The organism is Plantactinospora sp. KLBMP9567 (assembly GCF_033446045.1).
GTDB lineage: Bacteria > Actinomycetota > Actinomycetes > Mycobacteriales > Micromonosporaceae > Plantactinospora.
The window spans coordinates 115,344-168,351 of the sequence record NZ_JAWQRR010000037.1 but is presented as its reverse complement, the minus strand read 5'-3'; the positions used below and the strand labels follow the sequence as shown (position 1 = coordinate 168,351).

Here is a 53,008-nt window from a genome sequence, read left to right as displayed (position 1 = left end):
CGGGTGTCCGGTTTTTGGTCATGATCGGGTGGGTGGTGGGGGCGGATCGCGGAACACCGGGCCGCCGGCCACGGTTATACCTGGCGTACGTCCGCAGCAGCGGGCCCGGCCTGACCGGCCGGGTGCGTGGGTGGGCGGGCCGGTGACCGACCCCGGCCGTGGGAATGACGGGCCGCCGGCCACGGTTACATCCCCCGGGCACACCCGAGCAGCAGCAATCCGCCGGGCGAGTGCCGATCCCCCGGGAACCTGGTTTTCGGGTTTCTTTCCTTTCGACACGCCAGATCCTCCACGGCGTTGTCGTACCCCCGGAATGGAAGGCGACCATCATGACTTTCGTCAGCCGATGGCTACCGGCCATCACCGAAACCCCGATCCGTAAGACCGCGCTGGGTATCGCCGGGCTCGCCGTCGTCGGCGGCGCGTTCGCCGGCCCCGCGATCGCGATGGACAACACCCCGACCCCGGGCTCGCCGACCGCCGCGTCGGTGACCGCCGACATCCGCGACCTCGACAAGCGGGCACCGTCGAAGGTCCTGGACTACCAGTACAAGGCGCAGGAGAACTTCTACTACTGCGCACCCGCCGCCACCAGGATCGCGCTGTCCGCGCAGGGGCACACCCCCAGCCAGGACGACGTGGCCGGCCAGCTGGGCACGACCGAGGCCGGTACGAACTCGGCCGAGGACACCACCCGGGTGCTGAACAAGGCCGGCGGTAGCGACTACAAGACCGTCGCGATCCCGGACACCACGGCCAAGCCGGCCGAGATGGACCGGCTCCAGGTCGACATCGTCAACGCCATCGACGCCAAGCGTCCGGTCGTGATGAACATCAAGGGCACCGCCACCGACGTCGACGGCACCCCGCACTCCTACGAGGGTGGGCACTACCTGACCGTCGTCGGCTACGACGACCACGGCCGCAAGGTCAAGATCGCCGACCCGGCCAACCCGAACCAGAGCGAGTACTGGATGAGCACCATCACCCTCGCCAACTGGGCCGCCGAACGCGGCTACTCCGCCTGACACGGCAACGGGTAAGCACCACCGACAAGCACCGACACGCGAAAGGGCCAGCCCCACCCGGGGCTGGCCCTTTCGTCGTCTCCGGATACGGTCCTCAGCTCGGACAGACCTCCAACTCGAAGACCGGGCCGCCCGGTCGCTGTCACTCGTCGGGTTGAGCACGTCCAGCCGGACGTACCGGGCCGTTCGTGGTGGCACGGTGTGCGTGGTGACGTCGGCGGTGTTGTCCCGGGCCGAGCCGACCGCGGTCAGGTGTTGCCGTCGGTGCTGACCTGAAGGTCAAAGTCCCGGGTGTTCCAGGCCGGCTTCTCAGTCGCCAGCAGCGCTCCGAGCCGTTCGACGCCGTCCCTGATCAGCCCGCCGTACGGGTCGTCGCCGAGCGCAGGCAGACTCTCCCGGGCCAGGGCCAGGTGCGCCCGGGCCTCGTCCGGCCGGCCGAGCTTGCGGTAGTCATCGGCGAGGTTGAGCTGCAACGACGGCCGGAACGCCGCGACCCGGAGGCTGGCGTCGTGCCGCTGCGCCCGCTCGTCGGTCAGCGTGTCGGCGGCCTCCAACGCCCGCAGGTCCCAGCGGAGTTCCTCGGCCGGGTCGTCCTGGAGATCGGCCAGATAGTGCGCCAGGGTGCAGCGGTGGAACGGGTCACCGCTCGGACCGATCCGCCCCCACAGCTCGGTCAGCCGCTCCCGCGCCGCCCCGGTACGCCCGGCCCGTCCCCACTCGACCGCCTCGGCGATGCTCGCCATCGTGCCGTCGGTACCCTGCTCCATCGTCCACTCCCCTGTGTCGGCCGGTGCGGCACCGCCGATGCTCGGGCCTCGACGAGGTCGAGGGTCAAGCGCACCGCCGCCGGACGCTCTCCGACGGCCTCGATGCCGGCGGCCGTGGCCACCGGGAGGAACACCAGCATGGCCAGGGCGAGCAGGACGTAACTGTTCGATCCGAGGAACCCGACGACGCCGCTGTGGTCCACCGACCACAACCAGACGACGCTGCCGCAGAGCAGCAGGTACGCACCGCTCCACCAGCACCACGCCCGGCGAGCGGCGCCGCCCGGCGACGGCGGAGCGTACGGCGACAACCCGGGCGCCGCCGCCCCGGCCGACCGGCGCAGCAACGCGGAGTCGGCGAGGACCACCAGGGCGGGCACCAGCCAGACCAGATGGTGTACCCAGGTGACGGGGCTGACCAGGCAGCCGGCCACTCCGGTCAGGGCAAAACCCGCCCGGTCGTCGCCGCGCCGGGCCGCCTGGCGGGACCGGTGCGCCCACACCACCAGGACCACCGCGACCAGCACGATCCAGACGAGCCGGTCCGGATGCGCCGGATTCCACCGCGCCACCAACCCGAGCAGCGACTGGTTGGAGACGTAGTCCAACGCGCCGACCCGGCCGGTGTCCCAGAGCGCCTGCCCGAAGTACTTCCGGCTGGCCTCCGGGTCCACCAGCCCGGCCAGCAGGGTCGCCGCCGCCCCGGTCACCACCGCCGTGGCCGCGGCCCGCCAGCGTCGGGTGACCACGAGATAGCCGATGAAGATCGCCGGGGTGAGTTTGACCGCCGCAGCGATGCCGGTGCCGATGCCGGCGAGCCGGTGACCCCGGTCGAGCAGCCAGGCGTCGGCGTAGACCAGCGCGAGTAGCACCAGGTTGACCTGGCCGAAGCTGACCGTGTCGCGTACCGGTCCGAGCATCGCGAACAGGCACGCGGCGAGCGCGAACGCGAACCCCCGGTGCCAGCCCTCGCGCCGGGCGATCGGGTCGACCAGCAGCCACAGCACCAGCGCGGCGGCCAACGCGGTGACGGCGACGTTGACCGCGATCGTCGGGTGCCAGCCCAGCCACGCCATCGGCAGCATGCACAGCGCCGCGAACGGCGGATAGGTGAAGCCGTAGTCGGTGCCGGGCCGGACGTAGTCGTAGAGCTGGCCACGGTCGTGCAGCCAGTGGTTGACGGCCCCGTGGTAGACGCCGACGTCGAACCAGCCCCGGTGCCCGGGCAGCAGCGCGATCGCGACCGTGATCGCCGCGGCCAGCCCGAGGATCAGGCTGACCTGGGCGTGCCTGCCGGACGGTCTGGTGCTCATCGGGACGTTCCCTCCAGTGCCCGGCCGGTCCAGGTCGGGCCGGCCAGTGCCGCGTTGGCGCCCAGCCGGAAGCACCCGACCACGACGATGCCGAGCACCACCCCGGTGGTGGCGAGGACGAGCTGTGTCGGATCCGGCCCGAAGCCGCTGGGCAGGGTCAGGAAGGCCACCGCCGCGGCGACCAGGGAGGCCAGCCGGCGTACCGGTCGGTCGGGTGCGGCGGCGGCGATCAGCACCAGGCCCCAGAGCAGGTACCAGGGCCGGGTGGCCGGCCCGAGTACCGCCACCGCCGCCAGGACCAGGCCCAGCGCGTACGTCGGTCCGAACCGGTGCCGGTGCCACCAGACGACGGCCGTACCGCCGAGGGCGGCGAGCAGACCGCCCCAGGTCCAGAACTGCATCGGGGCGGCGCCGAGGTCCAACCCGGCCGCCTGGCCGAGCCGGTCCGACGCCCGCCCGAGAGCGCTGGAGACCCCTCGCCAACTGGGCCGCCGAACGCGGCTACTCCGCCTGACACGGCAACGGGTAAGCACCACCGACAAGCACCGACACGCGAAAGGGCCAGCCCCACCCGGGGCTGGCCCTTTCGTCGTCTCCGGATACGGTCCTCAGCTCGGACAGACCTCCAACTCGAAGACCGGGCCGCCCGGTCGCTGTCACTCGTCGGGTTGAGCACGTCCAGCCGGACGTACCGGGCCGTTCGTGGTGGCACGGTGTGCGTGGTGACGTCGGCGGTGTTGTCCCGGGCCGAGCCGACCGCGGTCAGGTGTTGCCGTCGGTGCTGACCTGAAGGTCAAAGTCCCGGGTGTTCCAGGCCGGCTTCTCAGTCGCCAGCAGCGCTCCGAGCCGTTCGACGCCGTCCCTGATCAGCCCGCCGTACGGGTCGTCGCCGAGCGCAGGCAGACTCTCCCGGGCCAGGGCCAGGTGCGCCCGGGCCTCGTCCGGCCGGCCGAGCTTGCGGTAGTCATCGGCGAGGTTGAGCTGCAACGACGGCCGGAACGCCGCGACCCGGAGGCTGGCGTCGTGCCGCTGCGCCCGCTCGTCGGTCAGCGTGTCGGCGGCCTCCAACGCCCGCAGGTCCCAGCGGAGTTCCTCGGCCGGGTCGTCCTGGAGATCGGCCAGATAGTGCGCCAGGGTGCAGCGGTGGAACGGGTCACCGCTCGGACCGATCCGCCCCCACAGCTCGGTCAGCCGCTCCCGCGCCGCCCCGGTACGCCCGGCCCGTCCCCACTCGACCGCCTCGGCGATGCTCGCCATCGTGCCGTCGGTACCCTGCTCCATCGTCCACTCCCCTGTGTCGGCCGGTGCGGCACCGCCGATGCTCGGGCCTCGACGAGGTCGAGGGTCAAGCGCACCGCCGCCGGACGCTCTCCGACGGCCTCGATGCCGGCGGCCGTGGCCACCGGGAGGAACACCAGCATGGCCAGGGCGAGCAGGACGTAACTGTTCGATCCGAGGAACCCGACGACGCCGCTGTGGTCCACCGACCACAACCAGACGACGCTGCCGCAGAGCAGCAGGTACGCACCGCTCCACCAGCACCACGCCCGGCGAGCGGCGCCGCCCGGCGACGGCGGAGCGTACGGCGACAACCCGGGCGCCGCCGCCCCGGCCGACCGGCGCAGCAACGCGGAGTCGGCGAGGACCACCAGGGCGGGCACCAGCCAGACCAGATGGTGTACCCAGGTGACGGGGCTGACCAGGCAGCCGGCCACTCCGGTCAGGGCAAAACCCGCCCGGTCGTCGCCGCGCCGGGCCGCCTGGCGGGACCGGTGCGCCCACACCACCAGGACCACCGCGACCAGCACGATCCAGACGAGCCGGTCCGGATGCGCCGGATTCCACCGCGCCACCAACCCGAGCAGCGACTGGTTGGAGACGTAGTCCAACGCGCCGACCCGGCCGGTGTCCCAGAGCGCCTGCCCGAAGTACTTCCGGCTGGCCTCCGGGTCCACCAGCCCGGCCAGCAGGGTCGCCGCCGCCCCGGTCACCACCGCCGTGGCCGCGGCCCGCCAGCGTCGGGTGACCACGAGATAGCCGATGAAGATCGCCGGGGTGAGTTTGACCGCCGCAGCGATGCCGGTGCCGATGCCGGCGAGCCGGTGACCCCGGTCGAGCAGCCAGGCGTCGGCGTAGACCAGCGCGAGTAGCACCAGGTTGACCTGGCCGAAGCTGACCGTGTCGCGTACCGGTCCGAGCATCGCGAACAGGCACGCGGCGAGCGCGAACGCGAACCCCCGGTGCCAGCCCTCGCGCCGGGCGATCGGGTCGACCAGCAGCCACAGCACCAGCGCGGCGGCCAACGCGGTGACGGCGACGTTGACCGCGATCGTCGGGTGCCAGCCCAGCCACGCCATCGGCAGCATGCACAGCGCCGCGAACGGCGGATAGGTGAAGCCGTAGTCGGTGCCGGGCCGGACGTAGTCGTAGAGCTGGCCACGGTCGTGCAGCCAGTGGTTGACGGCCCCGTGGTAGACGCCGACGTCGAACCAGCCCCGGTGCCCGGGCAGCAGCGCGATCGCGACCGTGATCGCCGCGGCCAGCCCGAGGATCAGGCTGACCTGGGCGTGCCTGCCGGACGGTCTGGTGCTCATCGGGACGTTCCCTCCAGTGCCCGGCCGGTCCAGGTCGGGCCGGCCAGTGCCGCGTTGGCGCCCAGCCGGAAGCACCCGACCACGACGATGCCGAGCACCACCCCGGTGGTGGCGAGGACGAGCTGTGTCGGATCCGGCCCGAAGCCGCTGGGCAGGGTCAGGAAGGCCACCGCCGCGGCGACCAGGGAGGCCAGCCGGCGTACCGGTCGGTCGGGTGCGGCGGCGGCGATCAGCACCAGGCCCCAGAGCAGGTACCAGGGCCGGGTGGCCGGCCCGAGTACCGCCACCGCCGCCAGGACCAGGCCCAGCGCGTACGTCGGTCCGAACCGGTGCCGGTGCCACCAGACGACGGCCGTACCGCCGAGGGCGGCGAGCAGACCGCCCCAGGTCCAGAACTGCATCGGGGCGGCGCCGAGGTCCAACCCGGCCGCCTGGCCGAGCCGGTCCGACGCCCGCCCGAGAGCGCTGGAGACCGACCAGCTGTGCTTGTAGATCGGTGTCCGGAGCGCGGCGATCCAGCCGTACCCGAGACCGGTGGCGGCGGTGACCACAACCGCCGTCAGCAGGGCCGGCCCGGCGGCACGCAGCGTCGCGGACCGGATCCCGTGCTGCGGCCGAGCCAGCGCCACGACCACCAGCAGGCCCGCCACCGCCGGCACCTTGACCAGCGCGGCCAGGGTCACCAGCACCGTGGCCAGCCCGAAGCGGCGCTCGAACGCGAGGCAGAGCCCGGCCACCAGCAGCCCGAGCATCACCGCCTCGTTGTGCGCCCCGGCGACCAGGTGCAGTGGCACCAACGGGTTTAGCACGCCCAGCCACACCGCCGCGCCCGGCTCGACGCCGGCATGCCGGGCCAGTCGGGGCAGGAACACCGCCAGCAGGGCGACGCCGAGCAGGGCCACCAGGCGCAGCCCGATCACCCCGACCGTTACCTCCGTACCGGCGGCAGCGGCAACCAGCGCGGACAGGCCGAGGAACACCGGCCCGTACGGTGCCGGCGTGTGCTGCCACATCTGGGGCACCTCGGCGGCGAACGGGCCGCCGAGCTGCGACACCCCGTGTTCGTACACGTCGGCGCCGGCCAGCACCATCGCGCCCTGGGCGAGATAGCTGTAGACGTCGCGGCTGAACAGGGGCGGAGCGAGCAGCAGCGGGCCGGACCAGAATGCGAGGGTGACCAGCAGGCTGCGGACCTCGACGCCGTCCGGCCGCCGGATCTCGCGCCCCGCCCACCACCACGCGGCCACCAGCATGGTGAGCCCGAGATATCCGCAGAGCAGGGCCGGTCCCGGATGGTGTCGCCAGTCGGTCAGCCACAGCACCGCCCCGGCCGGATCGACCGGCAGCGCCCCGGCGGCCAGCCCGGCGCAGGCCAGAATCGTCGTCCCGGCGGTGCCCAGGATGCGGTAGGTGGTCACCGCAGGCAGTGAACCTTTTTCAACCTCCCTCGCGGTCCGGCGGACCGCAAGGTCGGACGCGGTGCGTGGGCGCCGCGCGGTTCAGGTGGAAAAAGGTTCAGTCTCAGCACCCCGGAAGGATTCCTGTGCGATATGGCCGCAGAACGACAGTTCGATGATGCGCCGGTGGCCTCGGGGTGCACGAGGACAGGGGCCACCGGTGGTAGCCCGCCGGCCGCCGCCGGGGTCGGCCGGCGGATCCGGCGGCCACCGGACTACCGCGTTCGTGGTACGTCTCCGGGTGACTGGCTCCGTACAGTGGCCGGATGAGGGGCGGGGCGGTGGGCGGCGCCCGGCGGTGCCCGGGGCGGCGCTGGGCGGTGGCCTGTTCCTGGCCTACCACGTCTCGCGGTATCCCGGCGGCGCACCGGCCGCCCCGGTCTGGGTCGCGGTCTGCACCCGACTCGGGATGAGCGCGGCGACCGCGAAGACGCACGCGAACCGGGCGATGACCAAGCTCGGCGCCCGGGACCGGGCCCAACTCGTGGTCTTCGCCTACCGCAGCGGGCTCGCCGGGATACGACGACCGCGGTAGCCCGGCACTGCCGTCGGGCGGATCCGGCGGCGGCCGGCCGTTCGTAGCGTTCCCGGCATGTTTCTTGGCGACGTCTGGCCAGACACCGGCGACGTCTGGCCAGACACCAGCGATGCCTGGCCAGACGCCGGTAACGCCAGGCCAGACGCCGGTAACGCTGTCCGGACGGCGCCGCTCCGTCCGGGACCGGCCGTCCGGGACCGGCCGTCCGGACGGCGCCGCTCCGCCTGGATCGGCCGCCGGACGGGACCGCTGGCCGGGACACCGGTCGCCGGACCGGTCGGTGTCCCGGCCAGCCGGGCGCCGGGGTGGACTATCCGGCGACGACCACGTTGGTCGGCGGCTCGACCGTCACCGGGGCGCCGTAGCCGGAGAACTCCATGACCGCCCGCACCTCGCGGGCGAAGGTGGTGGGCGGCTTCGCCGTGGTCCGTCCCGTCATCCGCCAGTCGTAGCGCACCGTCGCCACCCGGCCGTCGGCGTCGACGGTGACGTCGCCGACGAACCGGACGGTCGCCGGCCCGGGGCCACCGTCCGACTTCGTGGTCGCGTCGAAGTGGTACGCCCGGTCGCCCTTCTTGATGATCTTGGCATCGGCCTGACGGAGTACCCCGAACAGCAGTTCCCGGTCCACCGATCCGCTCAGCGCGCCGTCCAGCACGTGCGGGTCGTACGCCAGCCGCTCCGCTCGGCCCGGCTCCCGCACGAACTGCCCGCCCGCAACGTGCGTGTAGAGCACCCCGGCGACCAGGCGCTGCCTCTCCTCCCCGTCGAAACGCGAGTACCCACTGGTCGTCGCCGGGTCGAACGCCCCTTCCGAGGTGTACGACGAGTCCGGCGTGCGGGTGCCGCCGTACGACTTGTTGTAGGTGCTGGTCGCCTTCACCCGGTAGCTGACGTTCTCGCTGGCGGCGATCGCCGCGACGAGTTCCAGCCGGGGCGACGGCGCCTCGGCGACGACGGCCGGCCGGTCCGGTGCCGCCGTCGACTGGGTGATCACGGTCGTCGCGACCACCCCGACCGTCAGTACCGCACAGGAGGCGCCGACCACCGCGACCGCGCGGCGCCGTCGGGCCCACACCCCGCGCCGGAGGATCTGCTCGGTCGGGGCGGCCGACAGCGGCTCGCCGTCGACCAGATCACGTAGTCCGCTCGCCAGCCGCGAGTCGAGAGAGTTCATCCCAGATCACCTGTTCCGTTCGAGGACCGGCTCGCGTACCAGGTCCCGCAGTTTGGCCATGGCCCGCGAGTACTGACTCTTGACCGTGCCGACCGAGCAGTTGAGCGCCTCGGCGACCTGCCGCTCGGACAGGTCCTCGTAGTGCCGCAGCACCACCACCGCCCGCTGCCTCGGCGGCAGTGCCCGCAGCGCCCGGCGGAGTTCGTCGGCGTCGGAGTCCGGTCCGGCCGGCGCCGGCCGGTCGGGTACGTCCGCGACGAGGTTCTCCCGCCGTCGCCGCCGCCACACCGAGGTGTGGCTGTTCGTCAGCACCCGCCTCAGGTAGGCATGCAGGTCGTCGTGCCGGGACAACCTGCGCCAGCGCTCGTACATCCTGACCAGGCTGTCCTGCAACAATTCCTCGGCCTGCCAGCGGTCGCCGGTCAGCAGCAGCGCCAGCCTCAGGTGGCGTTGCCAGGCCGACTCCACGAAGGCCACGAATGAGGTGTCGGCCGCCGACAGCGGCCCTGCTCGGTCCGTCACGGTCCTACCACGTGACAGGGTCGGGAAAGGTTGCCTCCCCGTCGAGGCGGCCAAACGGAACCCGCGAGTGCTGGCTGACACCTTCCAAGGAAATGATCTTTATGGCCTCGACGTTCGATCATTTCAGCATCGATAGTCGGGGCGAACCCCTGGAACGCCGGTCTGGTAACGTCCTCCGCTCAATGGTGTTCCGAGAAACTCTCTGCCACTCGATAGTGGACCTAATACGGAGGGGCGCCGCAGCATGGCGGACAGCTATTCGATCAATGGGATGGCCAACCATATGGACGCCCTACTGACCGAAATGCGGACCACATTGGGTCAGACGACCGACGAGGCGTTCCGGCCCACGGCAGGCCGGGGCCTCGCCGCACATGGTCGGGTGCGCGCCGTTGTCGGCGACCGAGGCTACCTGACCGATCTGGTCATCGATCGCGACTGGGCGGCCGGAGTGGACAACCAGACTCTCGTGAGAGCCGTCAAAGAGGCGGTGTGCAAGGCTGTCGACAACGTCCACGAGCAGATTCAGGGCCTCCCGCCGATAGCCGATCAACTGGATGAGATGGTGGACGCTCTCGACCAGACCCTGAACCAGATTTCAAACGATCTTTCCCGGGCCGTCGGCGGGACCGGCCCGCTGTGATCGAATGGCTGGCGGTCGACATCCACCATGTCGAGCGTAGCGCCGCGGCGATCTCCGACTACGGTCGGCAGTTGGCCGAGTTGATCACCCGACTCGACGCGGACGTCGCGGCAGGCCCGGGATGGGACGACGAGAACGGCGGCGCGACCTCGACCGCCGCCTTCGCCGAGATCACCAGGCTGGCCATGAGCAAATACCGCGTACTGGTGAACGACCTGGACGACGTCGGCGCCAACCTCCGACGGATCGCGGTCGAGTGGGAGGGCAGCGACGAACGCGCCGCGTCCACCGTCGGAAAGATCGGCAGGGGCTTGTGACGATCGAGCTTCCCCACCAGCTCACCTGGGTGCACGAACTCTGTGGCGGTAGCTGGCCGGCCGCGGACGAGGATCGCCTGTTCGACCTCGCCCGCAGCTTCCGGGCGTTCGCGGCCGGCCTGCGGGACGTGGACCAGGATGCGAACTGGGTGGCTCGGGACGTGGTCACGAACAACGAGGCCCCGTCCATCGACGCGTTCGGCGCGCTCTGGCGCCAGGCGCACTACAACCACCAACTTGCCGCCCGGGCAACCGACCTGATCGGCGAGATGGCGGTCACCACCGGCATCTCCGTCCAGGCTGCCAAGATCACACTGCTCGGTATCCTCAGCCTGACGGCAACCCGGATCCTCCGGGCGAAAGCCCTCGCGCACTTCCTGCCCGCCGTCGCCGCCGACGAAGCCTTCCGCGCGGCCGCGGCCGGGCGGGTGGCGACCGCGGCCACCCTTCGACGGTTGCAACTGTTCATCGAGGTGCAGGTCGCGACGAACCTTCGGGCCGCGATCGTGCAGACCCTGGCCCAGATCACGCCGGTCGATCTTCCGGCAGCCGGCAGGGCACCGGACAGGCGGGACGGCCCGCTGGTGCCGGGCGAAGCCGCCTCACCGGACTAGGGCGCCAGCCCAGCCGTGCGGGAACCCTCCGGAGCGGTCCCGACGACCACATAGCCACCGAGTTGTCGCTCCACCGCACCCTTGACTGCCAGCAGTGTGTCGCGGACGGCCGGCTCGCACCCGCCACGGTGCAGCCGGGCCGCGAGCCACCGCGCGATGTCGATGTGCTCGCGGTAGCCGTTCGGGGTGAACGGACCCGGGGACCAGATCTCCACCGCATTGCGGGCGATGCTGTGCAGGACCGGGTCGTCACCGCCGAGCCGGGTCAGGACGGCCGGCCAGTCGCCGAGCACGGCCAGCCCGACCAGACGACCTCGCTCCACGCTCGGGTGCAGACCCGCCGTCCGTACGCCGGTGAGCAGCGCGTACGCGTCCAGGGCGCTGTCCCGGTCCCCTGCGTCGTGGGCCCGCCGGGCGAGAAAGCCGATCCGGGCCAGGACGTCCGCGAGCATCGACTGCTCGAAGCTGCCGTAGGCGGTGCTGCTCATCACCTGCACCGGCCAGTCGGGGCCGACCCGCGCGACGGTGGCGCAGGCGGACTCGAGCACCACGGGCGAATTGACGTCGGCCTTGACACAGGCGCCGAGGAACGCGGGAAGGTCGGTGTACGCCTCCTCGGCCGGAGCACGCGCCAGGAGCGCGGCCTCGGCCTCGGCCAGCGCCGGAAAGACCACGACCTTGCCGGCGTCGAGCAACGCACCACCGGCGACATCGGCGTTCAGCCAGAGCACCGCCGCGACGCTCTCGTCGTCCCACCGCACGCCGTCGTCGTCCCGGGCGGCCAGCAGGAGATCCCGGCACAGCTTCTCGTCGAACGGCAGATCCGTCCAGAGCTGGAACCACGGCCAGCCCTGCAACAACCCGAGCTGTCCACGTTCACGCAGCCGCCGTACCACCGAGGCCGACGCCACCACGCCAAGCCGCGCCGGCAGGGCGGCGACGAGCGCCGTCAGCGCCTCGACCCGCTCCGGATCGATCGCCTCCACGACGTCGTGGACCAGCGACCGGAGCCGCTCGACGTCGCCCCGGCCCGAGGCGGCCGCGTGGGCGGCGGCCAGCAGCCGGCGGGGCGAGGACCGGGGCGACGTCCGCTCCAGGATTTCGGCACAGTGCGCCGTGTGGTTCTCCAGGATCCGATGTACGGCCGCGACAGCGGTCCAGTCGTCGCCCTCGGCGTACCGGCGGACCAACTCCGGTCCGTCGAGATCACCCTGTAGGACCTCGCACGCACCGGCCATCTCCTCCGGTGCGATCCAGCGCTGCCGTGGTCGGAGCCACAGGCTCCAGAACCTGTCCCCGGCGATACCGAAGGAGAATCGGCGGGACAGCAGCGGCTCGAGGCAACCGGCCTCGGACATCCGCTCGAGGTGGGCCAGACGCTCGTGGTTGAGTCGCTTGATGCGTACCCGGTCGGCGGTCGCGCGGAGGGTGGCGTCGATCGTCGCGAGCCGCCGCTCGCTCGCGGCCTGGTATTCCCGCTCCCGTGTCTCGCCCGGGGCCATGCCGAGCCGGCGCAGCGACCGGTAGGCCGCGTCCACGACGTCCCACGGGTTGGTGGCGGCGATCAGGTCGCCGGTCGCCAGTCCCAACGCGGTCAGCCGGACCTCACCGACCGCCTCGATCGCCCGGCGGCGTAGCGGATCCGGGACGCCCGGGCGCAGCAGCCCGACGAGCGTGTCGGTCAGTCGCCGGTCGAGCTCCTCGCGCCTCTCGCCGCCGGAATCACCGCGCAGGACACGCTGGACAAGGAACGCGAGGGCGATCTCTCGGGCACCCGCCGCGACATCCTGGTCCTCCGCCACCGTCTGTAGGGCCGTCAGCGACGCCGCCGAGTCCAGCTCCACGAGCCCTCGCGCCGCCGCCGTCCAACTCGCCGTGCCGGAGGCGGGCGACCGGAGTACCGTGCGCTGGGCGGCGACGAAGCGGTCGACCACGTCCCTGGGCGGAGTACCGCAGGCCCGCAGCAACTGCGCGGCGAAGACGGCGTCGACACCCTGGACAAGCTCTACGAGCTGCCGCGCCCGGTCGGGTTGACCGTCGGCGGAGCCGAGCATGATCCGCAGCGGTTCGCGCCATCTGAACTGCATGGCGCGATCCCGCAGCAGATCGATGTCGTCCGTTCCGCCGGCCAGAACGCGGGCCGCGAAATACTCCTGGAACAGCTGGTGCCGGAAGCGGACGTAGCCGCCATCGTGGCGCAGCAGGTCCGAGTCGAGCAACGCCTGAAGCAAGACGGGCGCGCCGGCCGGGCCGACCAGTGGACTCTTTTCAACCTCGTCCTGCGGTCCGTCGTGGCCGCAGGTGGAAGTCGGGTCGCACGCGCCGCGCAGTCCGGGTTGAAAAAGGTTCACTCCGGCGAGCAGCCGCTCTGCCTCGTCCCGCGACACCTCCGTCACGTTGTGTCGCTCGACCAGCGCCTCCCCCAGTGTCTCCAGCGCCGCTTCCTGTAGCTGCACGGTGAAGGGACCGAGTACCTCACCCTCGGCTCCGACAGCGTCGACCCGCTTCAGCAGCCGCCGGGCAAACTCGCCGAACAACATGCCGACATCGCCCGGCAGCGTGCCGTTCCCCGCGTCGGGCCATGCGTAGTACTGCACCAGAAGCCAGAGAAACAGCGGATTGCGGGTCAGCTCCCGCATCTGCCGATTTTCCGGCCGGTGCAGCAGCGCGAACAGCCCGTCGGCCTTTCCCGCGCCGGGAGACCCGTGTTCCGGGCGCAGGCTCTCCGTGATGTACGCACGGGCCTTGTCCTCGGTCACCGGTTGCAGCTCGGCGACCGGAAAGCCGAACAGATCGCTCGAAAAGCCGAGGCTCCGGTGCCCCACCACCACGGGAGTTCGGGCGTAGGCCCGGCGCAGCAGCCGAACCCACCCGACCACGGATTGCCGGTCGGCATCCGTCAGCTCGTTGAAACTGTCGACCATGACGTGCACGGCGCCGATGCGCAGGTGGCCGTCCTCGACGGGCAGGCCCGCGGCGAGCGCGAGTACCCGCGCCGGCTGGCTGCCTGCCTCCGGATCCGACCCGCCGCGCATCGCGGCCAGCGCATGGGCGATGTCGCTGGCCCGGATCAGCACCGGAAACCGCGCCGGCGGCTCTCCGGAGCGGGCTTCGGCGCCACCCAGCAGGCTGACGACGCGGGCCAGCCGGCTCTGGAGTTCCCGCATCAGGGTGCTCTTGCCCGCGCCCGCGTCGCCGACGACGACAACCTGCGGCAAGTGCGCGATCAGCGTCAGCGCGTCACCGTGTCCGTCCGACATCGGCAGGGGCAGCCGCGAGTCTCCGATATCCAGGTACGCCTCCAGCTCTATGTACGGCGGGCGTACCTGCCGCCGCAGCGTGATCTCCTGCGCCACCGGCCGGAACGCGGCGCTCACCACCCGGGCCCGGGCGTCGTCCACGACGGCGCGGACGTCGTCGGTCAGGTTGTCGTAGCGGTCAAGTGCCCGCAGCGCCTCCGCCACCACGTCGGCGAGCCCGGCCGACGACGCCAAACCGCTCCACGCCGTCCGGACCAACCGCTCCACCTCCGCCTGCGGCCAATGCCGGTACGGCCCGTCTCCGTCGAGCCATTCCGCGGCCACGCCCGCCGCGGCCACGGCTGCCCGCACCTTGTCCTCGTCCTGATCGACGTCCGGCCACTTCAGCGTGCGGCAGGCGGCAAGCGTCACCTGCTCGAGGTAGTCCCGGCAGAACCCGTTACGGGCCGACTCGGGATAACCGGCGTGGGCCATCCGCCGGATCGCCCAGAGCAGCTCGAACGCCGTGCGTAGCGCGGGGTCGTCGTCCTCGGCGGGCAGCAGGTCCCGCACGTCGTTTCCCGCCTCCGCCGCCAGCGGATGCAGCCGGGTCGCCGCCGCCAACAGGCGCTGGAGCCGCACCAGCGCCGGCCAGCTCAGCCGTGGTGCGATGACGTCGCGGAGCAGACAGGTCTCCAGCCACACCGGATCGCCGAGGACCGGCCGCTCCGCCCGCACGGCGGCGAAGTCGATGAGGAAGAGCTGGCCGTCCAGGACCAGTACGTTCCGAGGATTCAGGTCACCGTGCATGGTCGCCCGTACCCGCCCCGGCAGGTCGGTCGTCAGGATCTGCCGCAGGACGGTGAACGGATGTCCGAGGACGACACCGTGGACGGTCACCGCAGCCCGACCGTCGTCCGCGACGCCGGGCAGGAACCTGTTGACCCGGGCCCACTGCATCTCCGCCCGACTCTGTACGACCCGTCCGACGACCGGCCTCCGGGACCCGGCGAGCCCGGCCAGCCCGCCGGACAGCTCATGGGTCGTCGCCGGTCGTACCTCGACGGTCGTGTATCCGTCGTGCCCGAACACCTGTCCGTCGGGCCCGGCCGAGATTTGCAGGTCGAACAGGGCGATCTCGTCACCGACGGCGATCCTGGCGTTCGGGTCCGGATGGGACGGCGGTCGGGTCGCCGCGTTCAGGACGTCCCGGGCGTGCCGACGGATCTTGTTGATCGCGCCGGTCAGCGGAGTTCCGAGGCTCGGAAAGCCGTCCGGATGGATCCGGTCCACCTCGATCACCAGATCCACACCGAGGGTGGAATTGAGCGATTCGAGCCGCCGTCGACCAGGGACGATGTCGCACGGCTCGTGTAGCGCCACCGCCAGCTTGGGCAGCAGCGTCTCCACCAGTCGGACGGCCGTATCCGGGGTGCACCCGTCGAGCGCGGTCCGGACGATGGATTCCAGGGTCTCCGGGACCTCCTCCGGCGAACTGGCCCAGTCGGCGACGTGGCGGTAGACGATGGCAGCCCGCCCGGCGTCGATCCGGCCGTGCGGCGCCCCGTCCAGCACGGACCGGCTCACGGCGTCGACCGGCGCGAATATCGCCTGGGGTCGGTTCAGGAGGTAGGTACGGACCGCTCGCCACTCGGCCTCGACCGCCGACCTACCGTCGATCTTGATGACGCAGCGTTCGTCGCGAGCCACACCTTTGCGCTCCACGACGACGTCCAGTACCTCCGCGCCGCTGCGCGCCCCGGGCAGCCGTCGCAGCACGGTGACCCGTTCCACCTGTCCACGCCACTGTCCGGCAAGCGCGGTGTCCTCGCTCGGCGGACCCACCGCGATGCCGCGCAGCACCTCCTCCAGCTCGGGTCGCTGCGCCTCCGACACCTCGGACGTCGCGAAGCCGACCTCCATCCCACCTCCCCGGTCGACGGACACCGTTTCCGCCCGCTAGGAAACGGGCGGTCGACGGCCACAGCCATGATGGCAGCATGGCCTCTTCGTGGGACACCTTGTTGTCCACAGTCGGCGGTGTGCTCGGAACCCTGGCCGGCGTCGCGGTAGGTGGCGCCATCGGCTACCGCACCCAGCGGACACACTGGAGTCGTGGCCTCCGGGTCGAGGCGTACGCCGATTTTCTCCGGTCCTTCGCACAGGTCTACAACACCTTCAGCCGGCCCTGGCGGGAAGGCCGACGCGCCGAGGTCGACTGGGCCGACTGGAACAGGACACTCGGCATGGTCGTCCTGCTGTCGGAGACCAGGCTGGCATCGGCGGCGGTGGCCGTCGACGAACAGATGTGGCGCCTGCACATCCTGGCCGGTCGGCAGCCGCATCCGATCAGCCGCGCCGAGTGGGAACGGCTCTCCGCCCCGCTGGAGCAGGCCCGGCTGGGGTTCGTCAACGCCGCGCGGCGCGAACTGGCGCACCGCAACGCACCCGTGTCCCGCATGATCGGCCGCCCTCCCGCCTCGGACGAGGTGTGGCAGGAGACCTCCGACCGATCCGCCGGAGTCGAGGCTGACAGCAACCCGTAGCGCAGCAGCACGGTGCTCGGCCGGAGCACGGTACTCGGCCGGGTCGCCGACCACCCGCGGCAGCGCCCGGGCCCGGAGCGTCGTCCTCGGCCGGCACCCGAAGCGCCGGTCTCGGCCTCAGGCCGAGAGCAGTTGCCGGGCCTGGGCCAGGGTGGCCGGCTCGCCGTGGCTGTCGACGTACCACTCGTAGTCGTCGTCGAGCAGGTCGCGCATCATCGCCACGTCGGGGCCGTCGTCCGGGTCGCGCAGGTGTGCCGGCGGTGGGTAGAAGCAGTCGCCGAGCAGCGCGACCCGGGCGTCCGGGACGTACGCCACCGTCGAGTCGGGGGCGTGCGCGCCACCGACGTGCCGCAGCCGTACCCCGGTCGGCAGGGTCAGCTCGTCGGTGAAGGTACGGGTCGGGGGCAGGACGGTGAAGTCGGCCCAGTCGTCCATGGCCAGCGCCCGGGCCCGGAAGCTCGGACCGAGTCGCGGATTCTCGCGTACCTGGTCGCGCAGGTAGCGGTGGCTCCACGGCCGAGCCGCCTCCTGCCGGAGCAGCTCCCGCCCGGCGGCCTGCCCGACGATCTCCACGTCCGGCCAGGCGCAGGCGCCCCAGACGTGGTCCCAGTGGTGGTGGGTGTAGACCAGCCACCGGGCCGGGGGCAGCCCGGCGGCCCGCATCGCCGCCTGGACCGCCCGGGCGTGCGCGGGGCTGTGCCCGGCGTCGACGACCACGCTGCCCCGGTCGTCGGCGATGACCGCCACCGCGGCCTGGACGTTCGCCGGGTCCGGGTCGCCGGACGAGAGCCAGACCCGGCCGGCGAGTTGCCGGATGGTGATGCCGTCGATGATCGCGTGACTCCTCGAACGGGGTCCGGGGCGGACCGGGGTGCCGTGCCCCACACCCTATCCGCGCGGTCCGGCGGCCGCGGATACCGTACGGCGTACCAGGTGAAGGGGGCGACGAGGGTGATCACCCGTACCGATGTGCAGGAGGCGGCGGCCCGGATCGCCGGACACGTCCGGACCACCCCGGTGGCCCGGGTCGAACCCGACCTCGCCGGCCCGGCCGGGGCGCTCTGGCTGAAGCTGGAATTCCTGCAACACTCGGGGTCGTTCAAGGCGCGGGGCGCGTTCAACCGGGTGCTGGCCGCCGCCGAGCGCGGCGAGCTGCCGGCCGCCGGGGTGGTCACCGCATCCGGCGGCAACGCCGGCGCCGCCGTCGGCTACGCGGCGAAGTCCCTCGGCGTCCCGGCCGAGGTGTACGTGCCGACCGCCGCCCCCGCCGTCAAGATCGGCAAGCTGCGCCAGCTCGGCGCCACCGTGGTCCGGCACGGCACCGAGTACGCCGAGGCGTACGACGCCGCGGTCAAGCGGGCCGCCGACACCGGGGCGCTGTTCTGCCACGCCTACGACCAGCCGGAAATCTGCGCGGGTCAGGGCACCCTCGGGCTGGAGCTGCTGGAGCAGACCGGTGAGCTGGACACCGTGCTGGTGGCGGTCGGCGGCGGCGGGCTGATGGCCGGGGTGGCCACCGCACTCGACGGCCGGGCCAGGGCGGTGGCGGTCGAGCCGGAAAGCGCCTCGGCGCTGCACGCGGCGCTGGCGGCGGGCGGGCCGGTCGACGTACCGGTCGCCGGGGTGGCCGCCGACTCGCTCGGCGCCCGCCGGGTCGGCGGGATCGCCTACGAGGTGGCGGTCCGGGCCGGGGTGCGCAGCCTGCTGGTCAGCGACGCGCAGATCGTGCAGGCGCGTCGGCTGCTCTGGAGCCACTACCGGGTCGCCGTCGAGCATGGCACCGCCGCCGCGATGGCCGCGCTCACCTCCGGGGCGTACCGGCCGGTCGCCGGGGAGCGGCTCGCCGTGCTGCTCTGCGGGGCCAACACCGACCCCGCCGACCTGGCCGGCTGATCCTCTCAGAGCTACCGCACCACCCGCAGGGCGGCGCGGCGCCGGGCGTACCGGCCCGGCCAGTCCGCCTCCGGGCCGAGCAGGGCGGCGAGGCTGGCCGCGTCCCGCTGTGCCTGGCCCGCGCAGCAGTTGTTCAGCAGGAGGTGCAGCTCGTCGGTCTCGTCGGCGAGGCCGCGCAGCCGCTTCGCCCAGTCGGCGAGTTCGTCGTCGCCGTACGCGTACCGGAACCGGGCCTCCTTGTCGCCGGTGGTCCACTCCGGACTGTGCCCGTGGAACCGCATCACCGCCGGCTCGGCGGTGGCCAGCAGCAGCGGCGGGATCGACGACTCGTGCCCCTGCGGCATGTCGACGCTGACCATCGTGATGTCGTGCCGGGCGAGGAAGCCGACGGTGTCCGGTGCGTTGTCACCGTCGAACCAGGACGCGTGGCGCAGTTCGACCGCGACCCGCCAGGGCCGGCAGCGTTCGGCGGCGTCGCGGATCCGCTCCTTCGCCCGATCGCCGTGCCCCAGCCAGGGCGGGAACTGGAACAGCAGTACGCCGAGCTTGCCGGCTCCGGCGATCGGCTCGACCGCCTCCCGGAACCGCTGCCACAACTCGTCGTAGATCGACTCCGGCAGGTCGCGACGGCGTACCCGACCGGTGTCCCGGCCGTCCGGCCGCAGGTCCCGGGGCAGTGCCGCCAGCTCCGCCCCGTGCCCGGTGAACAGGCCGAACGCCTTGACGTTGAAGGTGAAGTCCGGCGGGGTACGGTCCACCCAGGCCGACGTCGTCTCCGGTGCCGGTACGGCGTAGTGGGTGGTGTCCACTTCGACGAGACCGAACCGCTCGGCGTAGTAGGCCAGCCGCCCGGCCGGGGTGTTGGCCGACCGGGGGTACCAGCCGGACGCGAGCAGCGACCGGTCCGCCCAGGAGGAGGTGCCCACCTTTATCTCGCCCATGTGCACAGTCTCTCCCCACCGGTCACGGTGGTCGAAACCTACCGACCCGGGACAGGCCGGAGAATTACTTGATCGTGGACGGAGCGCCCGCCCTGCTATGGTCCGCCAGGTGCCCGACCTGTTAACCCCGGACGGCACCCGGCTGGCACTGCACGATCTCGGCGGCGCCGGTCGGCCGGTGCTGCTCCTGCCCGGCCTCTGCGGCCACGCCGGAGTGTGGTCGGCCACCGCCGCCTGGCTCCGCGCGACGCACCACGTGCACGCCCTCGACCCGCGCGGGCACGGCGCCAGCGAGCGGCGGCCCACCGACGTCTCCCGGGACTCCCACGTCGCGGACGTCGCGGCGGCGCTGGCCGTCACCGGCCCGGCGGTGCTGGTCGGCCAGTCGCTGGGCGGGCACACCGCGTTTCCCGTCGCCGCGCGCCAACCCGGCCTGGTCACCCGGCTGGTGCTGGCCGAGGCAGGGCCACAGGGACCGGACGCCGACACCCCTGCGCGGATCGCCCGCTGGCTCGACGGCTGGCCGACCCCGTTTCCGGACCGGACCGCCACCGTCCGGCACTTCGGCGGCGGCCGGGCCGGGGAAGCCTGGGCCGACGGGCTACGTACGGCACCGGGACGACGAACGGCGTTATCGAGACCGACAGTTCCGACAAATCATATGCTGGTGCGGTGACGACCAGCGGCTCCGACGGCCACCGCCGGGCACACACCGGTCGGCGCCGCAACGAGGAGGCCCGGCAGGCGATCCTCGACGCGGCGCTCCGGCTGCTCACCACCCGGCACGACGGCGGGTTGACCGTCGACGTCATCGCCCACGAGGCCGGGGTCGGCAAGCAGACGATCTACCGCTGGTGGCAGTCGAAAGGCGCGGTCCTGCTGGAGGCGCTGACCGACTGGAGCGACTCGCTGGTGCCGGTCCCGGACACCGGATCACTCCGGGAGGATCTCTGCACCTACCTCGCGCACACGTTCCGCCGGGCGGGCGAGCCGGCGACCGCGGCCGTGCTGCGTACCCTGGCCGCCGAGGCGGCCCGCGACCCGGGCACCGCCGAGTTGTTCCGGCAGTTCACCCAGACCCGCCGGGACGCGCTGCACGCCATCGTCCGGCGGGGCCGGGAGCGCGGCGAACTCGGCCCGGAACTGGATCTCGAACTCCTGGTCGACCAGGCGTACGGACTGTTCTGGTACCGCTTCCTGCTCGGGCACGGGCCGCTGAACCAGGAGACCGCCGTCCGACTGACCGACGCCCTTGTCCGCTGACCGGCGGACGCCGGGGTCCGGGTCGCGTCCGGCAGGTCACCGGCGTGTCATGCTGGCCCGTCGGCGGCTTCCGGCTGCGATGCTCGGGCCGGAGCCCCTCGGAGGCGACCCGACGCAAAGGGAAGGGGAAGGGGCCAGCAGTCGAGCCGTTAACGCTTCCCACGGCTGGAAGCCGGGGGATCTCTGGCTCAGACCGCACGAGAGCACCGCCCCGGAAGGAGGTGATCGCATGTCTCACGTCGTCGGCACCAGCACGGCCACGCTCTGCCGTGGCGAGGATCGTCCTCGCCGCGTTCCGGTCCCGACACGCGGTGTACCCGCAGCCGTGGCACCGGACACCCAGCCCGAGGCGGTCCTTGGCTCTCGTACCGCACTGCGAGCAGGTCATCGTGGTGTAGGCGGGCGGTACCAGCACCACCTTCCGGCCCGCCCGCCGGCCACGGTCGACCAGCTCCCGCTTCGCCGCACCGATCGCCGCGTCAGCAGCCGTGCGGGCCATCCGAGATCTGGTCAGGAATGTGGGCTTGAAGTCCTCGACCGCGATGGTCGCGTGGTTGTCGACGACCTTTTTCGCCCAGACGCGGACGTCGTGGGTGTTCTGCCGGGCCGCCTTCTTCGCCAGCTTCGCCGCCTGGCATTTGGCTCGCAGGTGGCCGTTCGACGGCGGGGCACCCTTGCGGCGTCGGCGGCGGGCCATTCGGCGTTGGAGTTTGGCGAGTTCGGCGGCGCACCGTTTCCGGTGGCCGTGGTGTGGCAGGTCGTAGGCAGCATCGGTCGTGGTCGCGGTCGTCGTGACACCCCAGTCGACACCGATCGCCCCATCGGCATCTGGGGCGGGTGTGATCTCGCGGCAGACGACGAAGGAGGCGTACCAGTGCCCGAGGCAGTCCTGGTAGACGCGGACGCTGGTCGGATCGGACGGCATCTCGCGGGACCGGACGACCGGAATGGTGACGCCGGCGGGCAGCCGCAGCCGGCGGCCGCGGATCGAGAATCCCGCACCGTGTATTCCAGGCTGGGCAGCATGTCCTTACGCCGCTCCGATCTCGGCCGGCCTCGTCCCTTCGCGTCGAAGGGCGAGAGCGTAGGTACGCAACGTCTGCCGCCGCGCGACCTGGGACCCGTCCCGCAGCCACGACGAACGGGCCCGCACCTCGGTCAACAACTTCGACAACTTGCCGAACGTCGGCCTACGGCCGGTCCTGTACTGGTGCACGGCCTCGTTCCACAACCAGCGACACCGGCCCCACTCGGCCAACAGCGCCGCCTCCGCGATCGCGCCGGGGCGCAACCGGTAGGTGTACCGCACCGTCTCCTCCACAACTGGAAGCATCCCAGCCCCATCCGACAGTTCCGCCCACACGGAGGAGTCGACGCCATGCCAAGGATCAGCATCACGCCTGACCGCCCTTTCCTCCCCATGGCTGAAGCCAGGGGTTTCGCGGGCGGCTTCTAATGAGTTCCGAACACGCGCACAGCCACCTGCCCTTCCCCGGCCGGCCGAGCAGCCGCGCCGCGCGCCGGCTGAGTCTGGCCCTGCTGATCCCGGCGGCGGTGCTCACCCTCGTGTCGATGGCACTGCTGTGGCCCCGGGACACCCCGGCGCCCGGTCCGGCCGACGGTCCGATCCGGGTGCTCGGTACGGTCGTCGCCGTCGCGTCGGCCCCCTGCGCCGCACCGCCCGCCGGGGAGGAACTGCCGACCGGCGCCCCGACCGACTGCGGCACGGTCACGGTCGACCTGACCGAGGGCATCGGGGCCGGCCAGCGGGTCAGCACCGACGTACCGTCCGGGCCGGGCGCAATCCGGGTGGCGGCCGGGGACGAGGTGGTGCTGCTCTATCTGGAGGAGAGCCCCGAGCGGCAGTACTCGATCATCGACCACCAGCGGTCCACCCAGTTGTGGCTGCTCGGCGCGGTGTTCGCGCTCGCCGTACTCGCCTTCGGCCGGTGGCGCGGCCTGAGCGCCCTGGCCGGGCTCGGCGTCACCTTCGCGGTGCTGCTGATGTTCATCGTGCCGGCCATCCTCGACGGGCGCTCACCACTGCTGGTCGCCATCGTCGGCGCCGCGGCGATCATGCTCACCGTGCTGTACCTGACGCACGGGTTCAGCATGACCACCACGATCGCGGTGGCCGGCACCCTGGCCAGCCTGACCATCACCGCGGCCCTCTCCGCGATCGCCACCGCCGCCGCCCACCTCTCCGGGATCGCCGACGAGACCTCCAACTACCTCTCCATCACCCAGGGTGAGGTCAATATGCGCGGCCTGCTACTGGCCGGCATCGTGATCGGCTCACTCGGGGTACTCGACGACGTCACCGTCACGCAGTCGGCAACGGTCAGCGAACTCGCCCTGGCCAATCCCGGGTACGGCTTCCGGCGGCTCTACTCGGCGGCCACCCGGATCGGTCGGGCACACATCGCATCGGTGATCAACACAATCGTGCTGGCGTACGCCGGCGCCTCCCTGCCGCTGATGCTGCTCTTCGCCGCCGACACCGCCACCCCGATCGGCGAGCTGCTCACCAGCCCGCTGATCGCCCAGGAGTTGGTACGCAGCGCGGTCGGCACCATCGGGCTGATCACCGCCGTCCCGATCACCACCGCCCTGGCGGCCCTGCTCGCCGCCCGGCGCGGCATCGAGCCGGAGGCAGGTCCGGTACCACCGGTCCCGGCCACGCCCGCTCCGGCTCCGGCGGCCCGGCGCGGCGCCGCCGGGGTCGGGGTCGGGGTCGGAGAGCGGCCATCGCCGTCGGTACCGTCCGGCGGGCCCCCGCCGGGGGCAGGTGGCGACGCACCGGTGTCGGCGGCGGGTGGCGATGCCCCGGAGGCCGATCCGTGGATGGCCTTCGTCGACCGCCATCCGGACGGGAAGCGGTAACCGGGGACCCGCGACCAGGGCAACCCCCACACCGGCCGGGACGGTGGCCAACGCCTCGGGCTCGGTCCCGCGACGGCGCCGACCCGGGTCACCGGTCCTGCGTTCCAGGCCGCCCGTCGCCGTGCAGTGCCGGATCGAGGCGCTCGACGGCGGGGGCTACCGCCTGGTCAACGCCGAGGGGGTCGTCGCCACCCTGCCCGGTACGCCGGACCGGGTGCCGCTGCCGACCCCGTGAGCCCGCGATCTGCGATCTCAGCCCGGTCGGTGCCGGCGGGGTCGGCCGGTTGGCGTCGGCGGCGGCCCGGACGAACTCCCGGACCCGGGCGGTGGTGTTGGTGGCCAGCCAGATCGGGCCGCGTTCGATCGGCGGCGCGTCGGAGATCGGCACGTACGCGAGGTCGGGGCGGGGATAGTAGCGGCGGCTGTGCTCGCCGACCGGCAGTACGCCCCGGCCGAGCGCGACCAGCGAGAGCATCTCGGAGAAGGTGTTCCCGACCGGCCCCTTCGGCACCGGTCGGCCCGACGGGGTGTGCTCGGGCGTACGGTCGCGCTTGAACTCGGCGGAGGTGACCGCCGGATACTGCACCACCGGATGGTCGGCGAGGACGTCCAGGGAGACCGACGCCGCGCCGGCCAGCGGATGGTCGGCGGCGACCGCGAGGACCCGCCCCTCGGAGAGCAGCGCCGGCCCGTTCGCCATGCCGTCGAACGGGTACGACGCGATCAGCACGTCCACCGAGCCGTCCAGCAGGCTCGACCGGGTGTTCGCGAGCTGCGCCTCGTGCACCTCGACCTCGCACTCGGGATGCCGCTCGGTGAAGAGGTTGACCGCCCTGAGCAGCAGCGGCGCCGTCCCCTCGCCCAGGAACGCCACCCGGAGCCGCCCGGTGACGTTGCGCCCGGCGTCGACGGCCCGGCGTACGGCCTCGTCGATCCCGGCCACCAGCGGGGTCAGGTCGGCGGCCAGCTGCCGCCCGATCGGGGTGAGCCGGACGACCCGGCTGGTGCGCTCGAACAGCGGCGCCCCGACCCGGCGTTCGAGCTTCTTCACCACATGGCTGATCCGCCCGGTGGTGACCTGGAGCCGCTCGGCGGTACGGCCGAAGTGCAGCTCGTCGGCGAGGGTCAGGAAGGTCTCGATCTCGTGTCGTTCCAGCACGTCGGCGCCCATCGTTGAATCTGGATCAACGATCGTAGCCCGATCACGGCTTGGTGCCGGTCGCCGTGCGGCGGATCGTAAGAGGCGTCACCGCCGGGCCGGGGTTCCGGCCAGAACGCCGAGCTGCAGCCGACCGGCGTGGTACGACAGGAGGAAACATGGGCACCACCGAGATCACCGACTACCTGCGCGGTCTCTACGCACCGCTGCGGGAGATCGGCGAGAAGCTCCGGCCGATCGTCGATGCGGCGCTGCCGGGGGCGACCGGCGGGATGTGGCACGGCCACCCGACCTGGAGCCTGGGCAGCAGGCCCGGGCAGCAGCCGGTCTGCCTGGTGAAGGCGTACCGGTCGTACGTGACCTTCGGGCTGTGGCGGGGGCAGGAGCTGGCCGACCCGAGCGGGCGGCTCGTCCCGGGCGCCCGCCGGATGGCCGCGGTGAAGCTACACGCCGTCGACGAGATCGACCCGGCGCTCTTCACCGACTGGCTGCGCCGGGCCGTCGACCTGGAGACAAGGTGACGACGATGAAGGTCAAGGCGTTCGACCATCTGGTACTCACCGTGCAGGACGTGGAGCGCTCCCTGGCGTTCTACAGCGGGACCCTCGGCCTGGCACCGGTCCGGGTGCCCGAGTGGCGGGCGGGCAAGGTCCCGTTCCCCTCGGTCCGGATCACCCCGGAGACCATCATCGACCTGGTGCACGGCCAGCGGGGCGAGTCGAACGTCGACCACATCTGCCTGGTCGTGGAACCGCTGGACTGGGCCGAGGTGATCGAGTCGGGGATCTTCACCGTCCTGGAGGGGCCGGTCGGCCGGTTCGGTGCACGCGGCAACGCGATCTCGATCTACGTCTCCGATCCGGACGGCAACACGGTCGAGCTGCGCTGGTATCCGGAGGACCGCGCGGGATAGCGCGGGCAGGTCAGGTGCGGCGGGCGGTCGAGCCAACCGTCCGCCGCGCCCGGAAGTCCCCGCCTCGCCCACCCGGACGATTGGCGGTGGAGATCGAGGCGCTCCAGGGTCGGCCCGCCGACCGGGGATGGCCGTGAAGATCAACATACAGAACGATATCGTTGAATGTCTGAGTCTGCGACCGGCTCTGCGCCGAGCGCGTCCACCTGCACCGAGGCGGCGATGTCATGGCCAACCTGCTCGACCGGATCGACCGGGCGACGTCCGGTCTCTGCCCCTGCGGCGCCGCCCCCGCCGCCGGTTCGGCGTACTGCTCGGACGACTGTCGACCCAGCCATGTCGGCGACGACACCGACACCCGGGAGACGGGTCACCTGGCCACTCCGATGCGGTGGCGCCCCGACCTGGTCACCGTCGACGACGACAGCGACCTGGTCGACCTCGGCGCCCAGACCTGGTACGAGGGGCCCTACCGGGCCCAGATCTTCGACCGGGCCAGCCGACCCGGCAGTTGGCACCTGCGGCTGGACGACGGACACCGGTACGTCGGCTGCGACCTCGGTGACCTGATCGAGACCGGACCGGGGCCGGTGCCCGAGCACCTCGTCGGACGGATCCGGGACCTCTGGCGACGGCTGGAACGGGAGCTGACCGATCCCCGCCGCACGGTGCCGTACGCCGGCCCGTGGCAGGCCGCCTTTCCCACCGGCGGCGGGCCGTCATCTGCGGGCAGGGCGTTCGGGCCGGCCCAGCCGTGCAGTGTTCCGACCCAGGCATGGCAGCGACGGTGCCGGCGCTGCGACCGGCACGGCGTACCCGTGGACGGCCGGCGCGACGGCGAGCCCTGCCAACTGTGCGCGCACTGCCAGGCGCCGTTCCCCGGGCCGGTGCTGATCCCGACGCTCCAGTCCCACGGCCGGCACACCGTGTTGAAGCTGAGCTACGTCGCGAACGGCGAGTACTTCACCCGCAGCGCCTTCGTGCCCGGGCGCGACATGATGACCGCCGAGGATCCGGCGGTGCTGCTTCAGTCCGCGTGGGACCGGCTCGAAGCCTTCCTGCTGGACCAGATTCCCCGGTCGCCGAGCGGGCCGGACCGTCCGGCCGCCGAATAGCGGGGACGCCCAGCCCCGGCGCCCGGCCGCGCCATCAGGACGGACGTTTGCCGCGCCGTGTATGCCGGGCCGGCAGAATCGACCGGAAGAGTTCCCCGCGTCGGCGGATGGAGTCGGTCAATGCCTGAGAACGCCAAAGGACCCGATCCCCGCACAGCCACCTGCCCCACCGGGTACGTCACGCTACTACGTCAGGTCCGGTGCGGGTCCGGCCTGACTTACCGGGAGATCAGCCGACGGGCCCGGGAGACCGGCGGGACGCTCCCGCCCAGCACCCTCGCCAACATGCTGGGCCGGAACACCCTGCCCCGAGCCGAGTTGGTGGTCACCTTCCTCACTGCCTGCGGAACGCCGCCGGAGCAGGTGGCCACCTGGGTCGACGTACGCCGCCGGATCGCCGTAGACGGCGCGGCCGCCACCGCGGCGGCGGCGCCGTCACGGCCGTCCACCGTGCACCCACCGTCGGTCGCCGGCCGGGCACGGGTACGCCGCTGGCGCCCCGCCCTGGCGATCGGCACCGTTGCGCTGCTCGCGATCGTGGTGCTGGCCTGGCGTGGCCTCGACAGTGAACTCGCCTCGGCGCACGACGGCCGCCCGCCGGAGGGTACGGCGGTCCGGAGTCCGTCGCCGGGCGCCCCGGCCGTGCCGGCACCCGGCTACTACCTGGTCCGCGCGGCCCACTCCGGACTGTGCCTGACCGAACGCGTCGGCACCGACGACAGGCAACTCTTCCAGAGCGACTGTGCCAGTGCCTTTCCACCGCGGGCGCTCCGGCCGACTGGCGCGGGACACCGGTTCGAGACGCTGCATCCCGAGTTCGGCCCCGGCTGCATGGGGGTGATGGCGGCGAGTCGGGACGTCGGCGGGGTGGTCCAGGACGGATTCTGCGGTACGGGACTCGCGGAGGATTTCCGGTTGGAGCCGGTCACCACCCCGACCAGCGGCTTCCGGATCCACGCCGTGCACAGTGGGCTCTGCGTCGGGGTGGTGGGCGGCTCGACCGAGGACTGGGCAGCGATCGGCCAGGTCGCCTGTGACCTCAGCACACCCGGCCAGATCTTTACCTTCGACACCGCGCCCGCCCCGTCTCCGGCCACCTCCGGCCGCTGACCTCCGCGATCCGGCCCGACGTCGGGACAGGCCGATCGCACAGGTCGGGACAGCCGCATCGCACAGGTCGGGACAGCCGCATCGCACAGGTCGGGACCGGCGGATCAGCGGATCGGTTCGGCCGGTCGGCCCTGGTTGTCGGCGATTTTCGCGTCCCTCGCGAATATTTCCATGATCTTCTCGGGCCGACACGCGGTACGGTCCTTACTACCGCGGCGTGCACGCGCCCCGACGCACGTCGCCACCCACTGGGGCATCGTGCACGGAGGACATACGCATGACCTATCGGTCGGATCGCACACCAGGCAGGAGACGCCGACTCGTCGGCGTGGCGGCGGCAGCCGTACTCCTCGCCTCCTTGCTGCCGGGGACGGCGTCGGGCCAGGAACCCGCGCCGGACCCGCGGATCGGCCTCGGCGCGGGCTGGCTGGACGCGCAGAGCGCGAGCAGCAACCTCGAACTGCTGGCCCACCGCGACAAGCCGGCAGGCTTCGTCAACCCGGCCAACCCGGGTGACTTCGGCTACGCCGGATCGGATCTCGCCTTCGGCGGCGATCACGCCTTCATCGGCAACTTCAACGGCTTCAACATCTACGACATCTCCGAGCCGACCAACCCCACACTGGTCACCAGCGTGGTGTGCCCGGGCGGGCAGGGCGACCTGAGCGTCCACGGCGACCTGCTCTTCATGTCGGTCGAGGAAACCCGTGGCCGCCTCGACTGCGGTACGGACCCGGCGGTCGGCACCCGCTTCCAGGGCGTACGCGTCTTCGACGTCAGCGACGTGGCGAACCCGGTACAGGTCGCCGCGGTGCAGACCTGCCGAGGATCGCACACGCACACCCTGGTCACCGACCCGGACGACAGCGCGAACGTCTACGTGTACGTCTCCGGCACCGCCGGCGTACGCCCGGCCACCACGATGGCCGGCTGCAACAACACCCCGGCGGCCGGCGACAACCCGGCCCGGTGGCGGATCGATGTCATCAAGGTACCGGTGGCGGCCCCCGGGCAGGCGGCGATCGTCAGCGGTCCCCGGCTGTTCGCGAACCCGCAGACCGGTGCGGTCGACGGCCTGCAGAACACCCCGCCGGCCCCGACCCACCCCTCGGGCGGATCGTGGAGCCCGTCGCCGGTGACCGACGCCTGTCACGACATCACCGCCTATCCGGAACTCGGCCTCGCGGCCGGCGCCTGCGAGGGCAACGGCATCCTGATCGACATCTCGAACCCCGCCGATCCGGTACGCATCGACGAGGTCTCCGACCCGAACTTCGCGTACTGGCACTCCGCGACGCTCAGCAACGACGGTAAGAAGGTCATCTTCACCGACGAGTGGGGCGGCGGCACCGGTGCCCGGTGTCGGACGACCGACCAGCCGCAGTGGGGCGCCAACGCGATCTTCGACATCGTGGACCGGAAGATGCGGTTCGCCAGCTACTACAAGCTGCCGGTGCCGCAGACGCTCCAGGAGAACTGCGTCGCACACAACGGCTCGCTGATCCCGGTGCCGGGGCGGGACATCCTGGCCCAGGCGTGGTACCAGGGCGGCATCTCGCTGCTGGACTTCACCGACTCGGCCAACCCGCGCGAGATCGGCTACTTCGACCGGGGGCCGATCAGCCCCACCAGCATCATGCTCGGCGGCTTCTGGTCGGCGTACTGGTACAACGGTCAGGTCTACGGCAGTGAGATCGCCCGCGGCTTCGACGTCTTCGGGCTGAAGCCGAGCCAGGACCTGAGCGCGGCGGAGATCGCGGCCGCCCGCGAGGTGCGGGTGCCGGAGTTCAACGCCCAGCACCAGACCAGGACCACCTGGGCGCCGAGCCTCGCGGTGGCCCGGGCCCGCTTCGACCAGTTGGCCCGGACCTGCACCTCGACCATCTCGAAGCGGCACAACGGGCCGCTGACGGTCACCGGCGTCACCTGCCTGACCGGGGCGACCGTCTCCGGCCCGGTCACGGTCCGCCCGGGTGCCTCGCTGCTGGCGCTCGACTCGACGATCTCCGGCCCGGTGTCGGCGTCGAACGCGGCCGCGGTGCACCTCTACGGCAGCACGGTGCGCGGGCCGGTGAGCATCACCGGTACGAAGGGCAGCGCCGCCATCGTGCAGACCGAGATCTCCGGACCGGCCGTACTGACCTCGAACCGTACCGGGACGGTCGAGCCGATCGTCGCGGACAGCACCGTACGCGGCCCGCTGAGCTGTACCGGCAACTCGCCGGCGCCGATCAACCTCGGTAAGGCCAACACGGTGCAGGGGCCGGTCGCCGGCCAGTGCGCCAGCCTTGACTGACCCACGGTAGGCACCGTTGGCAGTGGGGCGTGTCCGGTCGGAGTACCCGGCGGGACACGCCCCCGACGCGTCTCCAGGCCCGCGGCACGTTTCCGGTCGGCGGCAGGCCCGGGCACCGCGCTGGCGAACTGCCCGGCCGGCACCGCGCTGGCCGGGGCGCCCCCAGAGGTGACGGGCGTTGTCGCCGGTTGGCTCAGCCGGTCAGCTTGGCCAGCAGTTGCTGGAGGCTTCTGATCTCGATCGCCTGGTCGGCGTTGACCTCGCGGGCGAACCGGTCGGTCGCCGGCTCCAGCCCGCCGCCTGCCGCGTAGAGCTGCTGCACCATCGTCAACGCCCCGTTGTGGTGGCGGATCATGAAGTCGACGAAGAGCCGGTCGAACTCCCTGCCCCGGGCCTGCCGCAGCTGGCTCAGCTCCTCCGGGGTGAGCATTCCCGGCATCGTCGCGTCATGCCCGGCATGGTGCGTGTGCGGGCCGGGCACCTGTGCGCCGCGTTCGGTCAGCCACCGCTCCATCTGCGTCGTCTCGTCCCGCTGCGACGTCTGGATCCGACCGGCGAGCAGTGACACCTCGGGGCTCTCGGCACGGTCGGCGACGAGGGCGGTCATCTCCAGCGCCTGCGCATGGTGCGCGATCATCCGCTGCATGAACTGGACGTCGGCTTCGGTGTGCGCCGGAGGCGGCGGCAGCTTGGACTGCTCGCCCGGGGAAAGGACCCGGCCCGGCTGACCCGGCGCTCCCGGTTGGACGACCCGGGTGGCGGCGGCGGGTTCGTCCGGTCGGTCCCCGGTGAACCGGAGCAGGGCGAACGACCCCACACCGAGGGCGACGGCGGCAGCCGGCACGGCGATCAGGAGACGGCGACGGGACGAGAACACTATTTGATCACCGTAGCCGACAGCGCCTCCTCGGGCGAGAGCCGGCCAGGCAGATCGGGATCACCGGCTTGGTCGACCGGCCTCGACGCTCACCGGACCCTGCCGAAAGCCGACACCCGACAAGTGTTCCTGTCAGGATGACAAGAAGCCTATGGTTCATTCATGTCCGACGATTTATGGGTTCCGCCTCCGGTTCTTCTGGCCGTGGACCTGGTCATCCTCACCCTGCGCGACTCCCGCCTCCAGGTGCTGCTCGTGGAGCGCGGCATCGAGCCGTACCGGGGCGTGCCGGCCCTGCCCGGCGGCTTCCTGAACCACGCAGAGGAGGAACTGCTGACGGCCGCCCAGCGGGAGCTGGCCGAAGAGGCGGGGCTGGAGGCCGACCACCTGCACCTCGAACAACTAGGCGTGTACGGCACGCCCGGACGCGATCCCAGGGGACGGGTCGTCTCGGTGGCCTACCTGGCGGTCGCGCCCCGGCTGCCCGAGCCGGTCGCCGGCACCGATGCTTCCGACGCCCGCTGGACCCCCACCGACCAGGCGTTGTCGGGCACGACCCGGCTCGCCTTCGACCACCAGCAGATCGTCGCGGACGGCGTCGACCGCACCCGCGCCAAGTTGGAGCACTCCTCGCTGGCGACCGCGTTCTGCGCCCCGACCTTCACGCTCGTGGAGCTGCAGGACGTCTACGAGGCGGTATGGGGAGTCCGGCTCGATCCACGGAACTTCTACCGCAAGGTCCAGAGCGTCGCCGGTTTCATCGTGCCGGCCGGACCGACGCGGAAGGCGGAGACCGGCCGTCCCGCTCGGCTGTTCCGGTCCGGCCCGCGCAACACCCTGCATCCCCCGATGACCCGACCCACCCAGTCCGACCGGCAAGGAGAGGACAGAAGCATGAACAGCGGTCTCGTCGTGATCCTCACGGCTCTGAACCTGGAGTACGAGGCAGTCCGGGAGAGGTTGACCGACCTGCGGGTACACCGGCACCACGCCGGCACGCGCTTCGAGGTCGGCCGGCTCGGCAGCACCGGATGCCGGGTCGCGCTCGGCCTGGTGGGCAAGGGCAACCACCCCGCGGCCGTACTGGCCGAGCGCGCCATGTCCGAGTTCTCCCCCGCCGCCGTGCTCTTCGTCGGGGTGGCCGGCGCCCTGTGGCCGAATGTCCGACTCGGGGACGTGGTCGTCGCCTCCCAGGTCTACGCCTACCACGGCGGCACGAGCGAGGACGACGGTCTGAAGGCCCGCCCGAGAGCGTGGGAGATTCCGCACGGCGCGGGCCAGATCGCGCAACACGTGGCCCGGAGCGGCGAGTGGGCCCACGGTTTGCCGCACGGTGCCATGCCGAAGGTTCACTTCGGGCCCATCGCCGCCGGCGAGGTGGTGCAGGACTCTGCGGTGTCCGAGCAGGCCCGGTGGGTGCGGCAACACTACAACGACGCGTTGGCCATCGAGATGGAGGCTGCGGGCGTCGCACAGGCGGGCCACCTGAACCATTCCCTGCCGGTGGTCGTGGTGCGCGGCATCAGTGACCGGGCCGATGGCAACAAGGCGGCCGCCGACGGCGAGAACTGGCAGCCACGGGCGGTCGGTCATGCGGCGGCGTTCGCGGCGGCCCTTGCCCAGGAACTGGTCGCCGACGGCGCGGCCGATCAACCAGAACCGGTGGAGAAGGTCGGGCGGGCACCGATGAGCATGACGAACCGGAACATCGCCAGCGGGAATGCCCGGGTGGGAGTCCAGGCCGGCCAGGTCTACGGCAGCGTCACGGTCGGCTCGGAGACGGGACCGGTGATCGACCTCCGGTCGGCGGTAGCGGACCTTCGGAGGTTGCTCGATCGGGCCCATCGGGACGGCCAACTGGACAAGGCCACCTATGCGGCGGCCGAGGCGGAGGTCGACGTCGTGAACGACTGCCTCAAGGAGGAGACGCCAGAAGGCAGGAGCACCCTGGTAGTGACGTTGAAGCGGCTACGCGGTCTGGTCGCGGACGTCGCGGAGCTCGCCGAGCGGCTGGCAACGATCATCGCGGCGGCCAGGGGGTTGTCATGACGACACCGACCGCGAGCAACATCGTTCAGGGGGACGCCCACGTCGGCGTACAGGCACAGGCGATCCACGGCAACGTCTACTACCAGCTGCCGCCGGACGCCTCAGCCGAGCAGCGGTTCCGCACCGGTGTCAAATACCTCGACGCCCGGATGCCGGGCAGGGCCCGGGAACTCATCGACGACGCCGTGACCCAGGGGTACGACACCGACGAGTTGCAGTTCCACCAGTTGCTCGCCCTGTTGAGCGGACGGACGCTACGGCAGCTGGGCAACGAAGACTTCAACTACCTCGCCGGCGTCTGTGACCGCATCCCACCATTGCATGGCAAGGGCGAGTGGACCGTGGGGCTGCGAACCGTCCTCCGGCTGCTCAACTCCCTGGACCCGACCGAGACCGACCGTGTGGTCAAGGAGCTCGACGAGCTTCCGCCGCGACAGCGCGACAAGATCTTCGACCACCTCGGGGTGCTGCTCGAAGGTCGGATGGAGGACCAGATGTGGCACCGCTCTGTCGAGCGGGCCAGGGCAGGTCAGCTGGCAGGTGACCGGATGGAACGGGTCTGGATCTTCTTTCATCCCTCCCCCGCCAGCCCACGGGTCCGCTCCGTACAACCGGTTTCGATCTCGGTCCGGCAGTGGCTGGGCACGCTCGCCGGTACAGCGGTCTTCGTGATCGCCTTCGGCACCATCGGCTGGTTGCTGCTACGCCGGGGCGAGCTGCCCGCGATGCTCGCCTACCTCGCCACCGCGGTGGGAATCGCCGGCTTCGTTCAGGGCGGAGCGGACTGGCATTTCCGGCGGGAGCGGTTGCGGACGAAGGAAGCTGAGTTCATCCCACCCCGGCAACGACGGGCAGCGAGGTCCGGCGACCGCTTCGCCCGCAACGTGACCCAGCTTTTCGACAGGTACTTCAAGCGGTATGTACCCAGGGAGACAGACCGGGCCTACTGGCTGGACCAGACGGCGGGGATCCGCCGGCATCTACGGGACGAGCTCGTCGAGATCTATCGCGAGCAGCAGGTCGAGGCTGACGAGATCGCCTGGCTGGTCCGCTACCTGGTGGCCGACGTGAAGGCACGGTGGGAGAAGGGCACCTTGACAACCCACCGGGCCGAGCTCCGTACGCCGTTCGCAACGAGGGCCCGTTGCGTAGGAGGATTGGCGGTCGTTGCCGCGGCGAGTCTCTGGGTAGCACCCGCTGCCGTGTCGACCGCGCCGTTGGACGGCACGCTGTCGCTACTGAGCGCGCTGGCGTCCGGCGTGATCGCTGTGCGGGCATGGTTCCGGATCGGCAGCGAGTGGCGGCGGGTGAAGGCCGACCGGGCAGAGCGGAATCACGAGCGGACCGCGCGTCGTGCGGCGTACGACCGCTGGCAGCGGAAACTGTCGCACAGGCCCTCGGAGCCGGAGATGGCCGCATGGTTGGAGTGCGATCGCAAGATCCTCGTCGAGGAGGCCATGCGACACTACCGGCTCAGGCCGAGCCAGGTGCTCGCCCATGCGTTCATCGAGGCGCCCGCCGACTCCTACAAGCGGGCGCGGTTCCGCGGCGGGCCGTGGCGTTACTCGAGATACCGCCTCCTGCTCTTCCTGTTGACCGATGACGGCGTACGCCAGGTGGACATCGATCTCGACTTCGAGAAGTGCTCCGCCAACCGGACGCAACGCCTGAACTACCGCTTCGACGCGGTAGCCGCCGTACGCGTGCACGGCGCCGCGAAACAGCAGCAGACGTTCGAGCTGACATTGGTCAACGGCGAGCCGATCAGCGTACGGGTGACCGAGTCGCACACCGAGGATCCTCGGCAGGACGAGGATCCGGAGATGCTGTCCCAGGTCACACTGGACGCCTCTGGCCTCCCCCGCACCCTGAACGTGCTGGAGGGCATCGCCGCCGAGGGCAAGGAGTGGATCAGGCATCAGCGTCGGCGGGCCGACGAGCGTCTCGCCGACCTGACGGCCACCGTACGCAACCTGATCGACTGACGTTCCCCGCTCTGGTCCAACCGGTCCGGCGTCTCCGGTCCGGCGAATCGGACCGAGCCGAGGGGCCACCATAAGTTTCCATTATCTCCGGTTCAAGAAACCCGCATTTCCGCCTGCTGCGTTTGGTCTCCCGACGGACCGGTCCCTACGGTGTGCATGCGGCGTACGGGACGGCCAGCGCGGCACCGACCTCGACCTCCGGGAGTTGTCGGGTCGCGAGCCACCGGAAGACGGTCGTCCGTCACGGCAGCCGGAACCCCCACCGGTCCGAGCCGCAGCGCATGATTTCGGGAGGTTCATACATATGCGACGGTCGCACCGCGGTCGCGCCTCCACCGGTTCCGGCCAGCGCCGCCGCCTCCTCGCCGTGGCCGCCGCTCTCGCCGTGTTCGGTGGCCTGGTCGGTGTCACACAGATCTCCAACGCGGAGAGCCAGCAAGCCGCCCCCGGGTGCGAGCCAGGCTCCCCACCGCCGTCCGCCGCCGCGTCGGAGAGTCCCGGCGCCGCCGGGGACGACGCGAGCGCCGAGGCGTCGCCGCCGGCGTCCGCCGAGACGTGTCCGCCGTCGACCGGCCCGGCCAGGCCGTCGGGTACCCCTGGCGGAGCCACCCCGGGTGGCGGCGGCCTGAACGCCCTGGGCGACGACTGCGAGGCGAGCGAGCTTCCCGCGCACACCGGCTTCCAGGACGGCGGCCGGTGCGTGGGGACCGCCTTCGGTGAGGTGGGTGCCGCGGAGCAGAACCCGACACTGCTGATCGCCCAGGCGCCGCGGACCGTACGCGAGGGACAGCCGTTCCGGCTCGTGGTGAGCACCCGCAACCTCGTCCGCGACCGGTTCCTGCCCGCCGGGCAGGGCGGCTACTACCTGGAGTCCTCCCTGCTCAACGACGAGGGCCTGGTCCGGGGCCACTTCCACACCGCCTGCCGGATGCTCACCACCACGAACGAGGCGGCCGACCCGGCTCCGGTGCCGGCGTTCTTCGTCGCGACGGAGGACGGCAAGGGCAGCGACGAACCGGATTCGGTGATCATCGAGGTGCCCGGGCTGCCCGCCGGTCTCGCCCAGTGCTCGTCGTGGGCCGGTGACGGTTCACACCGCGTCCCGATGATGGTGCGGGCCAACCAGATCCCCGCGCTCGACTCGGTCCGCATCCAGGTCCAGCCGGCCGAGGAGCAGCTGCCGGCCGAAGAACCCGGCAACGAACAACCGCCGGCCGAGCAGCCGGGCAACGAACAACCGCCCGCCGAGCAGCCCGGCAACGAACAACCGCCCGCCGAGCAGCCCGGCAACGAGCAGCCACCGGCCGAAGAGCCGGGCAACGAGCAGCCGCCCGCCGAGCAGCCTGGTAACGAGGAGCCGCCCGCCGGCAATCCGGGTGGCCAGCAGCCACCGGCGGAGCAGCCCGGCGACGACTCCGCCGAACAGGAACCGGACCAGGAGCAGCCGGGCAACGGGCAGGAACCGGCCGGACAGAAGCCGACTCCGCAGAAGCCGGCAGGTGGCGCGGCCACTCCGACCAGCCGAGCCACCGAGCCGGTGACCGAGGAGTCGCCGGCGGGCGGGGCGAACGTCGCCCAGGGCCCGCCGGCCCGGGACAACGCCGAGACGGCGGCGTCCGGGGGTGGCGGCGGGTTGGCGCTCACCGGTACGAACACCATCACCTTCCTCGGGGTCGGTGTGGCGTTGTTGATCGCCGGCGCGGCCTTCCTCTACCTGAGCCGCCGACGTCGGACGGTACGCCGCTGACGCTGGTCGGCTGGACAGGCTGATCCAGCAGCGGAGAAACGCGCAGGCCCGGCTCGTCGGTGGACGAGCCGGGCCTGGCGTCCGGACCGACCCGGGTGGGCCGGTCCGGGAACATCGAGATCAGGCGATGTCGAACCGGTCCAGGTTCATCACCTTGACCCACGCCGCGACGAAGTCGCGCACGAACTTCTGCCGCGCGTCGTCGCTGGCGTAGACCTCGGCGAGCGCCCGCAGCTCCGAGTTGGAGCCGAAGACGAGGTCGGCCCGGGTACCCGTCCACTTGACCTCGCCGGTGGCGGAGTCACGGCCCTCGAAGGTGTTCGCGTCCTCGGACGTCGCCTGCCACGTCGTGCCCAGGTCGAGCAGGTTGACGAAGAAGTCGTTGGTCAGCGACCCGGGGGCCGTGGTGAAGACGCCCAGCGGCGACTGCTGGTAGTTCGCACCCAGGACTCGCAGGCCACCGACCAGGACGGTCATCTCCGGCGCGCTCAGGGTCAGCAGGTTGGCCCGGTCGACCAGCAGGAACTCGGCCGGCAGCCGGTGGCCCTTGCCGAGGTAGTTGCGGAACCCGTCCGCGGTCGGCTCCAGCGCCGCGAAGGACTCCACGTCGGTCTCCTCCTGCGACGCGTCCGTACGCCCCGGCGTGAAGGGCACCTCGACCGGCTGTCCGGCGGTATTGGCGGCCAGCTCGACGGCGGCGGAGCCGCCCAGCACGATCAGGTCGGCGAGCGAGATCTTCTTCCCGCCGGTCTGGGCGGCGTTGAACGCCTGCTGGATCCCCTCCAGGGTGTGCAGCACCCGGGCCAACTCGTCGGGCTCGTTGACCTCCCAGCCGCTCTGCGGCTCCAGGCGGATGCGCGCCCCGTTGGCGCCGCCGCGCTTGTCGCCACCCCGGAACGTCGACGCCGACGCCCAGGCGGTGGAGACCAACTGGGACACCGACAGTCCCGAGGCGAGGATCTGGGCCTTGAGGGCGGCAACGTCCGCGGCGTCGACCAGTTCGTGGTCCACCGCCGGGATCGGGTCCTGCCAGATCAGCGTCTCGGTCGGGACCTCCGGGCCGAGGTATCGCACGACCGGGCCCATGTCGCGGTGGGTCAGCTTGAACCAGGCCCGGGCGAACGCGTCCGCGAACTCGTCCGGGTGCTCCAGGAAGCGCCGCGAGATCTGCTCGTAGACGGGGTCGAACCGGAGCGCGAGGTCGCTGGTCAGCATCCGCGGCTCGCGGTGCTTCGACGGATCGTGTGCCTCAGGCACCATGTCGCTGCCCGCGCCGTTCTTGGGGCGCCACTGGTGCGCGCCGGCCGGCGACTTCATCAGTTCCCACTCGTACCCGAACAGGATGTGGAAGAACTCGTTGTCCCACCGGGTCGGGTGGTAGGTCCAGGTCACCTCGAGACCGCTGGTGATCGTGTCCGCACCCTTGCCGGTGCCGAAGCTGCTCTTCCAGCCCAGGCCCTGCTCCTCGATGGGGGCACCCTCGGGCTCCGGGCCGACGTGGTCGGCGGGACCCGCACCGTGGGTCTTGCCGAAGGTGTGGCCGCCGGCGATCAGCGCCACGGTCTCCTCGTCGTTCATCGCCATCCGGCGGAACGTCTCCCGGATGTCCCGGGCCGAGGCGATCGGGTCCGGATTGCCGTTCGGGCCCTCCGGGTTGACGTAGATCAGGCCCATCTGCACGGCGGCGAGCGGATTCTCCAGCTCCCGTTCCCCGGTGTAGCGGTCGTCGCCGAGCCAGGTGGTCTCGGGACCCCAGTAGACGTCCTCGTCGGGCTCCCACACGTCGGCGCGGCCACCGGCGAAGCCGAAGGTCTTGAAGCCCATCGACTCCAGCGCGACGTTGCCGGCGAGGATCATGAGGTCGGCCCAGGAGAGGCTCTGCCCGTACTTCTTCTTCACCGGCCAGAGCAGCCGGCGGGCCTTGTCCAGGTTCCCGTTGTCCGGCCAGCTGTTCAGCGGCGCGAAGCGCTGCATCCCGGCGCCGGCACCGCCACGGCCGTCGCTGATCCGGTACGTGCCCGCGCTGTGCCACGCCATCCGGATCATGAACGGGCCGTAGTGGCCATAGTCCGCCGGCCACCAGTCCTGCGAGGTGGTCAGCACCTCCGCGATGTCCTGCTTCACGGCGGCCAGGTCGAGGCTCTGGAACGCCTCGGCGTAGTTGAACTCCTCGCCGAGCGGGTTGGCCACCGCCGGGTTCTTGGCGAGGATCTTCAGGTTGAGCTGGTTCGGCCACCAGCCGCGGTTGCCGCCACCCTGGGTGGGGTGGGGGGCACGCCCGTGCGCAACGGGGCAGCGGGACTCGCTGCCCGCCTCCGCGTCGTGGACGACGGCGTCGTGGTTTTCGGACATCTGGTTCCTTCCGTGACTTCGCGGATCAGAGAATTCAGGATTGGCCTGCGGTGGAGCAGTCGGGGCAGCGGCCCCAGTAGATGACCTCGGCCTCGTCGATGGCGAAGCCGTCGTCGTCGGAAGCGGTCAGGCAGGGCGCATCGCCGACCGCGCAGTCGACGTCGGAGATGCGGCCGCACGACCGGCACACGGCGTGGTGGTGGTTGTCCCCGACCCGCGACTCGTAGCGGGCCACCGAGCCGGCCGGCTGGATGCGCCGGATCAGACCCGCGCCGGTGAGCGCGTGCAGCGAGTCGTAGACGGCCTGGTGGGACACGTCGGGAAGGTCGGCACGTACGGCAGCGATGATCGAATCGGTGTCGGCGTGCGGGTGCGCGTAGACCGTGTTCAGCACCGCGACCCGGGGGCGGGTCACCCGCAACGCGGCACCGCGCAGCATCTGCGGGAAGTCCAGGGTCGCCGTCACGCCCGGAAGTCTGGCCGCTTTTCTGGAATCAGTCAAGAATATGGGTTCGACGTCACCCCGGGCCGGGACCACGCCGGGCCGGGACCCTCCGGTCCCGGGCCGGCTGCGCGGCATCCGCTATTTAATCAGTTTCCACCGGCCCGTTCGGATCACCCGGCGCCTGGTTCCGGCTGTACCAGCGGGCCCGGAAGATCTTCCCGCCGTACGTCACCACGTCCCCGGAGTTGAAGATCCGGGACGCCGTCCAGAACGTCACCCCCTGCTCGGTCATGGCCAGTTCCTGCCACGGACCACTCGGATCGGCCGGCTTCTGGTTCTCGGCGTACCAATAGGCCAGGAAGATCCTGCCCTGGAAGCTGACCCGGTCACCGCGGTGGTAGACCTCTGTCGCGCTCCAGGCCGGCGGTAGCTTCACCGTCACCGTGCCGGTGGCCTGCGCCGGGTCCAGGTGCTCGCTGCCGGAGTACGACGCGGTGAGCGGGTGTGCGCCGCCCGCGAGGCCCACCGGCAGGGTGAACGTCGCGGTGCCGCCGGAGAACGTGGCCGAGCCGCGCATCGTGGTGCCCTCGCGCAACTCCACCGTGCCGGAGACCGGCGCGGTGCCGGCGGTGACCAGCACGTGCACGGTGCCGCCGTCCCGGTGGACCGGGGTCAGCGGCGCGGTGAGCACAGTGCTCTGCCCGGCCTGGCCACGGGAGCTGGTCAGCACCACCCACTTCTGGCCGGCCGGGTCCCAGACCCGCAGCGCCACCACCCGCCTCGGGTCGGCGGTACCCTCCCAACGCAGGATCGGCGTCTCGGCGGTGGCGCCGAGCTTCACGTCGTACCGCTGGGAGACCACGTCCCGGCTGGACGGGGTCTCGATGGTCCGAGCGGGCGCAGCGAGCCGACGTCGACGCTCTTGTCGTGCGCCATGTCGAGCGTGCTCGGCACGGCCGGCGCCTCGTCCTGGTAAGCCCGCGCTCGGGAGCACCAGGTCCGGACGTGCCCGTGCGGGGGTGGATGTGGTGGTGGCTGTGCGGGCGGGTGTGGTGGTGCCCGTGATGGTGGTCGGCGGCGTGCAGGTGGCGGCGTACCAGCCAGAGGCCGGTGGCGACCACCAGCAGGCCGGCGGCCAGTTCCAGCCAGCTGGTGAGCTGCGACAATGGGCGCGATGGCGACGGTCTGCGGATCGCCGAACGGGTGCGCCAGGGCCGGCGCGGGCGCGCCGAACACGGTCACGGCGATCGCGATGACGGCGAACGCCGGCAGCGCGAGGACGCCGAATCGATTGCGGCGCGGCCGACGTCCGCGTGAGGGCAAGGACAACGCTCCAGGTCAAGGTCTGTGGCGCGCCAGCGGCGCGGCCGGGCCGAGACTCTGCCCGGCCTTCGAAAACCCACGGACTTGGCCCGGTGATCGGCAGGGAATGCCGACGTGAACAGTTAGTTGATCAACGTTCGCCACAGGCCGAGTGGATGGGCGACGCCAATCAAACGCCGCGGTGCACACTTACCCATTCCGGGCAGTGTTGGTCGACCGGCCAGGTATCCGACCGGTGGGCGGCGCCTCAATCATCGATGCTATTACCACCTTCTTTCAGGATGATGATCAAGGTAATCACGGCCCCCACAGCGGAGAAGAATTCACTTACGGTCTGAAACACGACTGTCCACTGGTGCACGACGACCCCCTGCTGGTAATCGGCCACCCGACCCCGGGATGGCCGGTAACCAGGTTGAGCTGGGCCGATGCTCGTCGTCGAGGGCTACGGACGATGCCGGAGGAAATGGGAATGCACCGGATGCCGAAGACGGCGGTATGGCGCTGACCGAAGCCGATTCGTACGCTGTCCCGGGACGTCCGGGGCCGATGGCGGGAGGGGTTGATACCACTGACCACCACCCCCGTCGTCGATCTTTCGACCGCTCGCCACTGGCGTGATCTCGCCATGTACCTGTCATTGCTGAAGGCGCGATCCGGCTTGTCCTATGCGGACCTGGAGCGCCGGGCGCGCTCCGTCGGCCGGCACGGCAGCCGGGAACTGAAGCGCAGCACGGTGAGCGACCTGCTGCAGGGCAAGCGAGCCCTGCCGCGTCCCATCGTGGAGAGCTTCGTCGCCGCCTTGGACCTGCCAGACACCGAACGTGCACAGGTGTTGGCCACGTGGGAACGGATCGCCGCCCACGCCGACCGGCGTGACGGCGCCCCTCGCTTCACGGACGTGTCCCCGCGCGAGCTCGGCATCCACGCCGCGATCACGGCACCCGACACGGTCGATGAGCTGCCCAGGTACGTCAGCCGGTGCTTCGATCACGAACTGTCGGCTCTCATCCGGCGCGGAGCCGAGCAGGGCTGCTTCGTCCTGCTGGTGGGTGGCTCGTCGACCGGCAAGACCCGGTCGCTGTACGAGGCCGTCCGCGGCATCGTGCCGGACTGGCCACTGGCCCGGCCGGCAACCACCCAGGAGATCCTGCAATTGCTGCACGAGCCGGCCGAGCAGACGGTGGTCTGGCTGGACGAGATGCACCGCTTCCTCGGCTCCACACCGCCGTTGACCAGGACCGCCGTGAGTTCACTCAAGAACGCCCGCATGATCGTGGTCGGCACGCTCTGGTCGGAGGAGTACACCGCCCGCAAGGAGTTGCGACCCGTCGGGCTGCCCGATCAGCACGCCGACGACCGAACCCTGCTCGAACTCGCCGAAGTGATCAGTGTCGAGCCGACGCTGCGCGAACAGGAGCGCCGTACGGCGGAGCGGGTCGCTGAGACAGACGCCCGGATCCGGATCGCTCTGCACAGCAGGGATGCCGGACTGACCCAGGTGCTGGCTGCCGGGCCGGACCTAATCCACCGCTGGGAACAGGCCCCACCGTACGCAAGAGCGGCCATCACCGCCGCGGCCGATGCGCGCCGGCTCGGCGTCCACACGCCCCTCGCACCGGAGCTCCTGGTCGACGCCATGGCGGGCTACCTCGCTCCGGCCGAGCGCGTGACCGATACTGCGCGCTGGCTGGACGATGCCCTCTCCTACGCCACCAAACCGGTACACGGCACGGTCGCGGCGTTGTCGCCCCGGCCGGGTCGCCGCCCCGGCACGCTCGCCGGATACGTCGCCGCCGACTATCTCGCTCAGCGTCTACGACAAGTCCGTCGCACGCAGTGCCCTCCGGACAGCCTGTGGGAAGCCCTGATCGACCGGCTGGAGGACACCGACGACGTCCGCCGGGTTCGGGAGGCAGCCGCCGCCCGCATGCGATACCCACTTCAGGAACGCGCGCTGCGCCGACTATGCGCACTGGGCGACGACTCGGCCCACGTGCAATTGGCCCTGCTGCTCGTCCGGCAGGATCGCCTCGCCGAGGCCGTCTCCGTCCTGCTTCACCAGGCGCAGAAGAGACCCGACGACGACACCGTCACGGACGCTCTCCGCGACGTGCTCGCGCTACGCGGCCGCTCGGCGGGCCTGCGGACCTCCGACCCGCAGGACCAGATCCGCCTGGCAGAACTCCTGCAGGACGGCGGCGAGACCGCAGACCTTCGGCTACGCGCTGCCGACGGCGACCTCGTCGCGGTGGACGACTTGACGTACCTGCTCGCCGACCGAGGCTTCCTGCCAGATCTGGAGGACCTCGCGGACGCCGGGCATCGCGTTGCGGCGGATCTCCTCGCCGAGTTGCTCGCCACGCACGGCCGTCTGGACGAGTTGGCGGTACGGGCGGACGCCGGTGACGAGTCGGCGGCGAACCGGCTGAGCAAACTGCAGGCGGATGACCCGGGCTCGATCACGACCGGCGTTGAGGCGCAGATCGAAACGCTCCGGAGCGCCGTGGTCGAGGGCCGCCGGCACGGCGCCGAGCAGCTCACGACGCTGTTGTTCGAGCTTCGGAACGACGAGGTGTTGCGGGCCGAGGTGGATGCGGGCACCCAGTTCGCCGCCGAACGGCTGATCGCGCTGAAGATGACGGACTGCGGCAGGGACTGGAGGGCCGCTGTGGCCGTCCTCAGGCTGCGCTCGTGCGGACTGCACGCCGACGGATCACCGGCCGATCCGGGCGCGACGTCGTGACCCGGAACCTGGCCGACGTCCCGTCGGATCGCGCGATCGCCCTGCCCGGTGCGCAGAGTGATGCGCTGGCCATGCTGATCGCCCGGGACCATGCGGAGCTGGCCGCCGTGGTGCACCGCTCGGACGCGAGACACGCGATGCCGGCGGACTTCGTGCGTGCCGCGCTGAACCGACTCGAACAGGTTGCCGTCGAACTCCTGCCGGCGTGGCTCCCCGAAGCGGCGGAAGGCGTCCGTCCCGACACAGCCGGGCTCGCCGCGGTCCGGGTGGCTGCCGCCGCACGGGCACGTCGCGACCGCTACCCGGGATTCTTCCTGCCGGACCTGGCCATCTTCGCGGTGACCGCACGACGAGCCGCCACCACTGCCCTCCCGTTGCGTACCCGGGCAGCCGCGCTGGCCCGCCTCGTCGCCGACGCGTTCGGCAGGCGGAAGGTCGTGCTGCTCGTCGAACCAGCCGGCGCCGACGGTGCCGTCGTCGCGGCCGGGGCCGCGTGGCTCGTGCACCACGGCGGTCCGGCCGTCTGGCTGGTCGGAGCGGGGGCGGCCGGGCTGGACGGGCTCTCGGAGTTCTGGATCGAACCGCCGCTCGCATCGTCCGACCTGCCCCACGACGGCCGGGCGGTCGTCGGAAAGCCTCATCCGGCGAGCGACGTCGAGAAGACGCTGGAGGCGGCGCTGGCCGCCGAGAGCTGGTCGGCCGGACGGATGTGGAACCAGAGCTACCAGCCCCATGCCTTGGCCGCACCGGTGCGGCTGGATCTGCTGTGGCCGGACGAACGTTGCGTGGTGGAGATCGACGGGCCGGAGCACTGTCGTCCGGTTCGCTTCGAGGCCGACCGGCAGCGCGATGTCCAGCTGCAACTGGACGGATATGCCGTCCTGCGCTTCACCAATGCCCGAGTAACCCATGACGTCGGCGCCGTGGTCCAGCAGATCGGTACGTATCTGCGGGCACGTCGCCGGGACATAGCGGAAGGACAGTTTCATGGCCGGCGATGACCTGAACGCATCCGAAAGCGCGATCCTCATCGTGCTCATGGTCGAGGCGCGGGAGGTGCTGAACACCGAACTCCGCAAGCAGTACGGCCTGGACGTACGCAAGCCGCAGCGCGACAAGCTCACCCGCCTGCACTACGTGGCCAGCCGGAAGAGCGGATCGACGTACGCCCTTCAACTGGACGACAAGGGCTGGGTGCGGATGCAGAACGACCTCGACTTCACGCTCCGCGGTGCGACGGCACTCGGCGCCGCGTTGACCGCCCTGCACGCCAGCCTGCGCGATCGTCTGCTGACCCGCAGCGGCTGCGCCACGCTGACCGAACTCTTCGCGTTGAGCGACGTACGCGCGCCGGCGGCCACCCGGGCTACCGAGCCGTCCGGGCCGTTGCAGGCGCGGATCGTCAGTGCGTACCGGGCGCTCGCGGACGAGCCCGGGGCCTGGGTCAGCCTGCGCCGGCTCCGCCCGTTCTTCGCCGACGTGCCGCGGGACGACCTGGACGATTCCCTGCGCCGGCTCAGCCGCGAGGACGGCGTGAACATCGCTCCGGAGTCGAATCAGAAGACGCTCACCGAGCCGGACATCAAGGCAGCCCTCCGCCTCGGCGGCCAGGAGAACCACCTGCTGGCGATCGGCGTGTAATGAACGAGGCGGAACGCGCCGCCCTGGCGGCACTGCGGTTCAACTGGGCGCCGGTTCCCGACGACGTGTGGCGACCGCTGCCCTTCCACGTCGACGGCTTGCACATCCCGGTCGTCCGGGACGTTCTCGCCGGGGTGGAGGAGGCTCGGGCGAGCACGGACGGCAGCCCGCTCGGCCTGGTCGTCCAAGGCCTGCGCGGGTCCGGCAAGACCCACCTGCTGGGCTGGATCCGCCAGCAGGTCCAGGAGAAGGGCGGCTACTTCTTCCTGGTCAGCCTGCTCGACGCCGGGAGCTTCTGGGACAGCGTGCTGGCCGCGATGCTGGACGGCCTGTCCCGGCCCGTGCCCGGTAGCCGACAGACTCAGCTCAAACTGCTGCTGCGGCGCCTGTCGGCGATGGTGGGCGCGCCCCGGACGGCGCGTCGGGCCGTGATGGGCGACACCGAACTGACCCGGGCGGCGCTCGACGCCTTCCTGGAGGGGCTCGGCGGGTTCGATCGGCACGTGGCCCGAATGTGCCAGGAGACCGCGCGAGCGCTCGCGCTGAGCGCCTCCGAGGACATCTCCCATCGCGATCTCGCGGAGAACTACTTCCTTTCCGGAGCGGAAGTAGTTTCCGGCGAACGCGCGGCATGGGGCATGCGGCGTGCCCCTCGTCCGGCCCAGCAGATCGTGCAGGATCTGTCCTGGCTGCTGGCTCTCACCGGTCCGTCGGTCGTGGCGATCGACCAGGTCGACACGCTGATCGCCCAGTTGGCGATCCAGAGCGACCCCTCCCTGGTAGGCGCCGCCGCGATGAGCCCCGAACAGGCGCTGATGCTGGCCCGGATGGCGGACGGCCTCATGTCACTGCGCCAGACGACGCGACGGACGCTGACCGTCCTCGCCTGCATCCCGAACTCGTGGACCATCATCAAGTCCACCGCCGCCGACACGGTGCCCGACCGGTTCCGGGAGACGCCGACGCTGCGCCGGATCGACAACGCCGATCTCGCCCGGGCGATCATCGAAAAACGATTCACCCTCCGGTACCAGGAGGTCGGGTTCACCCCGCCGTACCCCTCGTGGCCGGTCTCCCCGCAATCCTTCGCCGAGGCGGGTGCATTCACTCCACGTCAGCTGCTCATCGAGATCGACCGGCATATCCGCACCTGTGTCGCCGACGACGAGGTCCGGGAGATGGACAGCCTCGGCGAGCCGCCCGCCGCGGAACCCCGTGCCCCCCGGCCCGCCCCGGTCAGCGCCACTACTGCGGAGCTGGACCGCTACGACGGCCGCTTCGCCGAGCTGAGGAACGCCGCCGACATCACCACGCCACTGGAACGGGCTTCGGAGGACGAGGTGATGCCGCCACTGCTCGCCGCCGGGCTCACCGCCTGGATCCTGGAACGGGGGGACGCCGGGGAGTCGTTCAGCGTCGACCCGCCCCCGAGTACCGACCCGCCGCTGCATGCCCGGCTGCGCCTGACGCTCGACGAGCGCACCGAGGACCAGGTGCACTGGTGTTTCCGGGCGATCAGCGACGGCCATCACGGCAACGCGGCGCTGGCCCGGCTCCGGAAGGCATGCGTAGCGTCAGCCCTCGATACCGGCCTGACCAAACGCAAACTGTTCCTGCTTCGAAACGGCGAATGGTCGAGCAGCGCGGCCACCCGGAAGGCCGTCGGTACGTTCACCGAGGCCGGCGGGCAGACGATCGGCCTGGACGACGAGGACCTGCGCATCCTCTCGGCGCTCCGGGTCATGCTCGCCGAAGCCACGATGGACCTGCAGGGCTGGCTGGCGGCGCGCCGGCCGACCCGGGACCTCAAGTTCCTGCAGCACGCTCTGGCAGACGTCGACGGCTGGACGGCGGACGGCGGACCGCACCCGGAATCCGCCGAGACCGCGCGACCGGTCGAGCCGGCTCCGGCGACCGCAGCCCCGGCCGGACCCGCGTTCGTCGTCGGGTATGGGTACGACGACGCGACGCCCGTCCCGCTGGCTCTCGAGGCACTCCGGAAGCACACCACGATCTTCGCCGGGTCGGGCTCGGGCAAGACCGTACTCGTCCGCCGCGTCGTGGAGGAGTGCGCCCTCCAGGGTGTCTCCGCCATCGTGCTCGATCCCAACAACGACCTTGCCCGCCTCGGCGAGGGGTGGCCCGACCCGCCCGCACAGTGGCGACCGGGCGACGCGGCCAGGGCGCAGGACTATCTGGCACACACCGACGTGGTCGTCTGGACGCCGCGACGCACGTCGGGCCGCCCGCTGAGCTTCCAGCCGCTGCCCGACTTCACCAGCGTGCGCGACGATCCGGACGAGTTCGGCGAGGCTGTCGAGGCGGCCGTCGCGTCCCTGGCGCCACGTGCCCTGGTCACCGGCCGGGCCAACAAGGCACATCTGGGGCTGGCGGTGCTGCGCAAGGCCGTCGAGCACTACGGCCGACGCGGGGGTTCCCGGTTGAAGGGTCTCATCGACACGCTGGCCGACCTTCCGGACGGCATCATCGACCTCGACGATGCCGACAAGATCGGTCTCGGCCTGGCTCAGACCTTGACCGCTGCCATGGTGAACGATCCACTCTTCGGCGGCGAGGGCACTCCGATGGATCCCGGCGTCCTACTCACTCCCGAGCATGGAAAGCGGGCCCGGATCTCGGTCATCAGCCTCGTTGGCCTGCCGTCCGACGACGTACGCCAGAGCTTCGTCAATCAGCTCCAGATGGCGCTCTTCGCCTGGATCAAGAGGAACCCCGCGGGTGATCGGCCCCTGCTGGGGTTGCTCGTCATGGACGAGGCCCAGACCTTCGCCCCGTCCGGAGCGATGACGGCCTGCACGCAGAGCACTCTGGCGCTGGCCGCCCAGGCACGAAAGTACGGGCTCGGGCTGATCTTCGCTACACAGGCGCCGAAGGGATTGCACAACCGCATCCCTGGCAACGCGGCAACCCAGCTGTACGGCCTGATGAACAGCCCGATCCAGATCGAGGCGGCACGCGAGATGGCCAGGGCCAAGGGAGGAGACGTACCTGACATCTCCCGGCTGACCGTCGGCGAGTTCTATCTCGCCGCCGAGGGCACCGCGCCGCGGAAGATCAAAACGCCACTCTCGCTGAGCCACCACCCACGCAGCCCGCTGACCGTCGACGAGGTGCTGGACCGGGCACGTGGTACGGGCCGCGTCCCATCGGGCGGTGAGGAGTAGACCGGCCGCAGTCCGCGTTACACGCCGGCTGTCACCGCCCCAAGATTCGCTACGGCAGCGGCTACCAGAGGTAGTTCCGGAGATCGCCGCGCCAGACATGCGACGAGACTTCGCCGTCTTCCCTTGCCGTCCGCCATGACGAACGGGCGGTCAGGTGTCGCCGCCGGGCGAACCTTGTCTGAACGACGCTAGATCGCCAGGCAGATCTCCGTACGCAGGGCGGGGGTGCCGTCGACCGGGGCCGGGTCCTCGGCCGTCGGCGCCACGCCGCCCGCGGCGATCCGGTCGAGGGTACGCAGACCGAGTGGCCGCACGCCGCCGAAGATCGTGTAGTTCGGTCGCAGCGCCGAGTCGGCAAAGACCAGGAAGAACTGGCTGCCGTTGGTGTCCGGCCCGGCGTTGGCCATCGCCAGCACTCCGCGGGCGTAGACCTTCCGCTCGCCGGTCGGGTCGGTGGGCGCGGGCGGCAGGTCCGTCGGCAGTTCGTCCCTGTACCGGTATCCGGGGCCGCCCTCACCTGTGCCCGACGGGTCGCCGCACTGCAGCACCTTCAGCGTCGGGTAGGCGGTGAGCCGGTGGCAGGTGGTCCGGTTGTAGAACCTGTGCCGCACCAGGTGCAGGAAGCTCTGCACGGTGCATGGCGCCTGCGCACGGTCGAGGGTCAGCGGGATGAGGCCGAGGTTGGTGATCAAAGTGGTCGTCACCGTGCCACGGTCGGGCGTATGCCGGGGATCACGCGGCAGCGGCACCGGTCGTACCGCCGGTTCGTCCGGAGTCTCGGTGTACTGGCAGGGCCCCTTCGTCACCTCGGGCGACGCGGCGGCATGTGCCGGAGCGGCGCCGGCGCCGAGAAGCAGGCCGGCAGTGAGCACCGTGACAGCGATGCGGTGTGGCGCCACGTCGTCCTCCATTGACCGGTAGGAGTTCCCTCACACGGTCTAACGGACATCGATGTACTCGTCAAGCGTGCACGGGATCACGTGATGACCCGGCCGTCGAGGCGATCGGCGGTCGCACCTGGCGGGCGTCCCCCGGTGATCTCCAAAGTACGCGTGTCCTTGCACCTCGGACCGCGTGGGCCGCCCGTTGGGTGACGCAGGACGGGCCTGGCTGGGACGACCTCTCCTGGTGGGCGCTGAGGACCTTCAGCCCCGTCCAGGACGGCAATGGGCGCAACGCGGCGGCAAGCACAAGGACCCCCCACCTGGAGCCCAGGCCCCGCCGCCGCACGCTGGCGCTCCTCAAGGTGTACGTCGTGAAGGAGCGCGCCGATTCGATTCGCAGCGGGGCCGGGCTCCGAGCCGAATCTGTGCCATCCGTCGGCTCGACATGTCACGCGGCCCCGCGCTTTCCGCCGTGGCCGCGGCGGGGAATCCACCGTGGCCACGGCAATCCCCGGCTACAAACCGACGCACAGCCGGACCTCGCCGGGAGGGCTAGAGGGAGTGGGATCCGAAATTGTCGTCGCGAATCTACGGTTTCGACCGACGTTGCCGCGAGGAACTGGTGGCGACCCAGATCGGGTCCCATAGTAAATGTGAATGGCCGGCGGTATAGGCGAACGATGCGGCAGCCGAGCGGCAGCCACGCGGCAGTCGGGTGGCAGTGCATGCCCGCACTGCCGCTCGTCGCGGTCCCCAGCGGGGCAACAGGGGGCACGAGTTCGTATTTCGCGGTACGCCGGTCGCGGTGCCGGTAAACCGCCTACGGCACTGCCTCCAGTAGCGCAACGCGGTCCCTAGTGTGGGTTTGTCACACGTTTCGACCACGGAGGAGGTAGCCGATGGCGACCAACCCCTTTGACGACCCGGATGGCCGCTACGTCGTGCTCGCGAACGACGAGGATCAGCACTCACTGTGGCCGGAGAACCTGGAGGTACCGGCCGGCTGGTCGGTCGTGCGGGAATCAGGCAGCAGGCAGGAGTGCCTCGACTACGTGGAGACGCACTGGACGGATCTCCGGCCCAGGTCGCTGATCACTGCCATGGAAGGTTGACCGCGACGTACGGATGACGAGAAGCCTTCACCGAGAGCTCTTGGCAGTCTACGATGGACGGATGCAGCCCTCGTCGGATCGGGCGGTCAAGCGCCAGGCGGTCAAGCGCCAGGCGGTCGAGCGCTGGCTCGACGCCCACAGCCTGCGCGGCCTCGCTCACCCGATGCGTCTGCGAATCCTGGACATCCTGCGGCTCGAAGGGCCTTCGAACTCGACCCGCCTTGCCGAGCAGGTCAGCGAGAGCACGGGAACGGTGAGCTGGCATCTGCGGCAGCTCGCTCAGCACGGTTTCATCGAGGAGGATCCCGGCCACCGAAGCAAGCGCGAGCGGTGGTGGCGGGCCCGGGCCAGGGCCGGCGTGTTCGATACCAAAGACCTGGGCGAGGATCCGGCCGCGCGCGAGGAGGTGGCGGAGCTACTGCAAGAAATCCTGGGTTGGAGTTTCCATCGGGTCGCCCGTCACCTGCGCAGCGACTTGCCGGGCGAGTGGCGCAACACGGGGAATATCTCGGAATGGACCGAGCTGCGCCTTACCGCTAAACAGATGATCGCACTCACCGAGGAACTGACCCAGATGGTGGAACGTTACCTGCCGGCACCTGGCGACGAGCCGGCCCCGGATTCCCGGCCCGTCGTCGTGCAATTCCAGGTGTTCCCGGCCGCTCCCGAAACGGGATCCCGATGACCGCGCTGCGGACGCCCACCCGGCCAGCTGGGCTTCTTCGCCGCCACCCGGACTTCCGGCTGCTGTGGATCAGTGAGGTTTCAGGAAAGCTCGGCTCGTCGGCCACGAGCGTTATCATGCCGCTGGCGGCGATCTCCGCACTGAATGCCACGACGTTCCAGGTCAGCTTGCTGGTGGCGGCGGTGTGGCTCCCTTGGGTGATCATCGGCCTGCCCGTCGGCGCATGGGTGGACCGGCTGCCGAAGCGGCCGGTCATGGTGTGCGCCGCCGCCATCTCGCTCGTCCTGTTCCTGAGCATCCGGGTGGCCGCATGGACCGGCCTGTTCTCCTACGCGTGGCTGCTCGGTGTCTCGTTGCTGACCGGGGCGGCCGCAGTGTTCTTCCAGGTCGCCTACACCGCCTACCTGCCGTCCCTGCTTCCCGCCGAGGATCTGGCTGAGGGCAACGCGAAGCTGCAGGGCAGCGCGTCCGCGGCCCAGGTCGTGGGCCTGGGCTGCGGCGGTCTACTCGTCCAAGTGGCCGGACCGATCAATGGGCTGCTCGCCAACGCCGCCACGTTCGCGATCAGCCTCGTCTTTCTGCTCGCCATTCGGCACCGCGAACCGCGTCTGGCCGAACCGAAGCGCTCCCGTCACGCCATGGTCGAGGAAATTCTCGAAGGCCTGCGGCTCGTCGTCCGCGACCCCTGGTTCCGCTCCTTCACCATGGCCGGTGCCGCCGCCAACCTGTTCCTGGTGGGTTACCAGTCCATCCTGCCAGTCTTCCTGGTCAAAGACGTCAGACTCAGCGAGGGAATGGTCGGCGCTCTGATAGCCGCCACCACCACCGGTGGGATCCTCGGCGCGTTCACCGCCCGGCGGGTCGCCAACACGATCGGCTCTGCCCGGGCGATCCTCTTCTTCGCCATCCTGGTCACGCTGCCTATCCTGCTGATTCCGCTCACCGTCCACGGGCCAGGCGTCCTGCTCTTCGTCATAGGAGGGCTGAGTGCCGCGGCGGGCGTCGTCGCCAACAACATCATCAAGACCGGTTTCATCCAGCGTTACTGCCCTCGCGACCTCCTAGGGCGACTCACCGCCAGCACCTCCTTCCTCAACATGGGCGCTGTCCCTGTCGGCGCGCTGATCGGTGGCGCACTTGGCACCGCGGTCGGGACCCGCGCCGCCATGTGGATCCTCGTCGCCGGAGTACCGGCCACCGGCCTCCTCCTCCTGCTCTCGCCCATCCGCAACCGACGCGAGCTGCCCGACCAACCAGCCGACCAGGATTCCCTGGACAACGCGGTACATGTTGACCACTGATAAACGCGCCCGAACGCCCGGGTGAATGCCAGGCGTTGAGTCAGAGAACCCACATAGTGACTAATCGCCGGATCGGCCACACTACTGTAGCCGATCCGGCGATTAGTCGATTCGTAGTCCGGACTACTGGACAGGCAGTTGAGAGGCGGTTGCGCGTCGACGGCGCGCACGACCTCACCGCCATGGCCGATCGCATTACCGGCGCCACCCGGCTGGTCATCGTCTGTAATCCCAACAACCCCACCGGAACAGTCATCGACCGGGACAAGCTGCGTGCGTTTCTGGACCGGGTCCCACCGATCTGTCTGGTAGCCCTCGACGAGGCGTACTTCGAGTACGTCGACGGGC

General features: G+C 71.0%; 43 protein-coding genes and 5 pseudogenes (1 of these 48 running past the window's edge). 28 read left to right on the top strand and 20 right to left on the bottom strand.

Features of this window, described 5'->3' with window-relative positions; all coding sequences use genetic code 11:
- Positions 1 to 329 precede the first annotated feature (329 nt).
- A complete protein-coding gene (locus R6Y94_RS27300) occupies positions 330 to 1,028 on the top strand; it encodes a C39 family peptidase (RefSeq protein ID WP_318394154.1) in 699 nt (232 codons plus the stop codon).
- A 248-nt stretch (positions 1,029 to 1,276) separates the two neighbouring features.
- Here the strand turns inward: R6Y94_RS27300 and R6Y94_RS27295 are convergent, their stop codons facing one another.
- The 6 genes and pseudogenes from R6Y94_RS27295 to mptB all read right to left on the bottom strand — a co-directional run.
- A complete protein-coding gene (locus tag R6Y94_RS27295; RefSeq protein ID WP_318398706.1) occupies positions 1,277 to 1,795 on the bottom strand; it encodes a hypothetical protein in 519 nt (172 codons plus the stop codon).
- Positions 1,702 to 3,108: a glycosyltransferase 87 family protein gene (locus R6Y94_RS27290; protein ID WP_318398705.1), complete on the bottom strand. Its 1,407-nt coding sequence runs from the start codon at positions 3,106 to 3,108 to the stop codon at positions 1,702 to 1,704. Before R6Y94_RS27290 ends, R6Y94_RS27295 begins: the two co-directional genes overlap by 94 nt.
- Positions 3,105 to 3,530 carry a hypothetical protein gene (locus R6Y94_RS27285; protein WP_318398707.1) on the bottom strand — a complete coding sequence of 142 codons (426 nt, stop codon included), beginning with the start codon at positions 3,528 to 3,530 and terminating at the stop codon, positions 3,105 to 3,107. The genes R6Y94_RS27290 and R6Y94_RS27285 overlap by 4 nt, the downstream gene beginning before the upstream one ends.
- Positions 3,531 to 3,870: 340 nt before the next feature.
- Positions 3,871 to 4,389 carry a hypothetical protein gene (locus R6Y94_RS27280; protein WP_318398706.1) on the bottom strand — a complete coding sequence of 173 codons (519 nt, stop codon included), beginning with the start codon at positions 4,387 to 4,389 and terminating at the stop codon, positions 3,871 to 3,873.
- Positions 4,296 to 5,702, bottom strand: coding sequence for a glycosyltransferase 87 family protein (locus R6Y94_RS27275; protein WP_318398705.1), 1,407 nt, complete (start codon positions 5,700 to 5,702; stop codon positions 4,296 to 4,298). The genes R6Y94_RS27280 and R6Y94_RS27275 overlap by 94 nt, the downstream gene beginning before the upstream one ends.
- A pseudogene (mptB, locus tag R6Y94_RS27270) lies at positions 5,699 to 7,144 on the bottom strand (polyprenol phosphomannose-dependent alpha 1,6 mannosyltransferase MptB); the annotation flags it as partial. The gene R6Y94_RS27275 and the pseudogene mptB, both read right to left, overlap by 4 nt.
- A 415-nt stretch (positions 7,145 to 7,559) precedes the next feature.
- Here mptB and R6Y94_RS27265 point away from each other — a divergent pair.
- A pseudogene (locus R6Y94_RS27265) lies at positions 7,560 to 7,694 on the top strand (LuxR C-terminal-related transcriptional regulator); the annotation flags it as partial.
- Positions 7,695 to 8,007: 313 nt separating this feature from the next.
- Here the strand turns inward: R6Y94_RS27265 and R6Y94_RS27260 are convergent.
- Positions 8,008 to 8,874: a hypothetical protein gene (locus R6Y94_RS27260; protein ID WP_318398704.1), complete on the bottom strand. Its 867-nt coding sequence runs from the start codon at positions 8,872 to 8,874 to the stop codon at positions 8,008 to 8,010.
- Between the two features lie 6 nt (positions 8,875 to 8,880).
- Entirely contained in the window at positions 8,881 to 9,396 is a 516-nt protein-coding gene (locus R6Y94_RS27255; protein ID WP_318398703.1) for a SigE family RNA polymerase sigma factor, read from the bottom strand.
- A 244-nt stretch (positions 9,397 to 9,640) separates the two neighbouring features.
- Here R6Y94_RS27255 and R6Y94_RS27250 point away from each other — a divergent pair, with 244 nt between their 5' ends.
- From R6Y94_RS27250 to R6Y94_RS27240, 3 genes are read left to right on the top strand one after another with little or no spacing between them, the layout of a single operon-like run.
- Complete coding sequence (locus R6Y94_RS27250) at positions 9,641 to 10,039, top strand: hypothetical protein (RefSeq protein WP_318398702.1); 399 nt, start codon at positions 9,641 to 9,643, stop codon at positions 10,037 to 10,039.
- Complete coding sequence (locus R6Y94_RS27245; protein ID WP_318398701.1) at positions 10,036 to 10,356, top strand: hypothetical protein; 321 nt, start codon at positions 10,036 to 10,038, stop codon at positions 10,354 to 10,356. Before R6Y94_RS27250 ends, R6Y94_RS27245 begins: the two co-directional genes overlap by 4 nt.
- Positions 10,353 to 10,970, top strand: a complete 618-nt coding sequence (locus R6Y94_RS27240; protein WP_318398700.1) for a hypothetical protein — start codon at positions 10,353 to 10,355, stop codon at positions 10,968 to 10,970. The genes R6Y94_RS27245 and R6Y94_RS27240 overlap by 4 nt, the downstream gene beginning before the upstream one ends.
- Here R6Y94_RS27240 and R6Y94_RS27235 read toward each other — a convergent pair.
- Positions 10,967 to 16,132 carry a hypothetical protein gene (locus R6Y94_RS27235; RefSeq protein WP_318398699.1) on the bottom strand — a complete coding sequence of 1,722 codons (5,166 nt, stop codon included), beginning with the start codon at positions 16,130 to 16,132 and terminating at the stop codon, positions 10,967 to 10,969. The two genes, R6Y94_RS27240 and R6Y94_RS27235, sit on opposite strands and share 4 nt — an antisense overlap.
- Before the next feature lie 119 nt (positions 16,133 to 16,251).
- Between R6Y94_RS27235 and R6Y94_RS27230 the strand changes: the two genes are divergently transcribed.
- Positions 16,252 to 16,755 (top strand): hypothetical protein, encoded by a 504-nt coding sequence (locus tag R6Y94_RS27230; RefSeq protein WP_318398698.1) that lies wholly within the window; start codon positions 16,252 to 16,254, stop codon positions 16,753 to 16,755.
- Positions 16,756 to 16,872: 117 nt separating this feature from the next.
- Here R6Y94_RS27230 and R6Y94_RS27225 read toward each other — a convergent pair whose 3' ends face one another.
- Complete coding sequence (locus R6Y94_RS27225) at positions 16,873 to 17,640, bottom strand: MBL fold metallo-hydrolase (protein ID WP_318398697.1); 768 nt, start codon at positions 17,638 to 17,640, stop codon at positions 16,873 to 16,875.
- Between the two features lie 48 nt (positions 17,641 to 17,688).
- On the opposite strand from R6Y94_RS27225, the gene R6Y94_RS27220 reads away from it, so the two are divergent.
- Positions 17,689 to 18,648, top strand: a complete 960-nt coding sequence (locus R6Y94_RS27220) for a threonine/serine dehydratase (RefSeq protein ID WP_318398696.1) — start codon at positions 17,689 to 17,691, stop codon at positions 18,646 to 18,648.
- An 11-nt stretch (positions 18,649 to 18,659) separates the two neighbouring features.
- Here the strand turns inward: R6Y94_RS27220 and R6Y94_RS27215 are convergent, their stop codons facing one another.
- Positions 18,660 to 19,589: a DUF72 domain-containing protein gene (locus tag R6Y94_RS27215; RefSeq protein ID WP_318398695.1), complete on the bottom strand. Its 930-nt coding sequence runs from the start codon at positions 19,587 to 19,589 to the stop codon at positions 18,660 to 18,662.
- Positions 19,590 to 19,698: 109 nt separating this feature from the next.
- On the opposite strand from R6Y94_RS27215, the gene R6Y94_RS27210 reads away from it, so the two are divergent.
- On the top strand, positions 19,699 to 20,265 hold the full coding sequence (locus tag R6Y94_RS27210; protein WP_318398694.1) for an alpha/beta hydrolase: 567 nt from the start codon (positions 19,699 to 19,701) through the stop codon (positions 20,263 to 20,265).
- Positions 20,262 to 20,852 (top strand): TetR/AcrR family transcriptional regulator, encoded by a 591-nt coding sequence (locus R6Y94_RS27205; protein ID WP_318398693.1) that lies wholly within the window; start codon positions 20,262 to 20,264, stop codon positions 20,850 to 20,852. The genes R6Y94_RS27210 and R6Y94_RS27205 overlap by 4 nt, the downstream gene beginning before the upstream one ends.
- 283 nt (positions 20,853 to 21,135) lie before the next feature.
- On the opposite strand, the pseudogene R6Y94_RS45320 reads toward R6Y94_RS27205, so the two are convergent.
- Both R6Y94_RS45320 and R6Y94_RS27200 read right to left on the bottom strand, forming a co-directional pair.
- A pseudogene (locus tag R6Y94_RS45320) lies at positions 21,136 to 21,825 on the bottom strand (RNA-guided endonuclease TnpB family protein); the annotation flags it as partial.
- A 57-nt stretch (positions 21,826 to 21,882) separates the two neighbouring features.
- On the bottom strand, positions 21,883 to 22,185 hold the full coding sequence (locus R6Y94_RS27200) for a hypothetical protein (protein WP_318398692.1): 303 nt from the start codon (positions 22,183 to 22,185) through the stop codon (positions 21,883 to 21,885).
- A 122-nt stretch (positions 22,186 to 22,307) separates the two neighbouring features.
- Here R6Y94_RS27200 and R6Y94_RS27195 point away from each other — a divergent pair, with 122 nt between their 5' ends.
- Positions 22,308 to 23,735 (top strand): YibE/F family protein, encoded by a 1,428-nt coding sequence (locus R6Y94_RS27195; protein ID WP_318398691.1) that lies wholly within the window; start codon positions 22,308 to 22,310, stop codon positions 23,733 to 23,735.
- 271 nt (positions 23,736 to 24,006) lie between these two features.
- On the opposite strand, the pseudogene R6Y94_RS27190 reads toward R6Y94_RS27195, so the two are convergent.
- Positions 24,007 to 24,894 (bottom strand): annotated as a pseudogene (locus R6Y94_RS27190) (LysR family transcriptional regulator); the annotation flags it as partial.
- Between the two features lie 158 nt (positions 24,895 to 25,052).
- Here R6Y94_RS27190 and R6Y94_RS27185 point away from each other — a divergent pair.
- From R6Y94_RS27185 to R6Y94_RS27165, 5 genes are all read left to right on the top strand, one after another.
- On the top strand, positions 25,053 to 25,415 hold the full coding sequence (locus R6Y94_RS27185; protein WP_318398689.1) for a DUF1801 domain-containing protein: 363 nt from the start codon (positions 25,053 to 25,055) through the stop codon (positions 25,413 to 25,415).
- Between the two features lie 5 nt (positions 25,416 to 25,420).
- A complete protein-coding gene (locus tag R6Y94_RS27180) occupies positions 25,421 to 25,807 on the top strand; it encodes a VOC family protein (protein ID WP_318398688.1) in 387 nt (128 codons plus the stop codon).
- 227 nt (positions 25,808 to 26,034) lie between these two features.
- On the top strand, positions 26,035 to 26,922 hold the full coding sequence (locus tag R6Y94_RS27175; RefSeq protein WP_318398687.1) for a hypothetical protein: 888 nt from the start codon (positions 26,035 to 26,037) through the stop codon (positions 26,920 to 26,922).
- A 120-nt stretch (positions 26,923 to 27,042) separates the two neighbouring features.
- Complete coding sequence (locus R6Y94_RS27170; protein WP_318398686.1) at positions 27,043 to 28,032, top strand: XRE family transcriptional regulator; 990 nt, start codon at positions 27,043 to 27,045, stop codon at positions 28,030 to 28,032.
- Between the two features lie 277 nt (positions 28,033 to 28,309).
- Positions 28,310 to 30,328, top strand: a complete 2,019-nt coding sequence (locus R6Y94_RS27165) for a hypothetical protein (RefSeq protein WP_318398685.1) — start codon at positions 28,310 to 28,312, stop codon at positions 30,326 to 30,328.
- Positions 30,329 to 30,521: 193 nt separating this feature from the next.
- On the opposite strand, the gene R6Y94_RS27160 is transcribed toward R6Y94_RS27165, so the two are convergent.
- Entirely contained in the window at positions 30,522 to 31,205 is a 684-nt protein-coding gene (locus tag R6Y94_RS27160) for a DUF305 domain-containing protein (RefSeq protein WP_318398684.1), read from the bottom strand.
- A 162-nt stretch (positions 31,206 to 31,367) separates the two neighbouring features.
- Here R6Y94_RS27160 and R6Y94_RS27155 point away from each other — a divergent pair.
- The 4 genes and pseudogenes from R6Y94_RS27155 to R6Y94_RS27140 all read left to right on the top strand — a co-directional run.
- Positions 31,368 to 32,084 (top strand): annotated as a pseudogene (locus tag R6Y94_RS27155) (NUDIX hydrolase); the annotation flags it as partial.
- 15 nt (positions 32,085 to 32,099) lie between these two features.
- Positions 32,100 to 33,254 carry a 5'-methylthioadenosine/S-adenosylhomocysteine nucleosidase gene (locus R6Y94_RS27150; RefSeq protein WP_318398716.1) on the top strand — a complete coding sequence of 385 codons (1,155 nt, stop codon included), beginning with the start codon at positions 32,100 to 32,102 and terminating at the stop codon, positions 33,252 to 33,254.
- On the top strand, positions 33,251 to 35,239 hold the full coding sequence (locus R6Y94_RS27145; protein WP_318398683.1) for a hypothetical protein: 1,989 nt from the start codon (positions 33,251 to 33,253) through the stop codon (positions 35,237 to 35,239). The genes R6Y94_RS27150 and R6Y94_RS27145 overlap by 4 nt, the downstream gene beginning before the upstream one ends.
- A gap of 304 nt (positions 35,240 to 35,543) precedes the next feature.
- Entirely contained in the window at positions 35,544 to 36,986 is a 1,443-nt protein-coding gene (locus tag R6Y94_RS27140) for an LPXTG cell wall anchor domain-containing protein (RefSeq protein WP_318398682.1), read from the top strand.
- A 120-nt stretch (positions 36,987 to 37,106) separates the two neighbouring features.
- Here R6Y94_RS27140 and katG read toward each other — a convergent pair whose 3' ends face one another.
- The 3 genes from katG to R6Y94_RS27125 form a co-directional block, all read right to left on the bottom strand.
- Positions 37,107 to 39,338 (bottom strand): catalase/peroxidase HPI, encoded by a 2,232-nt coding sequence (gene katG, locus R6Y94_RS27135; RefSeq protein WP_318398681.1) that lies wholly within the window; start codon positions 39,336 to 39,338, stop codon positions 37,107 to 37,109.
- A gap of 34 nt (positions 39,339 to 39,372) precedes the next feature.
- Positions 39,373 to 39,777 carry a Fur family transcriptional regulator gene (locus R6Y94_RS27130; protein WP_318398715.1) on the bottom strand — a complete coding sequence of 135 codons (405 nt, stop codon included), beginning with the start codon at positions 39,775 to 39,777 and terminating at the stop codon, positions 39,373 to 39,375.
- Positions 39,778 to 39,925: 148 nt separating this feature from the next.
- On the bottom strand, positions 39,926 to 40,645 hold the full coding sequence (locus R6Y94_RS27125; protein ID WP_318398680.1) for an Ig-like domain repeat protein: 720 nt from the start codon (positions 40,643 to 40,645) through the stop codon (positions 39,926 to 39,928).
- A 248-nt stretch (positions 40,646 to 40,893) separates the two neighbouring features.
- Between R6Y94_RS27125 and R6Y94_RS27120 the strand changes: the two genes are divergently transcribed.
- Entirely contained in the window at positions 40,894 to 41,100 is a 207-nt protein-coding gene (locus R6Y94_RS27120; RefSeq protein ID WP_318398679.1) for a hypothetical protein, read from the top strand.
- Between the two features lie 253 nt (positions 41,101 to 41,353).
- Here the strand turns inward: R6Y94_RS27120 and R6Y94_RS27115 are convergent, their stop codons facing one another.
- Complete coding sequence (locus R6Y94_RS27115; protein WP_318398678.1) at positions 41,354 to 41,494, bottom strand: hypothetical protein; 141 nt, start codon at positions 41,492 to 41,494, stop codon at positions 41,354 to 41,356.
- A 240-nt stretch (positions 41,495 to 41,734) separates the two neighbouring features.
- On the opposite strand from R6Y94_RS27115, the gene R6Y94_RS27110 reads away from it, so the two are divergent.
- The 4 genes from R6Y94_RS27110 to R6Y94_RS27095 are packed head-to-tail and all read left to right on the top strand — an operon-like array spanning position 41,735 to position 48,678.
- Entirely contained in the window at positions 41,735 to 43,852 is a 2,118-nt protein-coding gene (locus R6Y94_RS27110; protein ID WP_318398677.1) for a hypothetical protein, read from the top strand.
- The gene (locus tag R6Y94_RS27105; protein ID WP_318398676.1) at positions 43,849 to 44,853 is read left to right on the top strand and encodes an endonuclease domain-containing protein; all 1,005 of its coding nucleotides are present in this window, start codon (positions 43,849 to 43,851) and stop codon (positions 44,851 to 44,853) included. Before R6Y94_RS27110 ends, R6Y94_RS27105 begins: the two co-directional genes overlap by 4 nt.
- A complete protein-coding gene (locus R6Y94_RS27100) occupies positions 44,840 to 45,493 on the top strand; it encodes a hypothetical protein (RefSeq protein ID WP_318398675.1) in 654 nt (217 codons plus the stop codon). Before R6Y94_RS27105 ends, R6Y94_RS27100 begins: the two co-directional genes overlap by 14 nt.
- Positions 45,493 to 48,678, top strand: coding sequence for a helicase HerA domain-containing protein (locus R6Y94_RS27095; RefSeq protein ID WP_318398674.1), 3,186 nt, complete (start codon positions 45,493 to 45,495; stop codon positions 48,676 to 48,678). The genes R6Y94_RS27100 and R6Y94_RS27095 overlap by 1 nt, the downstream gene beginning before the upstream one ends.
- 188 nt (positions 48,679 to 48,866) lie before the next feature.
- On the opposite strand, the gene R6Y94_RS27090 is transcribed toward R6Y94_RS27095, so the two are convergent.
- Positions 48,867 to 49,577, bottom strand: a complete 711-nt coding sequence (locus R6Y94_RS27090) for a peptidylprolyl isomerase (RefSeq protein WP_412102894.1) — start codon at positions 49,575 to 49,577, stop codon at positions 48,867 to 48,869.
- A gap of 884 nt (positions 49,578 to 50,461) precedes the next feature.
- On the opposite strand from R6Y94_RS27090, the gene R6Y94_RS27085 reads away from it, so the two are divergent.
- The 4 genes from R6Y94_RS27085 to R6Y94_RS27070 all read left to right on the top strand — a co-directional run.
- Positions 50,462 to 50,674 carry an MbtH family protein gene (locus R6Y94_RS27085; RefSeq protein WP_318398673.1) on the top strand — a complete coding sequence of 71 codons (213 nt, stop codon included), beginning with the start codon at positions 50,462 to 50,464 and terminating at the stop codon, positions 50,672 to 50,674.
- Positions 50,675 to 50,735: 61 nt separating this feature from the next.
- Complete coding sequence (locus tag R6Y94_RS27080; RefSeq protein WP_318398672.1) at positions 50,736 to 51,359, top strand: winged helix-turn-helix domain-containing protein; 624 nt, start codon at positions 50,736 to 50,738, stop codon at positions 51,357 to 51,359.
- Positions 51,356 to 52,660: an MFS transporter gene (locus tag R6Y94_RS27075; RefSeq protein WP_318398671.1), complete on the top strand. Its 1,305-nt coding sequence runs from the start codon at positions 51,356 to 51,358 to the stop codon at positions 52,658 to 52,660. The genes R6Y94_RS27080 and R6Y94_RS27075 overlap by 4 nt, the downstream gene beginning before the upstream one ends.
- Before the next feature lie 149 nt (positions 52,661 to 52,809).
- Positions 52,810 to 53,008: the 5' end (the start) of an aminotransferase class I/II-fold pyridoxal phosphate-dependent enzyme gene (locus R6Y94_RS27070; RefSeq protein ID WP_318398670.1), read on the top strand. The gene runs 524 nt beyond the window's last position; 199 of the gene's 723 nt are visible here — the first part of the coding sequence; its start codon is at positions 52,810 to 52,812; its stop codon lies beyond the right edge, outside the window.

Bases quoted from the DNA above. Each gene is read 5' to 3' on its own strand.
- katG (WP_318398681.1), bottom strand. From the start codon at position 39,338: ATGTCCGAAAACCACGACGCCGTCGTCCACGACGCGGAGGCGGGCAGC.
- R6Y94_RS27195 (WP_318398691.1), top strand. From the start codon at position 22,308: ATGAGTTCCGAACACGCGCACAGCCACCTGCCCTTCCCCGGCCGGCCG.
- R6Y94_RS27250 (WP_318398702.1), top strand. From the start codon at position 9,641: ATGGCGGACAGCTATTCGATCAATGGGATGGCCAACCATATGGACGCC.
- R6Y94_RS27275 (WP_318398705.1), bottom strand. From the start codon at position 5,702: ATGAGCACCAGACCGTCCGGCAGGCACGCCCAGGTCAGCCTGATCCTC.
- R6Y94_RS27130 (WP_318398715.1), bottom strand. From the start codon at position 39,777: ATGCTGCGCGGTGCCGCGTTGCGGGTGACCCGCCCCCGGGTCGCGGTG.
- R6Y94_RS27300 (WP_318394154.1), top strand. From the start codon at position 330: ATGACTTTCGTCAGCCGATGGCTACCGGCCATCACCGAAACCCCGATC.
- R6Y94_RS27235 (WP_318398699.1), bottom strand. From the start codon at position 16,132: ATGGAGGTCGGCTTCGCGACGTCCGAGGTGTCGGAGGCGCAGCGACCC.
- R6Y94_RS27140 (WP_318398682.1), top strand. From the start codon at position 35,544: ATGCGACGGTCGCACCGCGGTCGCGCCTCCACCGGTTCCGGCCAGCGC.
- R6Y94_RS27085 (WP_318398673.1), top strand. From the start codon at position 50,462: ATGGCGACCAACCCCTTTGACGACCCGGATGGCCGCTACGTCGTGCTC.
- R6Y94_RS27215 (WP_318398695.1), bottom strand. From the start codon at position 19,589: ATGGGCGAGATAAAGGTGGGCACCTCCTCCTGGGCGGACCGGTCGCTG.
- R6Y94_RS27260 (WP_318398704.1), bottom strand. From the start codon at position 8,874: ATGAACTCTCTCGACTCGCGGCTGGCGAGCGGACTACGTGATCTGGTC.
- R6Y94_RS27080 (WP_318398672.1), top strand. From the start codon at position 50,736: ATGCAGCCCTCGTCGGATCGGGCGGTCAAGCGCCAGGCGGTCAAGCGC.
- R6Y94_RS27170 (WP_318398686.1), top strand. From the start codon at position 27,043: ATGCCTGAGAACGCCAAAGGACCCGATCCCCGCACAGCCACCTGCCCC.
- R6Y94_RS27110 (WP_318398677.1), top strand. From the start codon at position 41,735: ATGTACCTGTCATTGCTGAAGGCGCGATCCGGCTTGTCCTATGCGGAC.
- R6Y94_RS27200 (WP_318398692.1), bottom strand. From the start codon at position 22,185: ATGCTTCCAGTTGTGGAGGAGACGGTGCGGTACACCTACCGGTTGCGC.
- R6Y94_RS27175 (WP_318398687.1), top strand. From the start codon at position 26,035: ATGGCCAACCTGCTCGACCGGATCGACCGGGCGACGTCCGGTCTCTGC.
- R6Y94_RS27150 (WP_318398716.1), top strand. From the start codon at position 32,100: ATGAACAGCGGTCTCGTCGTGATCCTCACGGCTCTGAACCTGGAGTAC.
- R6Y94_RS27280 (WP_318398706.1), bottom strand. From the start codon at position 4,389: ATGGAGCAGGGTACCGACGGCACGATGGCGAGCATCGCCGAGGCGGTC.
- R6Y94_RS27185 (WP_318398689.1), top strand. From the start codon at position 25,053: ATGGGCACCACCGAGATCACCGACTACCTGCGCGGTCTCTACGCACCG.
- R6Y94_RS27165 (WP_318398685.1), top strand. From the start codon at position 28,310: ATGACCTATCGGTCGGATCGCACACCAGGCAGGAGACGCCGACTCGTC.
- R6Y94_RS27095 (WP_318398674.1), top strand. From the start codon at position 45,493: ATGAACGAGGCGGAACGCGCCGCCCTGGCGGCACTGCGGTTCAACTGG.
- R6Y94_RS27145 (WP_318398683.1), top strand. From the start codon at position 33,251: ATGACGACACCGACCGCGAGCAACATCGTTCAGGGGGACGCCCACGTC.
- R6Y94_RS27100 (WP_318398675.1), top strand. From the start codon at position 44,840: ATGGCCGGCGATGACCTGAACGCATCCGAAAGCGCGATCCTCATCGTG.
- R6Y94_RS27075 (WP_318398671.1), top strand. From the start codon at position 51,356: ATGACCGCGCTGCGGACGCCCACCCGGCCAGCTGGGCTTCTTCGCCGC.
- R6Y94_RS27295 (WP_318398706.1), bottom strand. From the start codon at position 1,795: ATGGAGCAGGGTACCGACGGCACGATGGCGAGCATCGCCGAGGCGGTC.
- R6Y94_RS27180 (WP_318398688.1), top strand. From the start codon at position 25,421: ATGAAGGTCAAGGCGTTCGACCATCTGGTACTCACCGTGCAGGACGTG.
- R6Y94_RS27290 (WP_318398705.1), bottom strand. From the start codon at position 3,108: ATGAGCACCAGACCGTCCGGCAGGCACGCCCAGGTCAGCCTGATCCTC.